Source organism: Anabaena sp. CCY 9402-a, assembly GCF_963920945.1.
Classification (GTDB): Bacteria; Cyanobacteriota; Cyanobacteriia; order Cyanobacteriales; family Nostocaceae; genus Trichormus; species Trichormus minutissimus.
On sequence record NZ_CAWUDL010000048.1, the window covers coordinates 1 to 49,279 of the forward strand.

Genomic DNA, 49,279 nt, shown 5'->3' on the forward strand with positions numbered 1-49,279 from the left:
GGCTATTTGCATCGTCCTGAGTTGACAAAAGAGAAATTCATTTCCCACCCCTTCACTCATGAACCAGGCGCACGGTTGTATAAGACGGGAGATTTGGCACGTTATCAACCAGATGGCAATATTGAATACCTCGGACGGACAGATCACCAAGTAAAAGTACGAGGCTTTCGGATTGAGTTGGGAGAGATTGAGACAGCCGTCAATCAACATCCCGAAGTGCGGGAAACAGTTGTCATTACTAGAGAAGATATCCCTGGAGATAAGCGTTTAGTTGCTTATGTTGTGCCTAATTCCCAGGATAGCGATCGCACTGACTCCAGTCTAGCTAATGAATTTGCATCAGAACAACTTTCCCAATGGCAACAAGTATTTAACGATAGTTACAGTCAATCTGCAACTGACTCAGATCCCACCTTCAATATTATTGGCTGGAACGATAGCCGTACTGGGTTACTTATCCCCAAAGCTGAAATGCGGGAATGGGTGGAATCTACGGTAGATAGGATTCTTGGCTGGCGACCAAAACGGGTATTAGAGATTGGTTGTGGTACAGGGATGCTACTATTTAGGATTGCGCCCCAGTGTGATTGTTACTATGGGACGGATATTTCACCCCAGGCTTTGCGGTATGTACAGCAGCAAATTACCCAGATGGGGGGGGATTGGTCACAAGTTAAACTGGCGCAACGTTCCGCCGAGAATTTTCATGGAGTCGAACAAGGGGTTTTTGATGCGGTTGTTCTTAATTCCGTAGTCCAGTATTTCCCTAGCATTGATTATCTGATGCAAGTGCTAGAAAATGCCATCCAGGCGATCGCATCAGCAGGTTTCATTTTTATAGGCGATGTCCGCAGTTTACCTTTACTAGAAGCTTTCCACGCCTCGGTGCAGTTGGCGCAATCTCTCCCATCTCTTTCTACAGGAGAGTTACAGCAACGCATCCAACGCAATCTTAACCAAGACTCAGAACTCGTAATTGACCCCGCTTTTTTCACTGCACTACAGCAACGCTTCCCCCAAATTAGTCATGTGCAGATTCAAATCAAACGCGGTGAATATCATAATGAACTTACCCAGTTTCGTTATGATGTCACCTTACATCTAGGTAATGCAGTCACATCAAAAGTTGTTCCGCAATGGTTGGATTGGCAGCAAGATCAGTTAACATTACCTTTGCTGCAAGAGTTGCTAACCAAAGCAGATGCAGAGATTTTAGGTGTGAAAAACATCCCCAATGGGCGGTTAAAAACAGAGATGAAACTGCTAGATTTATTAGCAAGTCTTCCCGAAAACGCAACAGTTGGGGAACTACAGAGGGGATTGGGGACTGGGGACTCGTTGATTGATCCGGAAGAGTTTTGGCGTTGGGAAAAAGAATTATCATTACAGGTACACATCAGTTGGTCACAGATAAACAAGGGTAATTATGATGTGGTGTTTGTTAAAGGTAATCAGAATATTCTCCCGATTTTCGACCATTCACAGACAATTGAACCTTGGAGTAATTACGGTAATAACTTACTACAGGGACAACTAGCGCGTAAGTTAGTCCCACAACTGCGGAGTTTTCTGAAAAATAAACTTCCAGGCTACATGATACCTAACGCTTTCATGTTATTACCCGTCTTACCTTTAACTCCTAATGGTAAAGTTGACCGGGTGGCGTTACCTGTACCCAATCTAGAACTGAGTCGGACTGTGAGTTTTGTTCCTCCCCGTACCGCAGAGGAAGAAATCATCGCTGCAATTATTGCTGAGGTGTTGGGACTAGAAGAAATCGGCGTTTATGATAACTTCTTTGAGTTGGGGGGACATTCCCTGTTAGCGACTCAGGTAATTTCTCGCCTACAGGAAGCATTTCCCGTAGAGTTACCCCTGCGGTGTTTATTTGAAGCACCCAGCGTTGTTGAACTGGATCAATTTATTAGTAATCTTCGCCAAGGTGGAACAGGATTAACCGCAACTGCCATAACACCCATACCCAGAACAAGCGAACCCCTACCAATGTCATGGGCGCAACAGCGATTGTGGTTTCTCTACCAATTGGAAGGGGCGAGTTCCACTTACAATATGCCCAACGTTTTGCAAATTTCTGGGGAATTGCAAGTTGAAGCACTTAAACAAACACTCTCCGATATTGTCCAGCGTCACGAAATTTTAAGAACCAGTTTTCATTTAATCGATGGTAATCCTGTCCAGGTAATTAATACCGATGCTAGCTTAAGTTTAGAAGTTATCGACCTGCGAGAACTACCAAACAACCAACAACAAGCAGCCGTAGAAAAATTCGGCAACGAAGAAGGCCAAAAACCATTCGACCTCAACCAAGCACCTTTAGTCAGGGCGACACTATTACAATTAGATGCACATTCTCATGTGTTGCTTTTCACTCTGCATCACATTGTCGCTGATGGTTGGTCAATGGGGGTAATCATTCAAGAACTCTCGGCGATGTATCCGGCCTTAGCTGCGGGTAAACCCTCCCCATTACCAGATTTGAGCATCCAGTATGCTGACTTTGCCGTGTGGCAGAGACAATGGTTAACTGGCGAAGTATTAGAAACTAAGCTGAATTATTGGCAGCAACAACTAGCAGATGCACCCCCTGTATTAGAACTACCCACCGATAAACCCCGCCCGGCTGTGCAGACATTCAGAGGCGATCGCTTGGCTTTCCAGTTGAGAAAAGACTTAAGCGAACAACTCAACCTCCTTAGCCAACAAGCAGGGGCTACCTTATTTATGACCTTGCAAGCGGCGTTTGTGACTTTACTGCACCGCTACACTGGTCAGGATGATATTCTCGTCGGGACTCCCATCGCCAACCGTAACCGTAAAGAATTAGAGACATTAATTGGCTTTTTTGTCAATACATTGGTGCTGAGAAATAAAGTTGCAGATAATCCCCAATTTTCAGAATTATTGAATCAGGTAAAACAAGTAGCCTTAGATGGCTATGCTCATCAGGATGTACCCTTTGAGCAAATCGTAGAAGCTTTGCAGCCGGAACGCAAACTGAGTCATGCGCCTCTGTTTCAGGTGATGTTCATTTTACAGAACGCGCCGATGGGTAATTTAGAATTACCTGGCTTGAGTTTTGTACCATTGGCGAGTGAAAATGTCACAGCCAAGTTTGATTTAACCTTGTCAATTTGGGAGACAAAACAAGGGCTGGCGGGTTGGTGGGAATATAACAGTGACTTATTTGAACCAGAGACAATCAGCCGGATGATTGCCCATTTCCAAACCCTGCTGGCGGGGATTGTCGCTAATCCAGAGGAAAGAATTGCTCAGTTACCGTTGCTGAGTGAGGCGGAACAGCAACAATTATTAGGGGATGGGACAACTTACACCATAGAGGAATCTATCCCAGAATTATTTGCAACTCAGGTACAGCTTACGCCTGATGATGTGGCTGTGGTGTTTGGGGAAAAACAACTAACTTACGCTGAGTTAGATACTCGTGCAAATCAGTTGGCGCACTACTTACAGACTTTGGGTGTGCAGCCAGAAGTCGCGGTGGGTATTTGTATTGAACGTTCCCTAGATTTAGTCGTGGGTTTGTTGGCGATTCTCAAAGCTGGCGGTGCTTATGTTCCTCTCGACTCGACTTATCCAGGCGATCGCTTGGCTTATATGTTACAAGATTCCCAAGCGGCTGTATTACTAACAACATCAAACTTAGTAGAAATATTCCCAACACACACAGCGCAGGTAATTTGTTTAGATGCTATATCCTGGGATAATCTGCCAACACACATCCCTGTCAGTGGAGTACAACCAGATAACTTAGCTTATGTAATTTATACCTCTGGTTCTACGGGCAAACCCAAGGGTGTAGCTATGCCTCATAGTGCTTTAGTTAACCTCTTCCAGTGGCAAATTAATCATACTTCCATAGCTGCAAACGCTAAAACTCTACAATTTGCACCGGTGAGTTTTGATGTGTCCTGCCAAGAAATTTTTGCAACTTGGTGTGCTGGGGGAACATTGGTTTTATTACCAGAAGACACACGCAAAGATACTATTGCGTTATTCAATTTACTCTCAGAGCAAGGTGTAGAAAGATTATTCTTGCCCTTTGTCGCTTTGCAGCAATTAGCGGAAGTCTCAGCTAATGTCGAATCTTTGCCACCTTTACGGGAAATTATCACAGCCGGGGAACAGTTACAAGTGACACCCGCTTTAAAGAATTTCCTGCAACGGTTGGGAAATTGTACACTACATAATCAGTATGGCCCTTCAGAAACTCATGTGGTGACGGCGTTTACTCTAGGTGATGATGTGGACGAGTGGCCGATGTTACCACCGATTGGTCAGGCGATCGCTAATACTCAAACCCACATTTTAGATAAATATCTGCAACCAGTACCGATGGGAGTCAGGGGTGAATTATATATCGGTGGTGTGGGTGTAGCTAGAGGTTATCTCAACCGTCCAGAGTTGACTGCTGAGAAATTCATTACTCATAATCAGGCTAAATTATATAAAACAGGGGATTTAGCGCGTTATTTACCTGATGGTAATATTGAATATATTGGTCGTATTGACAATCAAGTGAAGGTGCGCGGCTTCCGCATTGAATTAGGTGAAGTTGAAGCGGCGTTGAATCATCATCCTTGCGTGAAACAGGCGATTGTGATTGTGCAAGGGGAAACTTCCACTGCAAAACGCCTCATAGCTTATGTCGTCTTCAACTCGGAACAACAAGCCACACCTTCAGAGTTGCGTCATTTTCTACAGCAACAGTTACCTGAATATATGATGCCGTCGGTGTTTGTGGCGTTAGATGCTTTACCTTTAACGCCTAGTGGTAAAGTTGATAGGCGATCGCTACCTTCAGCCAATGGAATCAATCCATCACAGTTAGCTGTAGCCCCCCGCGACTCTTTAGAATTGCAACTTACACAAATTTGGTCTGAAGTTTTAGGCGTTAAATGGGTAGGAATCCGCGATAACTTCTTTGAAATTGGCGGACATTCCCTGTTAGCAGTGCGTTTGATGGCGCAAATTCAACAAAAGCTGCATAAACAATTACCCCTAGCCTCCCTCTTCCAAAACCCCACCATTGAAGAATTAGCCAATCTGCTGCGTCAGTCAACAGATGCTTCTTTATGGTCAAGCTTAGTTCCCATTCAAACCAACGGCATCAATCCCCCTTTCTTCTGCATCCCCGGCGCAGGCGGAAATGTGCTGTATTTCTATGATTTAGCCCGTTGTTTGGGTGCAGAACAACCATTCTACGGTTTGCAAGCCCAAGGTTTAGACGGGGAATCAGAACCATTACACCGCATTGAAGAGATTGCAACTGAGTACATCAAAGCTATTCAAACCGTCCAACCCCAAGGGCCTTATTTATTAGGTGGTCATTCCTTTGGCGGCTTAGTAGCGTTTGAAATGGCGCAGCAGCTACAACAGCAAGGACACGAAATTGGACTGTTAGCAATTCTCGATACTATCGCACCAGTTCGTTCTGAGCGATCGCAGAAAATAGAATTAGATGATGCGATGTGGTTGATGCAAGTAGCCAAAGTCATGGAACGGTTATTTAATACAACCCTGCAACTTGACTACGAAACTTTACAGCCCTTGAGTGCAGAAACTCAGTTAGATTACCTACTAGAACAGTTGAAAATTGCGCAAATTTTGCCGACGGATGCTAGTAAAATTCAACTCAGAGGCTTTGTGCAAGTGTACAAAACCCATACGCAAGCCTTTAGTAATTACTTCCCGTCGTTGGTAAACAATATTGCTATTACTTTATTCCGTGCTGGTGAAGTTCATGAAGAAGAACAGGCGATCGTAGAATACGTTAATCGCCTCCAAGATTTAACATTAGGTTGGAATAATTTTTCAGATGAACCAGTAGATATCCATATTGTTCCCGGTACTCATTTAACCATGATGCAACCACCTCATGTTCAGGTACTAGCCGAACATTTACAAGCCTGCATTCGTGGTGCTATTTTCGATTGTAAGTAAGTAGAGACTTTAAATTGCAAAGTCTCTCTACCACCAGATTATTTGTAGAATGAGCAGACATCAGAACCCCGGTTTCTTCGATAAACCGGGGTTCTCTGCACTCACAAATGGTTTAGGATTGATATAATTTATACTTCCAATTCATAATTCATGGCCAAAGAAATCGAACGCAAATTTTTAGTCAAAGACGACAGTTGGAGACAACTAGCTGAAGGTAGTTTATATCGCCAAGGATATATCTCTAGCCAAGGTGCTACTGTACGCATCCGCATTGTCGGTAATCAAGGCTATCTCACAATTAAAGGAATGACTATCAACTATTCTCGTTCTGAATTTGAGTATCCCATTCCTTTAGCAGATGCTCAAGAAATGCTCGATACATTATGTGTTAGTCCTTTAATAGAAAAAACCAGATACAAAATAAATTTAGGTAGTTTAGTCTGGGAGGTAGATGACTTTGCCGGAGCTAATCAAGGATTGATATTAGCAGAAGTTGAACTCACTGATGAAGCACAACAGATTGAATTACCAGATTGGATTGGGGAAGAAGTTTCTGGCGATCCCAAGTATTACAACAGCTATTTAGTAAAACATCCTTTTTGTGAATGGGAATAAAAATTATCACTCCACCACCAATACGGTTCAGATCAGATAATTTGCCAAAATAATAACGTCTCTACCCACACATAACTAAAAGATTCAGATACCCGACTTCTTAAAGAAGTCGGGTATCTTAGGGACTTCCAACTAAAAAAATGTTCCATCTGTAGGGTGCGTCAGTGTGAGAAACCTTTGCTATTCCCAGATATTCTTTGTACTGACGCACGCTACGAACAGTCAATTTGGGATAATTTAATTTTTGGAAGTCCCTTATTTTGAAGTCGGGTATCTTATTTTTAAATACGCGAGTAACGTCTATTTAACCTTAGTAGTCTCAGCCAGCGTAACCACATCTGTGCAGGTTTTTCAAAAAAGGTAAAGATATCGCCAAAACCTAGATTTGTTTTTTGGTGATGTAACCAGTGTTTTTCAGGCGTGGTGATAAACAAAATTTGACACAAAAAATTGATGGGTTTTGGAGTTTGCCAGCCTAAAGCACTAATATGTCTCCACCACACATGAAATTGACCAAATAATAAGCCCAAAACAACGCCAATAGGAGAGAAAGACCATAAAATTACAGCTACTAATATATATGGTAAAGCTCCCAAAATGCCATCTAAAAGCACCTGAAGATTCAATGTCAAAATTGCGTAGTGACGAAAGTCTTTCTTCCATGAATGGTGTGTTTTCAGATGGAGGCTACCAAAAACGTGTTCAGGTACATGGTAAACAAATGTCGATAAAAAATCACCAAGAAACAATAACAACCAGGCAATAGCGATAGCCTCAAGCATTTTTATTCCTCAATTTCAGTAAAAAAACACCACAAAAAAAGACCTTGCTCAATGCAGATACTGAGCTTCACAAATGATTCAGAATTGCCATAGCTTAATTTGGCTCAATGTAAAAGTAACGGAGAAGGTTGCAGTTTTATGAATCTACAATCCTCAATGCAGAGAATAGTAACTTTTGTGAGCCTGTGATTTTACTTTTAGCTTTGCTCTGATGAAATTTGTACATCTAAAGAGTGATAGATTTGCCGTAATATATTGTTGTTACTCCCCAATCTTCTGACGAAGCGATACACTATAAGCAAAGAATGAGTTAAAAATAGTACAAATTTAGGTTAAGATTTTCTATGATATTCTTGAAGCTAGTATCAGTAAAATTTTTCTGTTGATTAACTAGATTTGCAACTATAACATCTACAAGATTCAGACTTATGATTGTATTTAATCAATACAAAGCCATAACTTTCGATTGCTATGGCACACTCATTGATTGGGAAACGGGAATATTAACAGCACTTAAACCACTTTTGACTAATCATAATCTCAATTTAAATGAGAATCTAATACTAGAATATTTTGCTGCATTTGAATCAGAATTAGAGCAGGGAGAATATATTAACTATCGAGAAGTTTTGAAGCGAGTAGTCCAAAAGTTTGGTAAAAAATTTGCTTTTATACCCACAGATACTGAAATAGATTCACTGGCTGATTCCATTGAGTATTGGCAACCTTTTGCTGATACAATTGCAGCGTTAAAATTGCTCAAACAGAGGTTTAAGTTAGTAATTATCTCAAATATAGATGATGATTTGTTTGCTTTCTCTGCCAATAAATTAGAAGTTAAATTTGATCAAATTATCACAGCACAGCAGATAAAAACCTATAAACCGTCTTTGAATAACTTCAGACAGGCAATTGAGAGAATCAACTTACCAAAAGAGCAAATATTACACGTTGCGGCTAGTGTGTATCATGATATTATTCCAGCCAAATCTTTAGGATTATCAACAGTCTGGGTGAATCGTAGAGCAGGTAAACAAGGTACTGGTGCTACTATTTCATCTATAGGTGAACCTGATTTAGAAGTCGCAGATTTGCAGAGTTTGGTTAGCTATTTGTCCTAATTTTGAGTTTTGAATTGTTAACGTGGTTTCTGCAAATATATAAAAAACTCCACCCACAAGGGGATGGAGTTTTCCTTCGCTTTCGATAAAAGATGATGGGTTGCACTACTATTTACCAACTTTCAGCAGAACCCTTTTTGTAAGGCTCACCCGTAAAAGGTTGTACGCCAGTATTAGGATAAGCATCATCAGTAGGGCCAAATATTCGCATTGCAGCTTCAGAAATATACTGAGTAATGCTAGCAATTATTCTGGAAATAGCCATAATATTTAGACTCCTTTTCGAGTCAATTTATCTTGGTTTTTCTACTCTAATGCTGATTATCTTATTTAGCTTGTGTTCTCAATATATTGATAAGATATGCAACACTTTGTCAGGTAGCTTTGCAATACTTCATCAGATCCAGAAGTTATTACTTTCTATGTCTATTCTAATCGGAAATTTCCAGTAAATACAAATGCTGTGATGGAAGTTAGTCCTCCGGATTGTTTGAGAAGTCAGGAATATTTGCTTTCACTTTATGTTTATATTTATTTACCTGAATATCAAGTTTTGATGAATTTAACCATTAAGAAAAGTTAATTAATAGTTTAAAATAGCATTGTAAGCCATGTAAACACGGCATTATCGTCATTAAAAACTTCTTACTTTTTATGCTTGACATTATTTATGGTAAATTCTACCATAATAAAAAGCACCATTCTTGTAAGGAAGCTCTGGTATGACACCTTTCCCTGTCTGGGATAGCCACCAGAAACCAAAATTAGATATCTCTGCGGCAGATTACAGCCTGCTGACTGACCTTTACCAGTTGACAATGACAGCTTGTTACACGGGTGAAGGTGTGGAACAACGGCGGGCTAGCTTTGAGTTATTCGTCAGGCGATCGCCAGAAGGTTTTGGCTATTTAATTGCGATGGGTTTGGCGCAAGCATTGGAATACTTAGAAAATCTGCGCTTTAGCTCTGAACAGATAGCGGCATTACAGGCAACAGGGATTTTTGCCCAAGCGAATCAACAATTTTGGTCATTACTGGCTGAGGGGCGATTTACTGGGGATGTGTGGGCAGTACCAGAAGGGACGGCTGTATTTGCCAACGAGCCATTTTTACGTGTAGAAGCCCCCCTATGGCAAGCGCAATTAGTCGAAACTTATCTATTAAATACACTCAATTACCAAACCCTGGTAGCTACTAGGGCGGCACGTCTGCGGGATGTCGCAGGTGAACAAGCTCGACTTTTGGAATTTGGCACAAGACGGGCATTTAGTCCCCAAGCCTCATTATGGGCAGCAAGGGCAGCTTTAGCAGGGGGTTTAGATGCTACCTCCAATGTGTTAGCCGCACTGCAACTGGGTGAACGGCCTAGTGGGACGATGGCTCACGCCTTGGTTATGGCATTGTCAGCAATGGAAGGCAGTGAAGAAGAAGCCTTTACAGCATTTCATCGTTATTTTCCCGGTGCGCCATTGTTGATTGATACTTACGATACCGTCGCGGCGGCACAAAACTTAGCAGAAAAAGTCAATGCCGGCAAGATGGAATTAACAGGGGTAAGGTTAGACTCTGGAGACTTGGTGACATTATCAAAACAAGTGCGATCGCTCCTACCAGGGGTGACAATTTTCGCTAGCGGTGACTTAGACGAGTGGGAAATTGCCAGACTTAAAGCCGCCGGCGCAGAAATTGATGGCTATGGACTAGGTACAAAATTAGTTACAGGTTCACCGGTAAACGGAGTTTATAAACTCGTAGAAATTGACGGTATCCCTGTGATGAAAAAGTCCAGTGGTAAAACTACCTATCCAGGACGCAAGCAAATTTTTCGGTCATTTACGGGAGATCAAGTCAAAGCCGACAGATTGGGATTAATGACAGACACTCCCCTGTCTACAGAAAAACCCTTATTGGAATTAGTAGTCAAAGAAGGTCAAAGACTGCAACTACCAGAAACCTTAGCCGCAATTCGCCAACGTACAGCCGCTTCGGTAGCAAGTCTACCAGAAAAAACTAGAGAACTAGAGCATCCTATTGCCTTACCCGTGGAAATTTCCCCCACGTTGGCAGAGTTGACGGAAAAAACAATAGAGGGTGTAAGGGTTTGACTGAGTGACTGTTGACTGATGACTCAATGACTAATAACTAAAACCATGCAAAAAATCGCTTTATTTGGTACTAGTGCCGATCCGCCAACAGCAGGACATCAAAAGATTCTGCGGTGGTTGTCTGAGCGTTATGATTGGGTAGCGGTGTGGGCTGCGGATAATCCTTTTAAATCTCATCAAACACTGTTAGCACATCGGGCGGCGATGCTGCGGTTGTTGATTACAGATATAGAAGCACCCAGGCAGAATATTGCTTTAGAACAGGAGTTAAGTAGCTTTAGAACCTTGGAAACATTGGATAAAGCGAAATCCCGTTGGGGTGAGGACACTGAATACACTTTAGTAATTGGTTCAGATTTATTGCATCAGCTACCGCGCTGGTATCGAGTTGAAGATTTATTACAGCAAGTGCAACTGTTGATTGTGCCACGACCGGGATATGAGATAGATGAGTCTAGCTTAGAAGCCGTGGAAGCAGTAGGAGGAAAAATTGCGATCGCCAGTTTAACTGGTTTAGATGTATCCTCTACAGCGTATCGTGAACACGGAAACACCGAAGCCCTTATTCCCCCTATTGCTGCTTATATTAATCAACAGCATTTGTACAAATGCCCGGACGCAACAACAAAAAAATTTCAACTTCGTTAAATCAACAACCTTTGGCCGATTTCAAAGTTGGTGTTGATAACGTAATTTTTTCTGTAGATACTGTGCAGAATCGCCTCTTAGTTCTCTTGGTAATGCGACAGCAAGAGCCATTTTTAAATCATTGGAGTCTTCCCGGTACTTTGGTACGTCAAGGAGAATCTCTAGAAGATGCAGCTTATCGCATTATGGCGGAGAAAATCAGAGTCAATAATCTTTATTTAGAACAGTTGTACACCTTTGGCGGGCCAGAACGTGACCCCAGGGAAGCAACTGGTAGTTATGGCGTGCGTTATTTATCAGTTAGTTATTTTGCTCTTGTCAGATTTGAAGAAGCCGAATTAATTGCTGACGGGGTAACTGGTATTGCTTGGTATCCAGTTAAGCAAGTGCCAAAATTAGCTTTTGACCATAATGAAATTTTGGCTTATGGTCATAGAAGATTACGCAACAAATTAGAGTACAGTCCAGTGGCTTTTGAAGTATTACCGGAAATGTTCACTTTGAATGATTTATATCAGTTATACACCACAGTTTTAGGGGATAATTTCGCTGATTATTCAAATTTTCGAGCGCGTTTACTCAAGCTAGGATTCTTATCTGATACACGCATCAAAGTATCACGCGGTGCAGGTCGTCCAGCCAGTTTATATAAATTTGATGCCGAAGCCTTTGCACCCTTCAAAGACAAACCTTTAGTGTTTATCTAATTCGTAATTATGAATTACTGCAACTAATAACTAAACTATGAAAATTGCGATCGCTCAACTTAATCCTATAATTGGTGACTTGTCTGGTAATGCTCAGAAAATTCTGGAGATGGCACAGCAGGCTGTGAAAACAGGAGCGCGGCTATTGTTAACACCAGAACTATCTTTATGTGGCTATCCACCGAGAGATTTATTATTAAATCCTAGTTTTGTGGAAGCTATGAGTATCACTTTACAGCAATTAGCTAGAGATTTACCTGCTAATTTAGCTGTATTAGTCGGGACTGTAGAACAAAATTATCAAGCCCATATCACAGGCGGTAAAACTTTATATAACAGCATTGCTTTATTAGAGAATGGCAAAGTCAAGCAATTTTTTCATAAGCGACTATTGCCAACTTATGACGTATTTGATGAAAATCGTTACTTTGAAGCAGGACTGCAAGCTAATTATTTCACCCTAGATAATATTGATATCGGCGTAACAATTTGCGAAGATTTATGGAACGATGAGGAATTTTGGGGGAAACGCAATTATGCAGCTAATCCCATTGCTGACTTATCAATTTTAGGTGTAGATTTAATTGTCAATTTATCGGCTTCACCCTACACAGTGGGTAAGCAACGCAGTCGAGAGGAAATGCTCAAACATAGTGCTGTGCGTTTCCATCAACCGATAATTTATACTAACCAAGTTGGCGGTAATGACGACTTAATTTTTGATGGTTGTAGCTTTGCGTTGAATCGTCAAGGTGAAGTCATGTGTCGCGCCAGTGGTTTTACTAGCGATTTATTAACAGTAGAATTTGATACAAAACAACGGGATTTAAAATTAGGTTCTGTTGTCCCAGCATACACCTCAGAAGACGAAGAAATTTGGCAAGCTTTAGTTTTGGGAGTGCGAGATTATGCCCAAAAATGCCGTTTTTCTAAAGTCCTCTTGGGTTTAAGCGGTGGGATAGATTCCTCAATAGTCGCAGCGATCGCCACCGCAGCCCTAGGTAAAGAAAATGTCCTCGGTGTACTGATGCCCTCTCCCTACAGTTCCGCACACTCCATCAGCGATGCTTTAGCATTGGCTAAGAATTTGGGGATACAAACCCAAACTATACCCATAGGCGAATTGATGCACAGTTTTGACAACAGCTTGGCTGATTTGTTCGCAGGGACAGAGTTTGGTATCGCTGAGGAAAATATCCAATCCCGGATTCGGGGTAACTTATTAATGGCGATCGCTAATAAATTTGGCTATCTCTTATTATCTACCGGCAATAAGTCAGAAATGGCAGTGGGTTACTGCACCCTCTACGGTGATATGAATGGCGGGTTAGCAGTAATTGCAGACGTTCCTAAAACCCGCGTCTACTCACTGTGTAATTGGCTAAACTACAACGGTGAAATCATTCCCCAAAACGTTATTACCAAAGCACCAAGCGCAGAACTTAAACCTGGACAAGTTGACCAAGACTCCCTACCACCCTACGAAATTTTAGACGATATTCTACAACGTCTAATTAATGAACACCAATCAGTAGCGCAAATCGTCGCCGCCGGTCATGATTCTACAGTCGTAGACAGAATCATCCAAATGCTAGCAAGGGCAGAATTTAAACGCCGACAAGCACCCCCAGGATTAAAAATCACTGATCGCGCCTTTGGTACAGGCTGGCGAATGCCTATTGCTAGTGACTGGAGTGCGATTAAAAACAATTATCCCGCTAAAACAGTGTCTACTTCTACCGTTTAAACGCAAAGTATCGCGGAGGTTCACGCAGAGTAACACAGAGTTTTTTTTGCTCTTCTCTGCGCCTCTGCGTGAGCTTTAAAAATATTCTTCAACACTACCCAAATCTTTAAATATTTTTATCTTCTAACTCTGGCTGTTCCTGCTTTTTCTCCTGGACAACCTGAGTAGAATAAATCTCAACATCGCGCTGAATAATATCTTCTATCTGACCCGCAAAGACATTAAAAGCCTCATCATGATTGGTATAGTTCCGATAAACCCCTGTTAATTGCGAAAACTGCCAAGCTTGAGTTTTGAGAGATTCAGATGTCCGCCGATAGTGCCGCCAACGTTCTCCATAGTGAAAAAACTCTTCAATAGCGGCACTCATTGCTACTACTTGACTAATGCCGAAAGTTGACCAAAATATAACCTCTTTAACTTTGACATTACCACTATTGAAACTAATTAAAGCTGGAAGAATCACCCCGCCAATAATAGTTGTGAGCCTTAAAAAATAGTAGCGATCGCGTGACTGATTTGCCTTCCCTTCCATCCACAGTAATTGATCTAACCAGCGCGATCGCAAAAAATGTTTCTGTACTTCTCCTAGTTTTAGACTATCAAATAATTGATTAAAATCTTGCTTTAAAAATTCTTGATAATTATCCTTTTTCTTAGCCATTTTTCATTTTGAGGTAGAAAGCACACTCTTAATTATTTCGGCTAAACTCTCAAATCCTGCTTCTGAGTCAAATAAATTAATGTAGTGTAATATACCAGATTTAGCTAATTCTATAGCTCTTATATCTGTCTCCTCTCCATGCAATGCACCTGCTAGTATATCTGCGGTTCTACCACTACCAGCCATCACAATTACTAACCTTTTAGCATTCACATTCTGTAAAGCATCCTCAAAAGTAATCTCACCACCATTTATAAGTATGGTTACGGAAGGTGAGCCATTAGCCAACATAGTTGCTAATTGAGCTAACCAAGGAGATTCATCACCCCAATTGCTACCCGGAACAAAAATAAAATGACTATGGTTCGGTTCTAGAGGAGTGGAATCAGCAGGCGGTTCTAAAGAATTAGGTAAAGCAACTTTACTTAGAGGTGCTACACCAATCAAAGCAAATTTAGCACCGATTTTAGTTCGCGCCTCACCCATCAAGCGCATCACTCCCGCATCACTACCCCCATCCACAACATAAGCACCCAAATTTTCTGCTATGGGTGCTAAAACTTCCATAAATAACCTTCGGATTTGCAAAAAATCTGCTTCACTCATCTTACTTGCGCCCCCCACGATGACTAAAGTAGGTCGCGCTACTTGTAACCCTATTTCCTCTAAAGCCTGGGGTAATTCCGTTAGTTGCTGCACCTGAGTAGCAGATGCTATTTGCCCATTATTAAAGCTAAGTTGCAAAAGTTTCTCCATCACTGTATTTTTGAGGGTTTGTAGTAAGGACTTTAGTCCTGATGTTTTTAAGCACTAAAGTGCTTACTACAAACTTTAATTGCTAACGAATCATTATTTTGGATGAGGTCGAGTTTTTATCTAAACTAAGACGCATTGGGATTGTGGATGCTGCTAAACTCATCTCTAGCTGCGTTCGGTTCACGGTGAAGGTTTAGCATTGAAGCAATTAGATATCAGCGCAGCCGGAGAAGATGGTGCGCGGCGTGGAAGTCTTTACTTTTCCCTTCTTTGGCAGAAATAAACAGTTATCTGAATCAACAGACAAGATAAAACGGGAATGATGGTGTGTTTTTCTAATTTAGAAGATATTTTTGTCAAAGTTACGGGACAACAATTAGATTAAATTTCATCCTCCTAACTGCTGCAACATCGCTTCTACTCTGGCTACCCCATCAGAGTCATTCCGCCGGCGATACAAGTCACGTGCTTTTTGCAATAAGTTGCTCGCTTGTTTGGTTTGGCGGCGTTGTTTATACATTGCAGCCATAAATTCATAGGTTTGAGCATTGTTCCTATCCAGCTTCATTGCTTCCTCAAATGCCCAGTTAGCTGCTGTGTAGTCTCCCATCCGTGATTGGGTGATACCTAATCCTATATAAGCGTTAATATTAGCTCTGTTGAGCTGTATGGCGCGGCGATACGCTTCTTTCGCGCCACGAGTATCGCCCATATTGCCTTTGATATAACCCACAGCATAGAGAAAATCACTATTGTTGGGGTCAATGGCGATCGCTCGACGGTATGATGCTAGTGCTGCCTGTAAATTTCCTTGTTGAGCATAGAGGTAGCCAATCCCAGAATGGATTTTAGCATTGCGATTGTCTAGTCCTGCGGCTCGTTGATAAATTGCGATCGCCCCATTATAATCACCAGCGTCTACTAGCCGCTTGCCTTCCTCCAACATTTGCTTTAATTCTGCTCTATTCGCTTGTACTACCAAGGTCTGAGCCTGAGCCATAGAGGGAATACTCACAGCACCAGATCCCAATAACAAAATCCCAACTATAAGTGATATGCGTTTGTACACAGTAAATTCCCCTAAATTATAGTGAACTTTTTTCTTGTTCATTAAAACAAAAATTTTACTTTTTGAAAACTGTATTTGTCTACCTTCATAAAATATTAATAATCAGTATATTCCCTAGCCGTGCATAATGCCAAAAATCCAGGGTTTATACTGAGTCAAGCTATCATTGAAAAGCGACTAAATATACCATACTAATTAATTAGGCTATTGGAATTTAGTTGTTTTTTAGAACCATTGTTTTATCTATTAAAAATTAAATTTTAAAAATCTGTAAGTCTTGCTGAAACAGTCTTAAGCCTCAATCACCTGATATCATAACACTTGCTCATTCCCTCATGATGTATCGAATCTCTCTATTTATTACTTCCAAATTTCTCATGCTTTATGAGATATTTTTTAGATAAAATTCAGCCAAATAGTGGAAAGTGATTAAGGACACAGTATGCTACTCTAAAAACACTGTTAGTAAGAATACATAAGGATGAGCCAATCAGCCATCTATGAGGATTAAGTTATGATTTTGACTACAACTGATGTAATTCAAGGCGGAGTAATTGACGCATATTTAGGTATTGTGACGGCGGAAGTTGTCTATGGTAGTAATTTCCTGCGGGATTTCTTAGCTGGCATTCGGGATGTAATTGGTGGACGTACAGGTAGCTACGAACGTCTATTTGAACAAGGACAAAAGAAAGCCATAGAAGAATTAGAACAACGCGCATTGCGTTTAGGTGCTAATGCTGTCATCGGTATCGAAATTGATACTGGTACTATTAATGTTGATCAGTCAGGGGTTTTGTTACTAATTACGGCTACAGGTACGGCGGTAAACTTACGTTAGTTAGCAGATGTAGAGACATAGTAATGCTACGTCTCTACTCGCAATTTTCACAAATCGAAGAGAATGACTATATCTCTTTGGTTATAGTTTGGGAATAATTTATGAGCAGAAGATTTTAGTTTGTATGATTAATTACTGGTATTTTAACCTTTATATTTTTGATTAAAAAGGCATAATGGCAAATTCTTGAAAAGCTAGATAATCTTAGAGAAAATAAATTTATAACATTCAACAAAAATATTTTAAAATAAAGATGAAAAGCAAAATTCAAGAATAAGTCACAAAATCAAAGTTTCTAAATATACATATTCCATATGACTCACGATAGAGAGAATAACTCTTTCTGCTGATAGATATTAAAATCGAAGATTCGCCATTTAATTTTAACGTAAGCATAAATATAACTAACCTAAGAGAACTTTGCTGAATAAATATAGCAAGGGAGAAAGTAGATTATGTCATACATAAATCGAGTAGGTGACGATGTTGTTCAGCCTGAACCTGCGGTGGTGGCTGGTAGACTAGGTGAGTATCATGACCGTGTGCGCTGGGGTCCAATAATTTCTGGTGTGTTAGTTGCTTTAGCTACACAGTTAATTTTGAGTTCCTTCTTTGCCGCTATTGGAGCAGGCACAATTGCCGGCTCAGGTGCGCCTAGAAGTATTACACCTGATGTTGCAGGTAATGTAGGGATTTGGTCAACTATTGCTTTGTTAATTTCCCTATTTGTTGGAGGTTGGGTGACAAGTCGCGCTTGTGGCCCCATGAACCGTAATACGGCTCTCCTCAACGGCGCAATTCTCTGGGCAACCACTTTAGCACTGAGTTCTTGGCTATTAGCAAGCGGTGTCTCCGGTGCTTTTGGCGTTGCTGCTTACAATGCTGGGGCGGTTATCAACCAAGTACAACAACCAGGAGGCGTTGTTATACCCCAGAACATACCTCAGTTAACTCCTGAACAAGCTCGTGATGTTGCTGCTGCTACTTCTAGGGCTTTATGGTGGTTTGTACTTGGTTCTTTGTTAGGTTTAGCTGCTGCTTTGATAGGTGCAACTGTTGGAGTTCGTAGCCCTCGAACCAGCGGCTACCATAATACTTAACAACGACAAACATCCAAAAAAATCAAAATATCATACTCGTTACTGGTTTGAACCTGGTAGCGAGTTTTTCTTAGATCAAAACTAGTACATGGTACTGCCAAATTTAAAATCATTTACCACTTCAAATAAGCAGTTTCTATTCCTTCCTCTCTGCGAATTTTACCGTCTTTTTCAAACCAATCGATTAATTGTTGTGTTGTTAAATCTTCCATAGCAACACTATACTCTTGAGCGATATGTTTTAAAAGTTTCAGTGAGGAAATTGTTAATCTTGCCAGAAATTTTTCGGGTGAAGATAAAAGGGCTGCATCTACTTTTGCTGATTCTTCTAACGTGAGGAATTGAGTTGATGATTGCTGTGGTGGGAAATCCATAACTTAAAATTAAATGTATATCAAAAGTTAGTTTTGGGTAATATTAGCCTCTAATTTGGTAAAACCCTTTACCAATTGGCTATAATTCATGACCTAAACTGAATATGATAAGCAATTTACCTGATTTTTATTTGCGGGCTTGGACTAGATAGCCGCAACGATGTTCGCCGTTGATTAGCCAATGGGTACGCTCAACTGTACAGTCTGGGAGAACAGCCGCAAACATTTCTAGTTCATGTCCGCAAACGCTAGGGAATGACTCAGCGACGTTAGAGATTGCACAATTATGTTCTATGAAGATAAACCGTTCCTCCTCTGTTGAATCAGGGGAATCTACAGGGTGATATTCCGCCATGAAACCTTCAGCTTTTCGTAGTGCGACTAAATTCGCTACCCGTTCTTGGAGTGAACCGTTACCGACGCGATCGCAATATTCTTGGGCTTTACGTTCCCACTGTTTTTGTAAAATTGACTTGAATTGCTCGTGTCCCATCGTTTCGGCTAAGGTGTCGAGGAGGGAAACGGCAAAATCACCGTGGCGATCGCTGGCTGATTTGTGTAGGCGATCGCGTCCTTGACGACTTAATTGATAAATGTGCTGTGGTCGCCCCATCCCAGCTTGTACAGTGGTTGAGTAGACAATTAACTCTTCCGCCTCCAAATCTTTGAGATGACGACGAATCGCTTGGGGGCTGACATCTAACATTTCTGCGAGATCAAAGGCCGTCGCCTGGGAGTTTTTTAGGAGATACTCTAGGATCTCTTGCTTAGTTGAGGACTGCTGAGTAGTCGCCATCTTAGTCCAAAAAATTTTTTGAGAAAATTTGACTTTGACAACATTGTTGTTGTTAATCTAGCGTACAATGTAAATACGTTAAACAACAACCATGTTGTTTTAGTCTATATTCTTATTGTAACAACCGTCTAACCACACGGTTAGACAAGATGGGAAGCGAGCCAACCCTAAGCCGTCTCCCATCCTTAAAGAGAACAAATTCCTGAACATAAGAGACCACTAGCGATGAGTGCTACTGTCAAAACCTTAGTCAACCAACCTTACAAGTACGGCTTTGTCACTGATATAGAAGCCGACACTATTCCGCGTGGACTAAACGAGGATGTTGTCCGCATAATCTCCGCCAAGAAGAATGAACCGGAGTTCATGCTGGAGTTTCGTCTCAGAGCTTACCGCCAGTGGCTAAAAATGACCGAGCCAACTTGGCCAAGCGTCACTTATCCACCTATCGACTATCAGAATATTATCTATTATTCTGCACCAAAAAAGCAGAAAGCCAAACTCAACAGCTTAGATGAGGTAGATCCTACCCTCTTAGAAACCTTCGAGAAGCTAGGCATTTCCCTATCTGAACAGAAACGTCTCGCCAACGTTGCAGTAGATGCGATTTTCGATAGCGTTTCCGTCGCCACCACCTTCAAGGAAAAACTCGCCGAAGATGGCGTAATCTTCTGCTCAATTTCCGAAGCACTGCAAGAACACCCAGAACTAATCAAAAAATATCTGGGTAGTGTTGTCCCCATTGCTGATAATTACTTCGCTGCCCTCAATGCGGCAGTTTTTAGTGATGGTTCTTTTGTCTATATTCCTAAAGGCGTAAAATGCCCAATGGAATTATCTACCTACTTCCGCATCAACTCCGGTGACACGGGACAATTTGAACGGACTTTGATTGTGGCTGAAGAAGGTAGCTACGTTTCCTACTTGGAAGGTTGCACCGCACCGATGTACGACAGCAACCAACTGCACGCGGCTGTAGTGGAACTCGTCGCCCTCGACAACGCCGAGATTAAATACTCCACCGTTCAAAACTGGTACGCCGGTGATGTTAACGGGAAAGGCGGGATTTACAACTTTGTCACCAAGCGCGGTTTGTGTCAAGGTGTGAACTCCAAAATTTCTTGGACACAAGTCGAAACTGGTTCAGCCATAACTTGGAAATATCCCAGCTGCGTATTAGTGGGTGATAACTCCGTTGGTGAATTCTACTCGGTGGCGTTGACAAATAATATGCAGCAAGCCGACACCGGTACGAAGATGATTCACATCGGGAAGAACACCCGCAGCACAATTATCTCTAAAGGAATCTCCGCAGGTAATTCTAGTAATAGTTACCGGGGTTTGGTGAAAGTTAATCCTAAAGCTGACGGGGCGCGTAACTATTCTCAGTGTGATTCGATGCTAATTGGGGATAATGCTCATGCTAATACTTTCCCTTATATTCAGGTACAGAATAACACTGGGAAGGTAGAACATGAAGCTTCTACTTCCAAAATTGGGGAAGATCAATTATTTTACTTCGCTCAACGGGGTATTTCACCCGAAGATGCGATTTCTATGATGATTAGCGGCTTCTGTAAGGATGTCTTTAATCAGCTACCTATGGAATTTGCGGTGGAAGCCGATAAGTTATTGAGCATGAAATTAGAAGGTAGCGTGGGTTAGTACCTTTGAATTTAAACGCAAAGGTACGCCAAGGTAAACGCAAAGGTACGCGGAGAGAGAAGAGAGAGAACATGATTATTGAAAATAGTGCAGTTATTTTGTCGGTGAAGGATTTGACGGCTGAGGTTGATGGTACGCCGATTCTCAAGGGTGTGAATTTGGAAGTTCGGGCTGGTGAGGTTCACGCCATTATGGGGCCGAATGGTTCTGGGAAGAGTACCTTTTCTAAGGTGTTGTCGGGACATCCGGCTTATGCTGTGACTGGTGGGGAGATAATTTTTCAAGGGCAAAATTTGCTGGAACTAGAACCGGAGGAACGGGCTAGGGCTGGGGTATTTTTGGCGTTTCAATATCCTTTGGAAATTCCCGGTGTGAGTAATTTGGATTTCTTGCGGGTGGCTTATAATTCTCGTCGCAAGGCTCAAGGTTTGGAAGAGTTAGATGCTTTCGATTTTGATGACTTGATTGAGGAAAAGTTAGATGTGGTGAAGATGAATCCCTCTTTCCTGAATCGCAGTCTGAATGAAGGGTTTTCTGGCGGGGAGAAAAAGCGCAACGAAATTTTGCAGATGGCTCTACTAGAACCGAAGTTGGCAATTTTGGATGAGACGGATTCTGGCTTAGATATTGATGCACTCAAAATTGTGGCTAATGGGGTAAATCAACTGGCTAACCCAGAAAATGCCACGATTCTGATTACTCACTATCAACGGTTACTGGACTATATTATCCCCGACTTCGTACACGTCATGGCACGGGGACAAATTATCACTAGTGGTGGTAAAGAATTAGCACTGGAATTAGAATCTCGCGGTTATGACTGGCTGTTGGAAGAAACTGCGGTTGAGGTGGCTGTGTAATGTCTAGTAAAGTTTCTCCTAGTTCTATCCCTAACTCGGAAGTGGTGAGTTTGACATCTACTCTGTTAGATAGAGACGCTAATTTAGTGGCGTTGTTAAATCAGGTGACAGCACCAGCTACCACAGGGTGGTTACAGGAATTGCGCGAACACGCTGCTAATTGGGTACGTCATGCAACTATTCCTACTACCCGTGAGGAAGAATGGCGGTTTACTGATTTGTCAGCGTTGCGTCAGGTGACGTTCAATCATGTAGAGCAAGCAACGTCTCCCGACATCACCGCGTTAACGTTACCGGAAGCAGGTAATAGTCGGTTGGTATTTGTGAATGGTGTTTACGCGCCGGAGTTATCAGCAGTTGCAGCGTTACCGACTGGTGTAGTTATAGGGAATTTATCTGCGTTACCTGTAACTGAGCAGGAGCGTGTACAAAAACATTTAGCCCAAGCTGAGGGAGCATTAGAAGTATTTACATCTCTCAATACGGCGGGAATATCTGATGTAGCAGTCGTATTGGTGGCAAAAAACGTAGTCGTTGATACACCCATTCATCTGTTATTTATTTCGGTTGCAGGTGAGACTGCGACTATTTCCCAACCCCGATGTTTGGTGGTGGCGGAAAGTGGTTCACAGGTAAATGTAATTGAAGAGTTTGTCGCGAACCCCCAAGGGGAAGAGCAAGTTTACCTCACCAATGCAGTTACGGAAATTGCGATCGCAGATAATGCCCATGTGAGCCACACTAGAATTGAGCAAGAAAGTAAACAGGCTTTTCATATTGGGAAGACTGCCGTTACTCAAGCTCGTTATAGCCGCTATACTTGTCACGCCATCTCATTGGGTGGGAAAATATCACGGCATAACTTAGAGATTTTGCAAACTGGCGAACAAACCGAAACCACCCTCAACGGTTTGACAATGATTGCAGGCAACCAATTAGGAGATACTCACAGTGCGATCGCACTCAATCATCCCTATGGTACAAGCAAGCAACTACATAAATGTATTGTAGGCGATCGCGCTCACGCAGTCTTCAACGGTAAGGTTTTTGTACCCAAACCAGCACAGCTAACCGATGCAGCCCAGTTAAACCGCAACTTGCTGCTATCATCGAAAGCCAGAGTTGATACCAAACCCCAACTAGAAATCACCGCCGACAACGTAAAATGCGCTCACGGTGCAACAGTCAGCCAGTTAGAAGATGATGAAATATTCTATCTGCAAAGTCGGGGTATTGATGCCAACGACGCGCGGAAGTTATTAGTTAACGCCTTCGCCACCGAAATCATCAACCAAATCCCCGTCTCCTCATTGCGAGACAGATTGTTAAACACAGTCACTAGTTTTAAGTCATTAGCCAATGACTGAATAACTTGTAATTCGTAATTGATAAGTAGTAAAAAAATTACGAATTACAAATTACAACTTAGGAATTACGAATTACCAATGACTTATACTTCTACCAAAACCCTGGCTGATAAAGTTCGTGCTGATTTCCCACTACTGCATCAAGAAATCAACGATAAACCTTTGGTTTATTTAGATAATGCGGCGACATCACAAAAACCGTTGTTCGTCTTAAATGCACTCAGGGATTACTACGAACAATATAACGCCAACGTGCATCGGGGAGCGCATACCCTCAGTGCTAAAGCCACCGATGCTTATGAAGGCGCACGGGATAAAATTGCTAAATTTATTAACGCCGCCTCCCGCCAAGAAATCGTCTACACCCGCAACGCCAGCGAAGCTATTAACCTCGTAGCTTATAGCTGGGGAATGAACAATTTAAAAGCTGGGGACGAAATTATTTTGTCGGTGATGGAACACCACAGTAATATTGTTCCTTGGCAATTTGTTGCTCAAAAAACAGGTGCAGTTCTCAAGTTTGTGGAATTAACACCAGAAGAAACCTTAGATTTGGAACAGTTTAAAGAACTGATTTCCGAGAAAACTAAATTAGTTTCTATAGTTCATGTTTCTAATACACTGGGTTGTATTAATCCAGTGGCAGAGATTGCAAAAATTACTCACAGATACGGTGCGAAATTCTTAGTTGATGCTTGTCAAAGTGTACCTCATATGCCTGTCGATGTTCAACAAATCGACTGTGATTGGTTGGTAGCATCTGGGCATAAAATGTGCGCGATGACTGGTATAGGTTTTTTGTATGGTAAGTTGGAATTACTAGAAGCAATGCCACCATTTTTTGGCGGTGGTGAGATGATTGCTGAAGTGTATTTAGACCATTCCACCTATGCAGAATTACCCCATAAATTTGAAGCGGGGACACCTGCAATTGGGGAAGCGATCGCCCTGGGTGCAGCCATAGATTATCTTACTAATATAGGTATGGATAAAATCCACGCCTACGAAGCAGAATTAACAGCTTATTTGTTCCAAGAATTAGCACAAATTCCTCAAATTAGAATCTACGGGCCAAAACCCGACGCAAACGGAGAAGGTAGAGCCGCCTTAGCAGCATTCACCGTTGAAGGTGTCCACGCTAACGACTTATCTACATTATTAGATCAAGAAGGTGTAGCCATCCGTTCTGGACACCACTGCACTCAACCTTTACACCGTCACATGGGTTTACCCGCCACCGCAAGAGTCAGTTTATCTTTCTACAACACCCGCGAGGAAATTGATGTATTCATCAAAGCACTCAAGGAAACCATTGACTTTTTTGCTGGTATTTTTGCTTAAAAATACCCTAATTGTAAATCACAGATACCCGACTTCTTGAAGCAGTCGGGTATTTTATTTCTCGCAACTAATTTACAGGAGTTGCTAAAATGTCATACAGTGACTTTACTTTAGACAAAGTTAGGAAAACTTTTGGTTTAACCATTGCCGATAAAGTAGATATCTTTGCATCTGTACCAGAAATAGATTGTCCCGAATTACTGGCAGAAGTATTAAAAGAAAATATACCATTAGCTCTTGCTAGTAATACAGAAAAATCTCGCTCTGAGATGATTATTGCACCAATTTTAATTGCGATTAGAAAATATTTAAATAATCAAATTAGCTTATTTTCTGGCATTGATTTTACTGTAGAATCAGCACAAGGGTTAAATGGAAATTGTGACTTTATTATTAGTCTTTCACCAGAATTATTAATTTTAAATGCACCAGTTGTCACGATTGTAGAAGCAAAAAAAGAAAATATCAATGCTGGCTTAGGTCAATGTGTAGCCGAGATGATAGCAGCAAAATTATTTAATGAACGTGAAGGTAATAATATTCAGACTATTTACGGTACTGTAACTACAGGTACTAACTGGAAATTTCTTAAACTTTATGAACAAGTGGTCGAAATTGACTTAAGTGAATATTATATTAATAATATAGGTAAAATCTTAGGAATTTTATCGCATATTTTGACAGAATAAGTATTTTCATATGCTCATACAGTCAACCCCTGCCGAACAAAGAACAGTCTTACATAACGTTAGCTGGGAAACCTTTGAAGCTTTGCTGAGAGACACAGGGGAGGATAGAGGCTCTAGGTTTGCCTATGACTGTGGCGTTTTAGAAATTATGACCCCACTTTTTGAACACGAAAATCCTAAAATTCAGTTTGACCGTTTAATATTTACTCTAGTTGAGGAATTAGACTTAGAAATAAAAAGTGCTGGCTCTACAACCTTAAAACTCCCATTAGCTAAACGAGGTATAGAACCAGATAACTGTTACTACATTCAAAATGAATTTAGGGTGAGAGGTAAAGAAAAATTAAATTTAGAAACAGATCCGCCGCCTGATTTAGCAATTGAAATTGATATTACTAGTAGTTCAGTGAATAAATTTAATATTTACTCAGCGTTAGGTATTGCTGAATTGTGGAGGTATGACGGGCAAAATTTAAAATTTTATCATTTGCTAGAAGGGCAATATATTGAGCATGAATTTAGTCTTGCCTTTCCTGTAGTTTCTGTAAATGATATCAGCAGATTTATTCAGCAAAGCAAAAGCATGGGTGAAATTGCTTTGCTCAAATCATTTCGTGTTTGGATGCGGGAACATATGAAATAATTAGTTTAATTATTATTTCAGTATTATTGATGTATTACTGAAATAAAGGTTTTATACCTTTTTTCTGTGATTCAAAGTTTTATAGAATGCTAACTAACGCAACCTCAACTCAAATTATCAGGATCTATCCCTAATCTTCGCAATTCTGCTGCTAACCTTTGAGCGCGTTGTTCTGCTGTATTAGCGCGTTGTTCAGAGGCGATCGCTCTTTCTTCCGGTGATAAATATCTCACACCTTGGGCATCATACCAATACAACCAATCCCTTGTAATTCCTTGATAATTTCCCTGTTCATAACCAATGGCTAAACCTATCTCTGCCAACCAAACAGGATTTCCCGGTTGCAATACATATTCATTATTGATTAACTTATAAACTTCTAAAGGTGGTTTTTTCCGCCGTTGGGGATTGTAAACAACATAATATAAAACCTCCATCTCGGCGTAAAGTTTCTTTTTGTAAGTATATTCTCCCCTGCGTCTGTGAGAAACAACTTCTAAAGCCATAATTGGCATGACTTTTTCTTCCCACAGTACATAACTGAGGCGCAAATTCTCATCAAAAACGCGCTCAACTCCCAAGCTGAGAAAACCATCGGGGACAATTGGTGGCTGTTCAGGATCGTAATAAATTCCCATATCAACCCCGAAAAACCAATCCATCTGGCTTGACCATATCCAAGCTAGGATGGCTTTGAGCAAGCTGGGAATTAAATCTTGTAGTTCGTTATCCACAGGTTCATCGTCAGAATCTGGTAGATCCTCGGCGGAGGGTAAGCAGTGTAATGGGTTGTAATTTAGCATGGTAAGAGCGATCGCCAACTCATAATATTCATCATATCGATCCACCATTCGCGTTTTCTTGCGATAATTCCCAAGGGGGACTCTCTCCCACTGGTTCGACAAAGGGGGACAGATGACACTCAAACGAATATTTTTATTCTTTATACTGACACCGATCGCAGTTTTATTTGCCGCTTCATCTCTATTCGGTACTTTGCAAGAACCGCAGTTTCAAACTCGCTTGGAACTCTATCAAACTAATATTGCTCTGCAAGCGCAAGCTTGGCAAGCAGCAAATAGTCAAGATGATAGCTCCCAGGCGATTCGAGAAGCAATCCTGGGGGATCAACCCCTCGAAAGTGCTACGGAGAAATACCGAGAAACACGTCAATCTGTGCAGACTAATTTGGTAAAAGTTCAAAGCCAACTTGCACAACTGCGCTCTACAGATGCAATTCCTACACCACCTAAACCACTACCAGAAGTCCCTCCCACCATCGATGCTTCTCGCTCAGACAAGGTAAAGCAGCTAGAACAGTCCCAACAAAAAATGCAAAAATTCCTAGCTGAATTAGACTTACAGTTGGGAATTTTACAAGCCAAACAAGGAAAGACAGATACAGCACTCAAAACCTGGAGTGAATTACAACAGCGATTAGAAACAGAATCCAGCACTCAAAACTCAGCACCGGCTAAACGCCGCGCTACCGCTAACAGCACTCAGCACCGGCTAAACGCCGCGCTACCGCTAACAGCACTCAGCACTAAAGAAACGGCTGCTGTATTAATCGGACTATGGAGTGATCCCCCGCGTCTGTTACCTGATGCTCAACAACAGATTCAAAATAATTTAACAGGTTGGTTTAGTTCTACAGCTTTGGTTCAACTTTACCAACTCCAGCAACGCCAAGCAGCTTTATCAGAAGTGCAAGCAGCACAACAAGATGCGGCGACTCAGGCTGTGTTCAAGTTAGCATTTATTGGTACTGTCCCCGCCCTCACGGCCTTGGTGGGAGTAATCCTCTTGATTTCCTTAACTGCTCAACGCTTAATTAAAGGGAAAGAGGCTTTATTAGCGCAAAATGGTGACTTACCTTGGACAACACCTTGGGATGGGGAAACCATACTACAGGTTTTTGTTGTCGGCTTTTTCTTCATGGGACAGGTTTTTGTTCCCGCTTTGCTCTTAACACTCCCAATTCCGCGTCCCGTTGGGGATGTACGCCTGCAAGCCGTTTATGTGTTAATTAGTTACCTGTTAGTGGCTGTGGGTGCGCTATTGGTAATGTATTTCTCCATCAAGCGGTTTTTCCCTTTACCAAGACTCTGGTTTAAATTACAACTACGGGATAATTGGTTTTTGTGGGGATTGGGGGGATATTGCGCGGCTTTACCTATAGTTGTCATTGTTTCCTTGATTAATCAGCAACTATGGCAAGGACAGGGTGGTAGTAACCCTCTATTACAACTAGCACTGGAAAGCCAAGACTTTGTAGCACTGGGAATATTTTACGTCACAGCTGCGATCGCTGCTCCTCTGTTTGAAGAAGTCCTATTTCGCGGCTTTTTATTACCGTCTTTAACTAAGTACCTACCAGTCTGGGGATCAATTCTCGCCAGTGGTTTGTTATTTGCGATCGCGCACCTGAGTTTATCAGAAGTCCTACCATTGACAGCTTTGGGTATCGTTTTAGGAGTAGTTTACACGCGATCGCGCAACCTACTTGCACCCATACTACTGCACAGCCTCTGGAATAGCGGCACACTCATCAGTCTGTTTCTCTTGGGTAGCGGTAATTAATCAAACTGAAACTACACGGTTGCTAATCATAAAAATATTTAGTTTTCTCTGCCCATAACTAAATTTTTTGGCTATTATGATTAGCTAATATCAAATCATATACCAATTTCATGACAGACATAGAATTTATGAATATATAACCAGTAATACTGTTAAATAGATTACAAAATTTCCAAGTAGATTTTTATTATCATCTGGATAACTCAGTTCGTTCTTATAGTGTTGATTACCATCCTTAAGCACTCCAACCCGGAATTATGTATTGACTAGTCCCGGTGTGATTAATGGTCATAAACACAGGTGAATGAATACAATTTAAACTGCAACCATTCTCTTATACTGAAGGTAATCATAGGATTTTTTCGCCGGAGTAAACCCTCCCTCTGTATCTGACGCAGGTAATTTCCATTAAAGTTATCTTGAAGATTGTGACCATCTCCGATAAAAATCCGGAGATAATACGGGTATAAGAGTAGGGAGTGGTATGGTAAAGCTACTTTCACGTATTAATTTAAAATTAATTCTCGTGAAAGAGGACTATTTACTCAAAATCTGTAATAATACTGACCTAGTTTATTTCGTCAATATGGTTAATGTAGCCTTCCTAAATCTTTTTTGAGAGCCGAGAACCCTGTAAAGTCTCGCAATTCTTAAAAATAGAACAGGATTGCCATAGCCATAAATAAACAAGATAATTCCAGGCATAACTAGATGAACTACTCAATCTAATTCTTAGTAGCTTATCTATCCACGACTATTAGAGACTAGTTTCACCCACATTTCTATAAGTGTGGGCAAAACTTCTAATACCAACTCAGTCAAAATATATTTGCTTGATCTAATCACAGTAAAAACCTTAGTTTTACACATAGTTTCAAGGAGCAGAAACCAGATGGCAAATCTCAACCCAACTCAAACTCACAAACAATTATTAGCTAGCTATTGTGGGATTATTTTCGGTGGTTTTGGAGTGCATAAATTTATTTTAGGATATGCTCCAGAAGGCTTTATTATGTTGGTTATATCCGTCGTTGGGGGTACTTTTTCCTACGGCATGACTTTGTTAATTATGCAGCTTGTTGGTTTAGTTGAAGGCATGATCTACTTAAACAAAACTCCTGAACAATTCGTTGACACTTATATAGTAAATAAACAGGGTTGGTTTTAAAATCAGGCATTAGGCATCGACTAGCTTCTAACACCTAGTACAGCATGGCATTTGATTTCCGCCTTGCGGTACTAGTGCCTTTTTAATACTTGTAATTAATTTAACCTGATATGTTTACCAGCAAACGTAAGTATCTAACCTGGGTAATATTTGTATTTGTGGGAATGGGCTATGTTAGTGCTATGTCTAACATCGAAGTCCACTATTTCTTGAAGAGTCTGATTATCTTCCTACCAATTCAGCTTGTAACTTTGATCTACGTGACTTCCCAACGTTGGAGTCGGAGTTAGAAGGGATTGGGGAGTTAAATCAGTGAATAGTGACTGATGACTGATAACTGATGATGCCCCATTCGTAAATTTAATATATTTACAATTGAGTCTTAGTTCCAGATTTCGCTACCCTCAAATTAGAGGTGCTTTTATGCAAACGCCAGAATTCTTATAGCGAATCTAAAAACCTGCCATGCAACTTGTCCCGAAAACTCAGCTTGACTTAGAACCGACCCCGACTAGAGAAAAAATTCTTTTAGATGTTGGGGGTATGAAGTGTGCTGGTTGTGTGAGTGCAGTAGAAAGACAACTCATCCAATATCCAGGAGTCAAGAGTGCTTGTGTGAATCTGGCTACAGAGGTAGCAGTTGTAGAATCGGAAACGGGTGCAGTAGACCCAGAACTATTAGCCCAGAAATTGACAGCAAGCGGATTCCCTACTCAACCCCGGAAAGCTAACGACAAAGTAGCAGGCAAATCGACATCAAAAGACCCCACAGAACGACAACGCCGACAAATGCGCGCTGCGTGGCAACAGTTGGCGATCGCGGCGGTGCTATTGTTATTTTCAGGTATCGGACATTTGGGTAATCTGGGCAGCCAAATCTTACCTGCATTGGATAACATCTGGTTTCATTATGGTTTGGCAACCCTAGCACTATTAATTCCTGGTCGCCCCATTTTAATAGATGGGTGGCTAGGTTGGCGGCGGAATGCACCCAACATGAATACCTTAGTGGGATTGGGTACTCTCACCGCCTACACAGCCAGCGTCGTAGCATTATTTTTTCCTCAACTGGGTTGGGAGTGTTTCTTTGACGAACCAGTGATGATGCTGGGCTTTATCCTGTTAGGTAGGACATTAGAACAACAAGCCAGGGGTAAAGCCGCCGCCGCATTTAGGAAGCTGCTAGCACTTCAACCACAAATAGCGCGATTGATTCCTAACCCAGATACAGAAAAGATAGGACTCGGAACAAACACTATCGAAATTCCCGCCGAACAAGTCAAAGTTGGCGAATGGGTGCAAGTTTTGCCAGGAGATAAAATCCCTGTAGATGGCGAAGTCCGTTTTGGGCAGACAACAATCAATGAGTCGATGCTGACTGGGGAAGCCGTGCCGGTGATTAAACAACCGGGAGATACAGTTGCCGCAGGCACTATTAACCAATCAGGCGCGATCGCTATCCAAGCCACCCGTACAGGTGCTGACACTACCTTAGCCCACATCGTCGCCTTAGTAGAAGCTGCCCAAACCCGCAAAGCCCCAGTCCAAAAATTAGCCGACACTGTAGCAGGTTACTTTACCTACGGGGTATTAACAGCCTCAGCCTTGACATTTATCTTTTGGTACTGTTTCGGTACTCATATTTGGCCTGATGTCACTACTACCAGTGGCATAGAAATCATGAGCCACGCCGCACACACTACTCACCACCCGGCACTCAGCACTCAGCACGCTCCACTCCTCATTAGTTTAAAACTAGCGATCGCTGTCATGGTTGTCGCCTGTCCCTGCGCTTTAGGACTCGCAACACCCACAGCCATTTTAGTTGGTACAGGCATCGGTGCAGAACAGGGTCTATTAATCAAAGGTGGCGACGTTTTAGAAAAAGTCCACAAACTCAACACCGTGGTCTTCGATAAAACAGGTACACTTACCACGGGTAATCCGCAAGTTACTGATTGTTTGGTGGTTGGGGACTGGGAAGCAGGAGAGCAGGGGAGAAATTTCATGCCCCATGCTCTAATAAAACTTGCCGCCGCCGTGGAAAGTGGCACTTACCATCCCCTCGCTAAAGCCATTCAGCAGGAAGCCCAGCGTCTACAGTTAGCGATTCCAGATGCTGTAGACTTCCACACTGAACCAGGGTTGGGTGTATCGGCGGTGGTAGATAGCGCAACGGTACTGTTAGGGAACTGGGAATGGTTGAGTTGGCATGGTGTTGTAATTGATGAGACAGCACAACAGTCAGCTAAAGAGCTAGCAACAGAGGGGAAAACCGTTGTCGGTGTTGCCGTTGCAGGGATTTTGGCGGGTGTGATTGGTGTGCAAGATACCCTCAGAGAAGATGCTCACACCACAGTAGAACAATTGCGCCAGATGGGTTTGCGGGTGATGCTTTTAAGTGGCGATCGCCCAGAAGCTGCTAGTGCGATCGCCCAAAAGTTGGGTATAGATCACACCGATGTCATAGCAGGCGTTCCCCCCAGCAAAAAAGCCGCCGTCATCCAAGAACTGCAAGCCGAATCTGCTCATCATGTTGCCATGATTGGCGATGGAATCAATGATGCACCTGCATTATCTCAAGCTGATGTCGGCATTGCTTTACACTCTGGCACAGATGTCGCAATGGAAACAGCCCAAATAGTCTTGATGCGCGATCGCTTGAGTGATGTTGTCCAAGCAATTCGCCTCAGTCGTGCCACCTTCAACAAAATTCGCCAAAATTTATTCTGGGCTTTTGCCTACAATACCATTGGTATTCCTCTGGCAGCAGGTGTTTTATTACCAAATTGGGGTTTTGTTCTCAGCCCCTCTGGTGCGGCGGCACTCATGGCCTTTAGCTCAGTCAGCGTAGTAACTAACTCCGTATTATTACGTCGTTTAGCTCATCGTTAGGTAATATTACAACATCAATGTAGTTTCTTTCATCTCAGGTTAAACTAAATTCATACTTACACGTTCAGCATCTCATCAAATCTGTTGTCACTCCTTGAAAAGTGACAGCAGTTACAGAGTAAAACAAATAAGTTCTACTCTGTACCAGTAAATATAGCGGTTGTCATTGGCAGAAAATACACTACTCCAAGCAGAGTGTATTGCAGACAAGCGAGAAACGCTATTCTGTAGTGCTGCACAACATCAAACATCAGATTGTAGTGGGCAAGAATGGCAGGTAAAAATACTCAAGAACTGAGAATTAATCAAAATTCCAACAATTTTGGTAACGATTTATCAACAGCAGTAGAAACCAATGAAAGTCATCTACTAATTCTGGAAGATGATCAGGGTCGTAAAGAATTTACTTTGGAAAATCCTGTCTACTCACTTGGTAGAGACCGCGAATCTAATATCCGTTTAGTATCTCAATTCGTCTCTCGTCGCCATGCTACATTGGTGAGACTGCCGAGGTATAATAACACTCAAAGCTATTATTACCGCATCGTCGATGGCGACGGTCAAGGCAAACCTAGTGCTAATGGTTTCATCATTAACGGGCGCAAAATGCCAGCCCACGATTTAAAAAATGAAGATGAAATTGTCTTTGGCCCCAAAATACGTGCCATTTATTATCTGTTGAAAAATACTCAACGTTCTGGACAAACTGATGCTAGTGAGTATGACATTACACTCATCAATCCCAGTATGACTGATGACATAGAGGAGATATAATTCGTAATTGATAATTCTTAATTCGTAATTGAATGAGTTGAGGATTTAGACCCCAACTCACTGTAGACCGTTAATTTTAAAAAATTAGAGTGGGACTCAATCCCTGTTAATTACGAATTACAAATTACGAATTAGTAATTATGTTGAATTGCCCCATTGCCCTTAATTTCAGGATTAACCCGCCAGGGTTTCGATTAAATGCCAACAGCGACTTCCCTCAATTTCTTGCCTGATAAAATCAAACATTTGTCGGCAGCGATTATTAATGCGGAGTGGTAATTCCTCGTTTTTAATGACAATACTTATCCGGGTTTCTGTCTCTGTAGCCGTAGATTTGTCAATCAGCACTTCCACTTTGACTAATTGGGAAACCGAAGCATTCCCCAGAATCTCCCGCGCCATAACGTAATCGGGTGTATAGTATTGAATTTCCAAATCACAGTTCTGTAACAGGTCTAGAACTAGTGGCTGTAGATCGTCAATATTAACAGCAATCATAAATGAACATGTATAGCGAGCCATAATAGCCCCACACCTTGTAACACTCCGTCCATCCTATAATACTGAAGTGACTAAACTAGCAAGTGGTTATGATTCCTTAAACTGCTTTTTAACTTTTGACTTCGCCTAGCGGCACTAGCCCCTGACCCAAAGTGGACATTTACCTAAAATTTAAGCTAAAGTTGTAATGAGTTTGTTTTAGAGGAAAGTGTGGTGAGGCAAACATCAGAAAATTATCCCCACAATCACCTCAAACTGTAATTTCCGCAGCATTCCCCAGTAGCAGTACAGGTGTTAAGGCAAAATTGTAGTTTCCTGGTAGATACATAGCAGCCATCCACTCAAACTGGGAAAACTCTCCCGATAGTGAAGTAGACTTAAATATGCAGAAACAGGTAGTATCCACAAAACCCATTCGCTCTTTAGAAGATGCACTTGAACGGTGTCAAATACTAGGTATGCGGGTTAGCCGTCAACGTCGCTTTATTCTAGAACTACTATGGCAAGCTAATGAACACCTTTCTGCGAGGGAAATTTACGATCGCCTCAACCAACAAGGTAAAGAAATCGGTCATACATCTGTATATCAGAATTTAGAAGCATTATCAACTCAAGGGATTATTGAGTGCATTGAACGCTGTGATGGGCGTTTATATGGCAATATTAGCGATGCCCACAGTCATGTTAATTGTTTAGATACTAATCAAATTCTTGATGTTCATATTGAACTACCAGAAGAATTTATCCGTGAAGTTGAACAAAAAACAGGAGTAAAAATTACTGAATATACAATTAACTTCTACGGCTATCGCAGTCCTCAAGACAGTGAATAAAAAACTCACTCCATATTCGCGCAGCGTCCCGCAGAAAGGGGATCAAGTTTTTGGGTATGGCGCATAAGAGAGAAGCTACTAATAACCACATCCCCAAGCGATGAGGGGACGGGAGGACTATCCCTATCCACCCAGAAAGGGATGGAGTTTCCCGTAACTTTTAATAAAAAACCGTTTCATCATCGGCATCATCATCTAAATTTGGAGGTAACATTAGTTCACCTTCTAAGCTTTCAATGATGCCGATATCGTCGGTATTATCCCAAATTTTTGTGCTATCGGTACTGCTCTGAATGTGAAACTGTGATTGCTCTGACAATAAAACTTTCAAAGCTTGAAACTGTTCTAAGGAGAATAAAGCACCGTTGAATTTAGCAGTTTCTCGATTACCTTCGCTAATGACAGTATCAGATAAACAAGCATTAGTGAAGTTAGCATCACTAAGATTTGCATCAATCAGGTTAGCACCAGTTAAATTTGTATTAGTGAGATTTGCAGCACTAAGATTTGCGTTAGGAAGATTTGCACCAGTCAGATTTGCCTGACTGAGATTCGCACCAGTCAGGTTAGCACCAGTGAGATTTGCTCCTGTCAATACTGCATTGACTAAATTTGTCTGCTCAAAATTAGAGCCTGCCAGCATAATTTGAGATAAGGATGCACCTGAGAGATTAATCCCCGATAGAGATTCAGAATGGATGCGTTTAATAACATTAGTATCCAGTAATGCTGCTTTTGCTAACAACATGAGCATTGCTTCTGGATAAAATTCTGTGGTATTGCTGGGGTTGCCACAAGGAGAAAAAGCAACTTGAATTTTTTTGTGCATACCGCCTAGCAAGAAAAACACATTGATACCCACATAGGTATTTAGCTGTTCTACATTGACAGGATTTTGCAGTGTGTGGAAATAAGATAAAGCAGTGTGGGCGATACCTTCATCTAACCAACGTCCTTGACAGTAACCACGCCAAAAAGATTCCAGACGTTGGATGAGAATTTCCCAAGAAAAATGATTTTTTGGCTGATGGTGTAAACTAGCGATCGCTAATTCTGTAATTCCTTGAGTCAGAATACCATAACCCAGTAAATTATACAGGTGCTGGGCAACACTACTAGGAGAATCAATCAGAAAATTTTGCGTGCCGTAAATATCTCCTTGGCACTGCGTCAACATTTGTAATTGACTAGCCACCGCCTCAGCGCAGAGATATGTTCCTAGGTTGGGGTGAGAGAATTCGATAGTTTGGGCATTGGGCAGGCAGTGCGTTGCGGAGGTCTCCTCCGTTGTAGCAAATGCCGTCATTGGGGTAAAAACGTCTCCCCTGCACCCCTGCATTTGAAAATAAAACGCGGGCAAGTTACTTGTTGGGGTTGATTCCAGGGTAATTTGATGGCGATCGCTGTGTAAAATTTGGAGAGAGATGGTTTGTATATGGTCGATTAAATTTTGGGGATGATGGCTAGCAAGTAAATTCGCGATCGCTTCTTGTGTACGATGTATATGAGCTAATCCTGAACGCTGTAGGCTAGTGTGGATATTGCTAGTTAAGGGATAGCCTAACAACCATTGTTGGAGGCGATGATAAATTTCCCACAACAAAGAGGAATCGGTATTTTGTTGGTTATAAGCTAACTGTAATATCGCATCATCTAGTAACCCATCCCGATGTAAAACGCCCAAAAGATACAGCATCAATGGTTGGTGTACCAAAGCTGAGAGTTCTGGTAACTTAGATTTACTTGTAAATAAACCTGCCTGTTTTAAGAACGTAAAAAAGTTTTGCGCCACAGGTAACGATTGAATTAATGTCCACTGTTGAAACCATAGCTTCAGTTTATTGGCAGTCAACTGCTGAATCTCAATGCGTCGCCATTGTGGGGGTATTTCTGGCGCAAATTCTTGTACCGTTGTTGAGCGACTAGTCAACACAATTTTATGGCGATGTTGAGCTTGAAATTGGATTAACTGTTGGATAAAAATTCTCTTTGTTCTTTTACTCTGACTAGCAGAAGGCAATTCATCTAGTCCATCTAGTAGCAACACACATCGAGAATGATCTTGTCCTAGCCAAGTGGCAAGATGAGTATGTTGATTGAATCCAAAACCAGAATTGAGAGTTTCGATTAAATTTTTGTCATATCGAATATCGCGCAACCGAATCACAACAGGCATCCAAGACGGGTAAAGTTCCCGTGCTATTTCCGCCGCCCACATCTGGCAGAAACTCGTTTTACCATAGCCCGGTGCTGATTCAATCACAGTTATAGTTTCTAAATCAGTTAACTGTTGCTGCATCCATGTTTTTAAATCAACTGGCAACTCATCATTGCCTGTTTGTGGTATTCCAGCTAAAGGAATATAAATATCCTTCAAAGCAAAAGATTCCATCAGTAACGGTGTACTGAGGTTTTGTAGTAAACTGGCACGGTAATTTTCTCGATGTAAGTCAATTTTATCTGTTACCATCGCACCCAATTCTGGGCTGTGGTTATCACCAGGTGTTCCCAATTGGAAAAATTTTTGTAGTTGAGCCAAAGCTAGGGCATTCTGGGCAATGACTGATAGTAAATATCCAGGAAGAGCGTGTGTCAACCGTTGAGTTAATAATTTCGCCTCTAACTCCTCTGTACCATTAGCGACAAACCAAGCAGCAGTAGCATAATTCATTTGTTGTACTAGTAATGAGTCTGCTACCAAAGACAAAGCTTGTTCAGCTTGGGTGTCTGTCAATTTGCCTGGAGAGAGGGTTTTTAATAATCCTTGGAGTGGCACATCCTGAAGGACTGGTGTGCAGAAGGGTATCTTGGCACGGTTTAGCCAAGGTCTTTGTAGAATAGTTTCTTGGTGTAAAACTTCTTTTAAAGCTCGCAAATACGCAAGTTGAAAAGCTAGCCATGTACCTTCGTTGCGTTTTAAAGCTTTTTTTTGGCTGAGACTATGTAGCAGACTTTCGGTTAATAAAGTAATGACAGTAATTTCTTGTTCAACCGTGTCTAAAGGCAGTGCCAAAACCTCAGCTAAAGTACAAATATCCAACGGTATTAGGCTTTTAACTTCCATATCCTGGACAATACGATAAGCAATACCTGATAATTGCCCGACTGCCAAATTTGAAGTGTAACTGATTGTCAGCTGGCGTTCTGCCAACCAATGCCTAATACTAAGGTTCATTTAATTACATAGTGAAGTGCTGCCTATGCCAATTATCATCCATTTATTAGAGGACGAAAACAGGTAACAATGGGGAAGACTTCTACCACGAACTCCTAGAGTATTTTAAATTGCTTATGAGCGATCGCCCTTTAAAAATTATCTTAGTTGATCCAGACCCTATCTTCCGCTTGGGACTACGGGTAGCGTTAGAGGCAATGCCTAACTTACAAGTGGTATCAGAAGCTGCCACAGATACAGCAGTTTTGCAAACTCTAACAGAACTAGCTCAACAAGACCCCAACCAAGTGAATTTGGTAATTTTGGAATTAGGTGATAATCGCTCAACAGATTCTCAGCAACAAGGTTTACAACTAATTCAGCAACTCAAAGCGTTATATCCCACGCTACCGATTTTACTCTTCTCTTCTGTGCAAACACCAGGCATCATCATGGCAGCCAAGGCTTTTGGTGCAGATGGTTACTGTTCTAAAGGTACTCCTGTAGCGGAATTGGTGACGGCGATGGTAGAGGTAGCCAATGGTAATTCCTATTGGTTAGAAACCAGAACAAGCATTCAATTAAATCCTCCGCCCCAAACTCCAGCACGACGCTTACCCTTGGCAAAGTGGCGAAATAACTTACATTCATCAGGAATTGGTTACATTGAAGCGAGTTTAAAAGAAATTACAGCCCAATTACAAATCCCTGGTTTACCAATCCTAGATAGAGCAATTTTAGCTGGACAACGACGAGAACTTTTAGCAGCTCGTTGGCTACTTAATCAATTGTTATTAGCCCCTCAAGAAAGACAACAAGAACAGCAACCAGAATTCATTCCCTCAGTCCAACCACCACCGCCTGTATTACCTTCACCTAGTAGTAATATTGTCCCTTCAGATGTACAAGCCATATTAACTACACCCCCGTTATTAAGTCCTAGATTACTGCAATCTACTCTCTTTGCATCCTGTATCAATAAACTGCAATTTTCTTTAGAAAATGTTTCAGATATTCCCTTAGAAATTGACATATTTCGTGAAGAGAGAAAACGGGAATTACTGTATTTAATTCTTCAAAAATTATCTCAGCAATTAGATGATTTACGTGAAGCTCAAATTACGGTTAATCAATTATTAGAATTGCAGCCTATAATTTTAAAAGATTTATGGCAAGCTACAGTTACAGACTTTTTCGGCAAATTCTCTCGCATCAAACTAGGAAACCGCAATATAGAAATTGTCAATGTATTATTACAAAATTCAATAGTAGTTCAAACCGCGATTCTCAATAAAATTCCGTTAGTTGGGGAATTGTTATCTTACCTATTATTTCAAACAGATTTATACATAGATAATACATCTTACTCAGCAGGTAGCTCAGAAGCCAACTTCCAAGCAGAAATCATGCTAGAGAATTTGTTAATTCAGGTAGCTAACGCCGTAGTGCAGCCTTTACTCAACTCTTTAGGAGATGTAGAACAAATCAAAAAAGACTTTTATGATCGCAAGTTAATATCCACGCGAGAAATTGAAAGATTTAGAAATGATTTATCTTGGAAATACCGTCTAAATAATTATGTTAAAGAAGCCCAGGCAATTTTTGAAAGCCGTTACGAATTATTTTTATTTGCACCTCGTGGTATTGCGACAATTTCCGTTTATGCTCCTCGCAATGAAGAATTAGCCCAGCTTGCTGGTATTCCTCTACTAGTGACATTGACTCTAGAATTTCGAGATGCGATCGCTCCCCGGCTACAATCAGTATTATCTTTTTTAGGTAGTGGTATTGTCTTCGTACTCACCCAAATAATTGGTCGCGGTTTAGGTCTAATTGGTCGCGGTGTCATTCAAGGTATTGGTAGTGTCTCTTTCTCAGAAAAAAACTTCAAGCGCAACAATGAGAAGACTAAGTAATTCGTAATTAACTCCGTGTGCAACTTGATCTCCGAGGATATTTGATAAGTATTATTGCTAACATCAAAATTTTAAAAACCTAAGAGGTTGTTTGAAAAGTCGGACGGGGTACGAATGAAACCACCCTGCTCACCAAAAGCGAGGAGGGGGTTAGGGGTGGGTTTCTTCTACTTCACTCAACCGAGAAACGCTATAACTTATACTTAGCTAGCTAAACAACAATTAACGATTGCCTTGTGGTACGACTGTAGGATATATACCTTCAGCAATTAACACAGGTTTTTGACTATATTCTTTCTCTAGTTGTCCTCGCAAATTTGCATCCCAAACAGGACTGTATTCTTTCTCAATTTCAGTCACCACAAATGGACGTAGTGTACCAGTAGTCACAACCTTTTCACCTTCTTTAATAGGTGCTTTATCTTTCAATTGATTGGTAACTAAAACTAATAGTGGGTTAGTTCCCAATACTTGTCTATCTTCCACAACAAAGGCATTAGGTCCGTAGATTCTCGAAACATTCCCAGGTACGGAAATAACCTTATTGTAGTAGGTTTGAGGATTTTCGTTGATTGCTCCTGGTGTTGGTGCTAAGGCAATTGAACGAGCAATAATTGCTGGTTTCCCAACATACTCTTGAAAAGCATCTTGACCTAAATCTACACCATATTCTTGTTTAATAGTATTAGGATCAAAATTAGCAACAGTGCCTGTAACTTGTAATCTTGTATCTTGAGGGACAGGTAAATCAACAGGTTTGCCAGTATTATTTACAACGGCAATTCTTTCTCCCCCAAAAGCTTCTCTGTCAGTAATTGTAAATACGTTGTCATTGACTCTGTTAATATCTTGGCTTCTGACAGTCACAAGTTTACCAATGAGTTCTTGTGTATTTTGACTAACTTCTGGAGCTGTTACATTACCTTGTTCTGCTACAGGCGCAGAAACTCCAGGTGTTTCTGTCGTTGTATCAGGAGCAGTAACTTGCCGTTGGTCGGTTGCACAAGCTGGAAGAAGTAAAGCTGTTAATGCAACTACTGTGGCACTGATACGTTTATTCCAACTAGTTGTTTTATCTTGATGGGTAATGGCCATTTTCTCTCCTTGTATACTGCCAAAATAATTTTTTTAGACACAATTATTTACCTAAATCTAGATAAATAATTATTACCTTTCAGCTATTCACACCTTCTAGAAACTCATATCAAAACCTCTCACATAAAATAAGAGAGGTTTTAAATGGTTTCTATTTTTTTTCAGGTAATAGGGCTTATCCCTTCATTTTTAATGTCTTTCGTGTTGAGCAAAATCATCATTAAACAGCATCAAATATAGAAATTCACAATACTATTATCGTCTGTCTAAAGAAGGAAATTTACAATGAGAAGTTTAAGACTATACCTTATACTTTAGGAATAAATTTTAGAATATTTTCTCTTTTTAGGTTATTTTTGAATACAAAATCGGAGACAAAATTCATAACCCCGCTTTCTCTGAGAAAGCGGGGTTATAATCTCTGAACTAACTAATTAAAAATCACTATATTTTCAACTTGACACCTCGAATAGAATAATCTAATAGTTCCATTGGGTGCATCACAGAAATGTCCTGTTCCTGGGACTGTAAATGCCTGGTAATTTGCAACGAACAACCAGGATTAGCAGAAGCAATTAACGCAGCACCAGTGTTTAATAAATTTTGTACTTTTTGCTTGCCTAATTCTTCTGCAACTTCGGGTTGCAACATATTATAAACACCAGCACTACCACAGCACAAAGCTGCATCTAAGGGTTCTTTTAAACTCACCCCTGGAATTTGTTTTAATAACTGCCGTGGCTCTACACTAATCTTTTGTCCATGCAATAAATGACAAGCATCTTGATATACCAAATTTAAAGGTTTATTTGTCAGTGGTGAAAGTTTCACTGTTAAGCCAACAGTTGCTAAAAACTCTTGAGCATCTTTAACTTTAGCGGCAAAATCTTGGGCTTTTTCCCGATATTCTGGGTCATCTGCTAGGATATGACCGTATTCTTTTAAAGTATGACCACAACCAGCAGCATTGATGATGACATAATCTACACCAGTATCAGCAAAACTATCAATCATTTGTCTAGCTAACGCTTGCGCCTGTGCTGTTTGTCCTTGGTGTTCGGGTAGTGCAGCACAACAACCTTGAGATTGAGGAATCACAACTTCACACCCATTCGCTGTTAAAACTCTCACCGTTGCTTCATTCACAGGAGAGAAAAACAAGCGTTGTACACATCCCAAAATCATCCCGACTCGATAGCGTTTCTTTCCCTGTGCGGGAATAACAGTAGGTAAATTATTTTGAAAAGATTTGACGGTAATTTTCGGCAGAATTGACTCCATTGCTGCCAAGCGAGGTGATATTTTGTTAAGTAACCCCGTAGCACGCACAAGTTTAGGAAAACCCAACTTTTGATAAACAAACAGGGGAATTAGAAAAATCCGTAAAACATCAGGGTTGGGAAATAAAGAAAATATCAGTTGACGAACTAACTTATCAGAGAAACTGCGGGAATAATTGCGTTCGACTTGGTGACGAGTAGCAGAAATTAACTTGTCGTACTGCACACCAGAAGGACAAGTAGACACACAAGCCAGACACCCTAAACAAGAATCAAAATGTTCAACAGTAGCCGTATTTAAAGCAATTTCCCCCTCATTAATTGCATCCATTAAATAGATACGTCCCCTAGGGGAATCCATCTCCTTCCCAATCACCCGATAACTAGGACAAGTCGCCAGACAAAATCCACAATGTACACAACTATCTATTAACTTCGGATCAGGTGGATGATTCTCATCAAACCCGTTTAAATTCTTCAAGCTAGCAATATTATTAGTAGAATTCTCTGAAACCTGCATATTTAACCTTCCCCTCTCTGTGTCTCTGTGACTCCGTGGTTAATTTCTTAAATTCCACCAACAAACCGACCAGGACTTAAAATATTTTTGCTATCAAACTGTTTCTTAATGCGGCGCATCAACGGCAAAGCATTACCCGTGTATCCCCACACATCTATTTGTAATTTCACCGCCACAGGTGCTTGAATCACCGTTAAAAAGCCATTGTGAGATTGACAAAGCGATCGCAATTTTAAAACCTGATTCTTATCCTTAACTTGCACTACACCCAAACCACTGCTGAGATGAACCAGTCCAATTTCCACTCCAGTCAACATCTCCACAGCCGCAGTCGGTAATATTCCTATTTTGCAGGTAATTGCCGCATCTGTGGCAGGGTGATGTATTTGTTTTGACAATCTCTCCCATAGACTGTCTTCATCTGCACCAGAAAAAACTGCCCCTTTTAATCCTAACGTTTGTCCTAGTTCTAAAACTCGATGGGATTGTTCCTTCACACTCTCACTTAAACTTTGGAAGCGGGCAATTAATCCCATCCCTGCACCCAAACCCAAGCTAGAAACTAATTGCACAGATAACAAATCTGCTTGAGTTGGTGTCAAAGCCGAACCGCGTAAAGTATTCGCAGCTTGAGAAATAGCCGCAGCATCACCAGTCAACACCACCGTTCCCGATGCTGACTGCAAAGGATACACACGAAAAGTTACTTGGCTAATAATTCCCAATGTACCGTATGACCCAGTAAACAACTTCATCAAATCATAGCCAGCCACATTCTTAACTACCCTTCCCCCAGCTTTAGCGATTTCACCATCAGCGCGGATAAATGTGATACCTAAAAGCTGGTCGCGGACACTACCATAACGTTGTCGCAGGGAATTTGTATCAGCAGTAGCCACAATCCCGCCAATGGTGGCTAAATCTGGATTTGAGGGGTCAAGGGCGAGAAATTGCCGCGCATCTGCCAAAATCTTTTGGAGATGGGAAAACTTCATCCCAGCTTCCACGGTGACAGTCAAATCACCCACGGCGTGTTCAATCAGTTGGTTGAGGCGTTCGGTACTAACGACAACATCAATATTTTCAGCTAAACCACCCCAATTGAGTTTACTCCCACTACCACAAGGCAGGACGCGCCAGTTATTACGGTCAGATGCGGCGATAACTGAAGCTAACTGTGCTGGGGTTTGAGGATAGACAATACAACTGGGGGATTTTCCACCAGCTATATGTGGGATATTAAGATTGTCTTCTGGGTAAACGGTATTTTCTACGCCAACGATAGATGCAAGAGTAGAAGCAATGGCTGTCATCAGTTTATTTACAATTCCTTACATCTCATTTTCTGTGATGATGACACAAAATCGACAACGGACGCGTCGCTGCGTTCCAAATTCAAAATTCAAAATTAATTACCCCCTGGATAAATCCGGCGGCTTTACGCATCACGACTCGTAATTACGAATTGCCTTAATTCCCAGCAGGATTGCTTGCTCTCGCGCTATAAAAAGAATAATGAAGAGTAAAAAGCAACGTCACCCCCTGCGTCAATCACTGGCTGTTTTCCGTTATAGCGGACGGGCGATAAATTTGGTGTGGACTACTAGCCAGACTTTGACAATTATTCTAGCTAGTTTAACTTTATGTGCTGGTTTATTGCCGGCTGCGATCGCCTATCTCGGTAAACTAATTGTAGATGGCGTAGTTTTGGCATCCCAAGGAAATGCAGAAGGGAATATTTACGCACCTTTATTGTATGTCGGCTTAGAGGCGATCGCAGTAGCTTTGTTGGCAGGTTCTCAACGGGGACTAATCATCTGTCAGTCACTATTGCGAGTGTTACTCGGTCAGCGAGTCAATGTGTTAATCCTCAAAAAAGCCCTAAGTTTAGATTTGACTCACTTTGAAAACTCAGAATTTTACGACAAATTAACCAACGCCCGACGAGAAGCATCAGTACGTCCCCTCTCTTTAGTTAACCGTACCTTTGGCTTAGTCCAAAATGCCCTGTCTCTCATCACCTACGGCTTTTTGTTAGTTAAATTCTCAATTTGGGCTGTAATTGTCTTAATTGTCGCAGCAATGCCAGCCTTCATTGCTGAAACTCGCTTTGCTGGGGAAGCTTTTCGCCTATTTAGTTGGCGTGCGCCAGAAACTCGCCAACAGCATTATATAGAAAATCTTTTAGCTAGAGAAGACTTTGCCACCGAAGTCAAACTCTACCAACTGGGAGAGATGCTTTTAGGCCGTTATCGCAACGTATTTCGCCAACTCTACAACGAAGACCGCGATTTAACCATCCGTCGGGGAATGTGGGGATACCTTTTAGGTTTAGTTAGTACGGTAGCTTTTTACATCGCCTACGCTTGGATTGTAGTAGAAGCAGTAGTCGGAAGAATTTCGTTAGGCGATATGACTATGTATCTCACAGTCTTTCGCCAAGGACAATCTACCTTTGCCAATGCTCTGACTTCCATTGGTGGTATGTATGAAGATAACCTCTATCTCTCCAACCTCTACGATTTTTTAGAAGAAAAAGTCACTCAACCCTGGGGTAAAACCACCAAAGGGATTGATTCCCAAGATGGTATCCGCTTTGAGAATGTCTCCTTTACCTATCCAGGAAGTTCTAAACCCGCCTTAAGAAACATTTCCCTACATTTAAAACCAGGCGAAAAATTAGCAATTGTCGGTGAAAACGGTTCTGGGAAGACTACCCTAATAAAACTCCTCACCCGACTTTATACCCCAGACTCCGGCAGAATTTTATTAGATGGCGTAGATTTACAATCATGGAATGTAGATGCGCTGCGTCAACGCATCGGCGTAATATTCCAGAATTTTGTCCGCTATCAATTCACCGTCGGCGAAAATATTGGTGTTGGGGATGTAAACAGCCTTGATGATACAACCCGTTGGCAAATAGCCGCCCAAAAAGGTAACGCCCATAGTTTTATCGAACGCTTACCCCAACAATTCCAAACCCAGCTAGGAAAATGGTTCAAAAGCGGACAAGAATTATCTGGCGGACAATGGCAGAAAATCGCTCTAGCCCGTGCATTCATGCGGACTCAAGCAGATATTTTAGTCTTAGATGAACCCACCTCAGCCATCGATGCTCAAGCCGAGTATGAGATTTTCAATCATTTTCGCGCCCTTACCCAAAATCAAATGGTATTTTTGATATCTCACCGCTTTTCAACAGTCAGGATGGCAGACAAAATCCTAGTAATTGAAAATGGGGAAGTGAGAGAACAAGGAACTCATGAAGAATTGTTAGCCCATGAGGGACTATATGCCAAATTGTTTTTATTACAGGCGGCTGGTTATCAGTAGATTCTCGCTCAACTCTCCGCGCATACCTCCGCGCCCCTTTGCGTTTAACCAATCTCAAAGCCTTTATTTTCGTAGCGAGTGCGTAAGTCCTAATGAAGATTTTCGTTGTGTAATTAGGTTTTTTCGCACTGACGCACCCTACATAAAAGCTACTAAATACTATCTAACAGAGAATTTTTAAAATCTACCGCACTCTTGAAATAAATTTCCGGCTTTTCTACTAATCCCAAATCAATCACTTCCGCTAACTTCTTAGGGATACTTGCATTACGTTGCAGAATTGGTACAGGATCATTTTGCAACACAGCTAAAAACGGGTCGCCTGTAAAATTGCGCGGAAACTCTCCTGTCAACATATTATAGAGAGATGCAGCAGTAGCCCAAACATCAACTTCTGGTTGTACATATTTAAAATTAAGTAACTGTTGACGAGGGATAAAAGCAGGTGTTCCAGCCTTAGAACCTGTAAGAGTTTGTCCGCTTAAACCTGCTAAATCAAAAGCTTTAGCTAAACCATAATCGCCTATTTTGGCGGTAATTTTACCGTCAATGTAATTAAGTAAAATATTACCCGGTTTTAAATCGCGGTGGACTAAACCCCTTCCTTTACCAAAACCACCATCACTTAATTTCACATAAGGAATTTCTGCATTGTGACTATATTCCAAACCGTTGAGAACTTGCAGAGTAATTGGTACGGCAATATCAACAGGTAACTTACCACCATATTGTTGCATTAAATCTGCAACAGTTCCTCCTGCACAATATTCCATTGTGAAGAAGAAAATACCCTCAAAAAAGCCATAATCAATGACTTGCACGACATGAGAATGCTGTAAAGCTTTAGTATTTTCTGTCTCTCGTAAAAATCTCTGCACAGCATTTTCATTTCCTGACATTGCAGGTAACATTACTTTCAAAGCGATAAATTTACCTGAACTATTGTGCTGTGCTAAATAAACTTCGCCAAAACCGCCTCTACCCAATAATTTAACGATATTGTACCCCTGAATCGCCAGCAATTGGTTATTTCCATTTGCTGCTAAACCCAACCAGCGTTTGATGATTTCTAAGAAATTTGGTGGTTGTGTTGGCGGTTGATTACTATTATTAATAGTTGCAGGAAAAAAGTTAGGAATATTTATTTCTGCTGGGTCAGATTCAATATAAACTGCAAACACAGTATTTCCCAATTCAATTTCATCATCAGATTGTAAATCATATTCAGTAAAATTTAATTTTGCCCCTTCTTCTGGTGTTTGATGTGCTTCTCTCTGCCCAATTTTTTGACCGTTTACATAAGTACCATTTTTACTACCAAAATCTCTGATTCTTATATTTGGTGGCATTATATCTAATAAACAGTGATAGCGAGAAATGGTTTTATGGTCTGCATCATCTGGTAGTTGAATATTTGATTCTGGGCTTCTACCCATGATACAGGTAGCGCGGGAATCGAATGTATATTGTCTTCCTAAGAGCTTACCTTTAACGATAGTAAGGGTAATTTGGGCAGGCATGGGATGTTTTTAAATTAGATGTTAAGTTTAAATTGATGGGTAAGTAGAACGGTGGAAATAATGAAAGGTTTGTAGTAAGGACTTTAGTCCTCAAATCAGGACTAAAGTCCTTACTACGAACCTGAAAGAAATGATTAATTTGACTCTAACCAATGAACTAAATCCGCTAGGTTACTAAAGTCTAATAAAGCTTCGCTCAGACTTTCTAGTTGGTTTACAGAAAGGGCTTGTATGCGTTGTTGAATTTCTGGTGATAGTTCACCTAATCGTCTTTTGAGTTGTTTCAGAATAATTCCTAATTCTCCTTCTTGTCTACCTTCTTCTATTCCACGCTCGTAACCAATGCGCTCTGCTGAGGTGACATATCTCATAGTCCGCTCCTGCTCTAATTGTTGAACTTCTGAACACAATTGATTTTCTAAGGCTTTTGGTAATATCATAACCCAATCGATAAATCGATAGAGGTTACGAATATCTTGTTCTTGCAAACCTAAATCATACAATCTGCGGATCAAGCTGAATTTCCAGATTTTGCGTTCTTGGGGCGATGAGCGTGTTTGCTGGGTTTTTAAATGCGCCATCACTACTGTCGCAAAGGGATTAGTGCTATTTTCTAACTCATCAAAGCGATTTTCGTAATCTAACAGTTTCACTATGCCAAATTCAAAATTTAGGCGAGTTTGGGGATAATTATAACTGTAATTACTGGGTCGCCATTGGCGGTTGGTGTCGCATAATATTGCTAAACTAATAGCTGGTTTTTCAAATCTGTCGAAGATGCGAAAGTTGTAAGTAAACATCCGTTTACTAAAGTCATCTTCTTTTTGGGCTTGAATTTCTACGTGAATTAATAACCAGAGTTCTTCGCCTTGGATTTGCCAAACTTTGACTAATTGATCAGCATAACGTTTACCTTGTTCGGCTTCACGGGCGATTTGTTGAAATTCGGTGTTGAGAAATTCGTAAGGACGTTCCCAGTTAATTAACGCAGCAGTTTCCGGGAAAAAGAATTGCATGGCTTGGGGGAAATATGCTTCGAGTATTTCTTTCCACGGGCTATCAAAATCTGCGCGTTCATTATTGTCTGTCATGAATTGATGGTAGATGATATCTGACTAAAATAGGTTTAGTTATTCTCAAAAAACTAAACCTATGTCTAATATACTATGTCTCGATAAACCCGATTGTTTGAGTTAAAGAAATGATTAATTTGACTCTAACCAATTAACTAAATCTGTTAGGTTACTAAAGTCTAATAAAGCTTCGCTCAGACTTTCTAGTTGGTTTACAGAAAGGGCTTGTATGCGTTGTTGAATTTCTGGTGATAGTTCACCTAATCGTCTTTTGAGTTGTTTCAGAATAATTCCTAATTCTCCTTCTTGGATTCCACGCTCGTAACCAATGCGCTCTACTGAGGTGACATATCTCATAGTCCGCTCCTGCTCTAATTGTTGAACTTCTGAACACAATTGATTTTCTAAGGCTTTTGGTAATATCATAACCCAATCGATAAATCGATAGAGGTTACGAATATCTTGTTCTTGCAAACCTAAATCATACAATCTGCGGATCAAGCTGAATTTCCAGATTTTGCGTTCTTGGGGCGATGAGCGTGTTTGCTGGGTTTTTAAATGCGCCATCACTACTGTCGCAAAGGGATTAGTGTTAGTTTCTAACTCATCAAAGCGATTTTCGTAATCTAACAGTTTCACTATGCCAAATTCAAAATTTAGGCGAGTTTGGGGATAATTATAACTGTAATTACTGGGTCGCCATTGGCAGGGCGAACGCATCTAAATATTAAGGAGCGATAATCAAGGTGGAATTCGCCA

The 49,279-nt window shown here is 41.1% G+C and carries 37 protein-coding genes and 1 pseudogene; 22 read left to right on the forward strand and 16 right to left on the reverse strand.

The genetic code is table 11. The annotated features are described in order from the left end of the window. Together ACM0OR_RS17790 and ACM0OR_RS17795 are read left to right on the forward strand one after the other, a co-directional pair. A partial coding sequence (locus tag ACM0OR_RS17790) for an amino acid adenylation domain-containing protein (protein ID WP_414577783.1) occupies positions 1–5,982 on the forward strand: 5,982 nt, incomplete at its 5' end. 150 nt (positions 5,983–6,132) lie between these two features. Next, entirely contained in the window at positions 6,133–6,597 is a 465-nt protein-coding gene (locus ACM0OR_RS17795) for a CYTH domain-containing protein (protein WP_414577785.1), read from the forward strand. A 281-nt stretch (positions 6,598–6,878) separates the two neighbouring features. Here the strand turns inward: ACM0OR_RS17795 and ACM0OR_RS17800 are convergent, their stop codons facing one another. Continuing rightward, complete coding sequence (locus ACM0OR_RS17800) at positions 6,879–7,379, reverse strand: sterol desaturase family protein (protein WP_414577787.1); 501 nt, start codon at positions 7,377–7,379, stop codon at positions 6,879–6,881. Positions 7,380–7,807: 428 nt separating this feature from the next. Between ACM0OR_RS17800 and ACM0OR_RS17805 the strand changes: the two genes are divergently transcribed. Beyond that, positions 7,808–8,500 (forward strand): haloacid dehalogenase type II, encoded by a 693-nt coding sequence (locus ACM0OR_RS17805; RefSeq protein ID WP_414577789.1) that lies wholly within the window; start codon positions 7,808–7,810, stop codon positions 8,498–8,500. Positions 8,501–8,612: 112 nt separating this feature from the next. Here ACM0OR_RS17805 and ACM0OR_RS17810 read toward each other — a convergent pair whose 3' ends face one another. Continuing rightward, positions 8,613–8,765 (reverse strand): hypothetical protein, encoded by a 153-nt coding sequence (locus ACM0OR_RS17810; RefSeq protein WP_190708879.1) that lies wholly within the window; start codon positions 8,763–8,765, stop codon positions 8,613–8,615. 457 nt (positions 8,766–9,222) lie between these two features. Between ACM0OR_RS17810 and ACM0OR_RS17815 the strand changes: the two genes are divergently transcribed. The 4 genes from ACM0OR_RS17815 to ACM0OR_RS17830 are packed head-to-tail and all read left to right on the forward strand — an operon-like array spanning position 9,223 to position 13,707. Beyond that, a complete protein-coding gene (locus ACM0OR_RS17815; RefSeq protein ID WP_414577791.1) occupies positions 9,223–10,605 on the forward strand; it encodes a nicotinate phosphoribosyltransferase in 1,383 nt (460 codons plus the stop codon). Positions 10,606–10,650: 45 nt separating this feature from the next. Next, positions 10,651–11,253 (forward strand): nicotinate-nucleotide adenylyltransferase, encoded by a 603-nt coding sequence (locus tag ACM0OR_RS17820; protein ID WP_414577793.1) that lies wholly within the window; start codon positions 10,651–10,653, stop codon positions 11,251–11,253. Continuing rightward, a complete protein-coding gene (locus ACM0OR_RS17825; RefSeq protein ID WP_190708885.1) occupies positions 11,214–11,960 on the forward strand; it encodes an NUDIX hydrolase in 747 nt (248 codons plus the stop codon). Before ACM0OR_RS17820 ends, ACM0OR_RS17825 begins: the two co-directional genes overlap by 40 nt. A gap of 37 nt (positions 11,961–11,997) precedes the next feature. Beyond that, positions 11,998–13,707 (forward strand): NAD+ synthase, encoded by a 1,710-nt coding sequence (locus tag ACM0OR_RS17830; protein ID WP_414577795.1) that lies wholly within the window; start codon positions 11,998–12,000, stop codon positions 13,705–13,707. A gap of 106 nt (positions 13,708–13,813) precedes the next feature. Here the strand turns inward: ACM0OR_RS17830 and ACM0OR_RS17835 are convergent, their stop codons facing one another. The 3 genes from ACM0OR_RS17835 to ACM0OR_RS17845 form a co-directional block, all read right to left on the reverse strand. Beyond that, complete coding sequence (locus tag ACM0OR_RS17835) at positions 13,814–14,371, reverse strand: DUF4231 domain-containing protein (RefSeq protein WP_414577797.1); 558 nt, start codon at positions 14,369–14,371, stop codon at positions 13,814–13,816. A 3-nt stretch (positions 14,372–14,374) separates the two neighbouring features. Next, entirely contained in the window at positions 14,375–15,127 is a 753-nt protein-coding gene (locus ACM0OR_RS17840) for a hypothetical protein (RefSeq protein ID WP_414577799.1), read from the reverse strand. A gap of 388 nt (positions 15,128–15,515) precedes the next feature. Beyond that, positions 15,516–16,196: a tetratricopeptide repeat protein gene (locus ACM0OR_RS17845; RefSeq protein WP_414577801.1), complete on the reverse strand. Its 681-nt coding sequence runs from the start codon at positions 16,194–16,196 to the stop codon at positions 15,516–15,518. 514 nt (positions 16,197–16,710) lie between these two features. Here ACM0OR_RS17845 and ACM0OR_RS17850 point away from each other — a divergent pair. Together ACM0OR_RS17850 and ACM0OR_RS17855 are read left to right on the forward strand one after the other, a co-directional pair. After that, entirely contained in the window at positions 16,711–17,037 is a 327-nt protein-coding gene (locus ACM0OR_RS17850; protein WP_414577802.1) for a YbjQ family protein, read from the forward strand. Positions 17,038–17,492: 455 nt separating this feature from the next. Continuing rightward, complete coding sequence (locus tag ACM0OR_RS17855; RefSeq protein ID WP_323266102.1) at positions 17,493–18,137, forward strand: hypothetical protein; 645 nt, start codon at positions 17,493–17,495, stop codon at positions 18,135–18,137. A gap of 113 nt (positions 18,138–18,250) precedes the next feature. Here the strand turns inward: ACM0OR_RS17855 and ACM0OR_RS17860 are convergent, their stop codons facing one another. Together ACM0OR_RS17860 and sufR are read right to left on the reverse strand one after the other, a co-directional pair. Next, positions 18,251–18,511 (reverse strand): hypothetical protein, encoded by a 261-nt coding sequence (locus ACM0OR_RS17860; protein ID WP_323266101.1) that lies wholly within the window; start codon positions 18,509–18,511, stop codon positions 18,251–18,253. A gap of 127 nt (positions 18,512–18,638) precedes the next feature. After that, positions 18,639–19,307 (reverse strand): iron-sulfur cluster biosynthesis transcriptional regulator SufR, encoded by a 669-nt coding sequence (gene sufR, locus ACM0OR_RS17865; protein ID WP_323266100.1) that lies wholly within the window; start codon positions 19,305–19,307, stop codon positions 18,639–18,641. 225 nt (positions 19,308–19,532) lie between these two features. Between sufR and sufB the strand changes: the two genes are divergently transcribed. The 6 genes from sufB to ACM0OR_RS17895 all read left to right on the forward strand — a co-directional run bounded on the left by sufB (position 19,533) and on the right by ACM0OR_RS17895 (position 25,872). Next, entirely contained in the window at positions 19,533–20,972 is a 1,440-nt protein-coding gene (gene sufB / locus ACM0OR_RS17870; RefSeq protein ID WP_323266099.1) for a Fe-S cluster assembly protein SufB, read from the forward strand. 71 nt (positions 20,973–21,043) lie between these two features. Beyond that, complete coding sequence (gene sufC, locus ACM0OR_RS17875) at positions 21,044–21,832, forward strand: Fe-S cluster assembly ATPase SufC (RefSeq protein ID WP_414577830.1); 789 nt, start codon at positions 21,044–21,046, stop codon at positions 21,830–21,832. Then, positions 21,832–23,199: a Fe-S cluster assembly protein SufD gene (sufD, locus tag ACM0OR_RS17880; RefSeq protein ID WP_414577804.1), complete on the forward strand. Its 1,368-nt coding sequence runs from the start codon at positions 21,832–21,834 to the stop codon at positions 23,197–23,199. Before sufC ends, sufD begins: the two co-directional genes overlap by 1 nt. A gap of 78 nt (positions 23,200–23,277) precedes the next feature. Then, positions 23,278–24,540: a cysteine desulfurase gene (locus tag ACM0OR_RS17885; RefSeq protein WP_414577805.1), complete on the forward strand. Its 1,263-nt coding sequence runs from the start codon at positions 23,278–23,280 to the stop codon at positions 24,538–24,540. An 89-nt stretch (positions 24,541–24,629) separates the two neighbouring features. Beyond that, positions 24,630–25,229, forward strand: a complete 600-nt coding sequence (locus ACM0OR_RS17890) for a hypothetical protein (RefSeq protein WP_190708911.1) — start codon at positions 24,630–24,632, stop codon at positions 25,227–25,229. A 10-nt stretch (positions 25,230–25,239) separates the two neighbouring features. Next, positions 25,240–25,872: a Uma2 family endonuclease gene (locus ACM0OR_RS17895; RefSeq protein ID WP_414577807.1), complete on the forward strand. Its 633-nt coding sequence runs from the start codon at positions 25,240–25,242 to the stop codon at positions 25,870–25,872. A 104-nt stretch (positions 25,873–25,976) separates the two neighbouring features. On the opposite strand, the gene ACM0OR_RS17900 is transcribed toward ACM0OR_RS17895, so the two are convergent. Next, positions 25,977–26,675, reverse strand: coding sequence for a Uma2 family endonuclease (locus tag ACM0OR_RS17900; RefSeq protein WP_414577832.1), 699 nt, complete (start codon positions 26,673–26,675; stop codon positions 25,977–25,979). Positions 26,676–26,787: 112 nt separating this feature from the next. Between ACM0OR_RS17900 and ACM0OR_RS17905 the strand changes: the two genes are divergently transcribed. From ACM0OR_RS17905 to ACM0OR_RS17920, 4 genes are all read left to right on the forward strand, one after another. Then, positions 26,788–28,455, forward strand: a complete 1,668-nt coding sequence (locus tag ACM0OR_RS17905) for a type II CAAX prenyl endopeptidase Rce1 family protein (RefSeq protein WP_414577809.1) — start codon at positions 26,788–26,790, stop codon at positions 28,453–28,455. An 892-nt stretch (positions 28,456–29,347) separates the two neighbouring features. Then, positions 29,348–29,623, forward strand: coding sequence for a TM2 domain-containing protein (locus ACM0OR_RS17910; RefSeq protein ID WP_190708919.1), 276 nt, complete (start codon positions 29,348–29,350; stop codon positions 29,621–29,623). Between the two features lie 465 nt (positions 29,624–30,088). Beyond that, on the forward strand, positions 30,089–32,518 hold the full coding sequence (locus tag ACM0OR_RS17915) for a heavy metal translocating P-type ATPase (protein WP_414577811.1): 2,430 nt from the start codon (positions 30,089–30,091) through the stop codon (positions 32,516–32,518). A 270-nt stretch (positions 32,519–32,788) separates the two neighbouring features. After that, positions 32,789–33,292 carry an FHA domain-containing protein gene (locus ACM0OR_RS17920; RefSeq protein WP_414577813.1) on the forward strand — a complete coding sequence of 168 codons (504 nt, stop codon included), beginning with the start codon at positions 32,789–32,791 and terminating at the stop codon, positions 33,290–33,292. A 174-nt stretch (positions 33,293–33,466) separates the two neighbouring features. Here the strand turns inward: ACM0OR_RS17920 and ACM0OR_RS17925 are convergent, their stop codons facing one another. Next, positions 33,467–33,814, reverse strand: coding sequence for a hypothetical protein (locus tag ACM0OR_RS17925; protein WP_414577814.1), 348 nt, complete (start codon positions 33,812–33,814; stop codon positions 33,467–33,469). 362 nt (positions 33,815–34,176) lie between these two features. Between ACM0OR_RS17925 and ACM0OR_RS17930 the strand changes: the two genes are divergently transcribed. Further along, positions 34,177–34,626: a Fur family transcriptional regulator gene (locus ACM0OR_RS17930; RefSeq protein WP_323266091.1), complete on the forward strand. Its 450-nt coding sequence runs from the start codon at positions 34,177–34,179 to the stop codon at positions 34,624–34,626. Between the two features lie 160 nt (positions 34,627–34,786). Here the strand turns inward: ACM0OR_RS17930 and ACM0OR_RS17935 are convergent, their stop codons facing one another. Continuing rightward, positions 34,787–37,801 carry a pentapeptide repeat-containing protein gene (locus ACM0OR_RS17935; RefSeq protein ID WP_414577816.1) on the reverse strand — a complete coding sequence of 1,005 codons (3,015 nt, stop codon included), beginning with the start codon at positions 37,799–37,801 and terminating at the stop codon, positions 34,787–34,789. Positions 37,802–37,917: 116 nt separating this feature from the next. Between ACM0OR_RS17935 and ACM0OR_RS17940 the strand changes: the two genes are divergently transcribed. Further along, positions 37,918–39,696, forward strand: coding sequence for a DUF3685 domain-containing protein (locus tag ACM0OR_RS17940; RefSeq protein ID WP_414577817.1), 1,779 nt, complete (start codon positions 37,918–37,920; stop codon positions 39,694–39,696). 222 nt (positions 39,697–39,918) lie between these two features. Here ACM0OR_RS17940 and ACM0OR_RS17945 read toward each other — a convergent pair whose 3' ends face one another. The 3 genes from ACM0OR_RS17945 to ACM0OR_RS17955 form a co-directional block, all read right to left on the reverse strand. Next, the gene (locus ACM0OR_RS17945; protein ID WP_414577819.1) at positions 39,919–40,791 is read right to left on the reverse strand and encodes a hypothetical protein; all 873 of its coding nucleotides are present in this window, start codon (positions 40,789–40,791) and stop codon (positions 39,919–39,921) included. A 444-nt stretch (positions 40,792–41,235) separates the two neighbouring features. Further along, entirely contained in the window at positions 41,236–42,591 is a 1,356-nt protein-coding gene (locus ACM0OR_RS17950) for a (Fe-S)-binding protein (RefSeq protein ID WP_414577821.1), read from the reverse strand. A gap of 47 nt (positions 42,592–42,638) precedes the next feature. Then, positions 42,639–43,904, reverse strand: coding sequence for an FAD-binding oxidoreductase (locus tag ACM0OR_RS17955; protein ID WP_414577823.1), 1,266 nt, complete (start codon positions 43,902–43,904; stop codon positions 42,639–42,641). A gap of 202 nt (positions 43,905–44,106) precedes the next feature. On the opposite strand from ACM0OR_RS17955, the gene ACM0OR_RS17960 reads away from it, so the two are divergent. Then, positions 44,107–45,927: an ABC transporter ATP-binding protein gene (locus tag ACM0OR_RS17960; RefSeq protein WP_414577825.1), complete on the forward strand. Its 1,821-nt coding sequence runs from the start codon at positions 44,107–44,109 to the stop codon at positions 45,925–45,927. A gap of 152 nt (positions 45,928–46,079) precedes the next feature. Here the strand turns inward: ACM0OR_RS17960 and ACM0OR_RS17965 are convergent, their stop codons facing one another. From ACM0OR_RS17965 to ACM0OR_RS17975, 3 genes and pseudogenes are all read right to left on the reverse strand, one after another. Then, positions 46,080–47,447: a protein kinase domain-containing protein gene (locus tag ACM0OR_RS17965; RefSeq protein ID WP_414577826.1), complete on the reverse strand. Its 1,368-nt coding sequence runs from the start codon at positions 47,445–47,447 to the stop codon at positions 46,080–46,082. A gap of 134 nt (positions 47,448–47,581) precedes the next feature. Continuing rightward, on the reverse strand, positions 47,582–48,538 hold the full coding sequence (locus tag ACM0OR_RS17970; protein WP_414577828.1) for an Rpn family recombination-promoting nuclease/putative transposase: 957 nt from the start codon (positions 48,536–48,538) through the stop codon (positions 47,582–47,584). A 114-nt stretch (positions 48,539–48,652) separates the two neighbouring features. Next, a pseudogene (locus tag ACM0OR_RS17975) lies at positions 48,653–49,225 on the reverse strand (DUF4351 domain-containing protein); the annotation flags it as partial. Between the last annotated feature and the right edge of the window lie 54 nt (positions 49,226–49,279).

What these genes read in the sequence shown, in the direction of transcription:
- ACM0OR_RS17795 (WP_414577785.1), top strand. Translation starts at nt 6,133, where the DNA reads ATGGCCAAAGAAATCGAACGCAAATTTTTAGTCAAAGACGACAGTTGG.
- ACM0OR_RS17800 (WP_414577787.1), bottom strand. Translation starts at nt 7,379, where the DNA reads ATGCTTGAGGCTATCGCTATTGCCTGGTTGTTATTGTTTCTTGGTGAT.
- ACM0OR_RS17805 (WP_414577789.1), top strand. Translation starts at nt 7,808, where the DNA reads ATGATTGTATTTAATCAATACAAAGCCATAACTTTCGATTGCTATGGC.
- ACM0OR_RS17810 (WP_190708879.1), bottom strand. Translation starts at nt 8,765, where the DNA reads ATGGCTATTTCCAGAATAATTGCTAGCATTACTCAGTATATTTCTGAA.
- ACM0OR_RS17815 (WP_414577791.1), top strand. Translation starts at nt 9,223, where the DNA reads ATGACACCTTTCCCTGTCTGGGATAGCCACCAGAAACCAAAATTAGAT.
- ACM0OR_RS17820 (WP_414577793.1), top strand. Translation starts at nt 10,651, where the DNA reads ATGCAAAAAATCGCTTTATTTGGTACTAGTGCCGATCCGCCAACAGCA.
- ACM0OR_RS17825 (WP_190708885.1), top strand. Translation starts at nt 11,214, where the DNA reads ATGCCCGGACGCAACAACAAAAAAATTTCAACTTCGTTAAATCAACAA.
- ACM0OR_RS17830 (WP_414577795.1), top strand. Translation starts at nt 11,998, where the DNA reads ATGAAAATTGCGATCGCTCAACTTAATCCTATAATTGGTGACTTGTCT.
- ACM0OR_RS17835 (WP_414577797.1), bottom strand. Translation starts at nt 14,371, where the DNA reads ATGGCTAAGAAAAAGGATAATTATCAAGAATTTTTAAAGCAAGATTTT.
- ACM0OR_RS17840 (WP_414577799.1), bottom strand. Translation starts at nt 15,127, where the DNA reads ATGGAGAAACTTTTGCAACTTAGCTTTAATAATGGGCAAATAGCATCT.
- ACM0OR_RS17850 (WP_414577802.1), top strand. Translation starts at nt 16,711, where the DNA reads ATGATTTTGACTACAACTGATGTAATTCAAGGCGGAGTAATTGACGCA.
- ACM0OR_RS17855 (WP_323266102.1), top strand. Translation starts at nt 17,493, where the DNA reads ATGTCATACATAAATCGAGTAGGTGACGATGTTGTTCAGCCTGAACCT.
- ACM0OR_RS17860 (WP_323266101.1), bottom strand. Translation starts at nt 18,511, where the DNA reads ATGGATTTCCCACCACAGCAATCATCAACTCAATTCCTCACGTTAGAA.
- sufR (WP_323266100.1), bottom strand. Translation starts at nt 19,307, where the DNA reads ATGGCGACTACTCAGCAGTCCTCAACTAAGCAAGAGATCCTAGAGTAT.
- sufB (WP_323266099.1), top strand. Translation starts at nt 19,533, where the DNA reads ATGAGTGCTACTGTCAAAACCTTAGTCAACCAACCTTACAAGTACGGC.
- sufC (WP_414577830.1), top strand. Translation starts at nt 21,044, where the DNA reads ATGATTATTGAAAATAGTGCAGTTATTTTGTCGGTGAAGGATTTGACG.
- sufD (WP_414577804.1), top strand. Translation starts at nt 21,832, where the DNA reads ATGTCTAGTAAAGTTTCTCCTAGTTCTATCCCTAACTCGGAAGTGGTG.
- ACM0OR_RS17885 (WP_414577805.1), top strand. Translation starts at nt 23,278, where the DNA reads ATGACTTATACTTCTACCAAAACCCTGGCTGATAAAGTTCGTGCTGAT.
- ACM0OR_RS17890 (WP_190708911.1), top strand. Translation starts at nt 24,630, where the DNA reads ATGTCATACAGTGACTTTACTTTAGACAAAGTTAGGAAAACTTTTGGT.
- ACM0OR_RS17895 (WP_414577807.1), top strand. Translation starts at nt 25,240, where the DNA reads ATGCTCATACAGTCAACCCCTGCCGAACAAAGAACAGTCTTACATAAC.
- ACM0OR_RS17900 (WP_414577832.1), bottom strand. Translation starts at nt 26,675, where the DNA reads ATGCTAAATTACAACCCATTACACTGCTTACCCTCCGCCGAGGATCTA.
- ACM0OR_RS17905 (WP_414577809.1), top strand. Translation starts at nt 26,788, where the DNA reads ATGACACTCAAACGAATATTTTTATTCTTTATACTGACACCGATCGCA.
- ACM0OR_RS17910 (WP_190708919.1), top strand. Translation starts at nt 29,348, where the DNA reads ATGGCAAATCTCAACCCAACTCAAACTCACAAACAATTATTAGCTAGC.
- ACM0OR_RS17915 (WP_414577811.1), top strand. Translation starts at nt 30,089, where the DNA reads ATGCAACTTGTCCCGAAAACTCAGCTTGACTTAGAACCGACCCCGACT.
- ACM0OR_RS17920 (WP_414577813.1), top strand. Translation starts at nt 32,789, where the DNA reads ATGGCAGGTAAAAATACTCAAGAACTGAGAATTAATCAAAATTCCAAC.
- ACM0OR_RS17925 (WP_414577814.1), bottom strand. Translation starts at nt 33,814, where the DNA reads ATGGCTCGCTATACATGTTCATTTATGATTGCTGTTAATATTGACGAT.
- ACM0OR_RS17930 (WP_323266091.1), top strand. Translation starts at nt 34,177, where the DNA reads ATGCAGAAACAGGTAGTATCCACAAAACCCATTCGCTCTTTAGAAGAT.
- ACM0OR_RS17935 (WP_414577816.1), bottom strand. Translation starts at nt 37,801, where the DNA reads ATGAACCTTAGTATTAGGCATTGGTTGGCAGAACGCCAGCTGACAATC.
- ACM0OR_RS17940 (WP_414577817.1), top strand. Translation starts at nt 37,918, where the DNA reads ATGAGCGATCGCCCTTTAAAAATTATCTTAGTTGATCCAGACCCTATC.
- ACM0OR_RS17945 (WP_414577819.1), bottom strand. Translation starts at nt 40,791, where the DNA reads ATGGCCATTACCCATCAAGATAAAACAACTAGTTGGAATAAACGTATC.
- ACM0OR_RS17950 (WP_414577821.1), bottom strand. Translation starts at nt 42,591, where the DNA reads ATGCAGGTTTCAGAGAATTCTACTAATAATATTGCTAGCTTGAAGAAT.
- ACM0OR_RS17955 (WP_414577823.1), bottom strand. Translation starts at nt 43,904, where the DNA reads ATGACAGCCATTGCTTCTACTCTTGCATCTATCGTTGGCGTAGAAAAT.
- ACM0OR_RS17960 (WP_414577825.1), top strand. Translation starts at nt 44,107, where the DNA reads ATGAAGAGTAAAAAGCAACGTCACCCCCTGCGTCAATCACTGGCTGTT.
- ACM0OR_RS17965 (WP_414577826.1), bottom strand. Translation starts at nt 47,447, where the DNA reads ATGCCTGCCCAAATTACCCTTACTATCGTTAAAGGTAAGCTCTTAGGA.
- ACM0OR_RS17970 (WP_414577828.1), bottom strand. Translation starts at nt 48,538, where the DNA reads ATGACAGACAATAATGAACGCGCAGATTTTGATAGCCCGTGGAAAGAA.